The sequence below is a fragment of the Acinetobacter sp. CWB-B33 genome (assembly GCF_039655955.1).
Taxonomy (GTDB): Bacteria; Pseudomonadota; Gammaproteobacteria; order Pseudomonadales; family Moraxellaceae; genus Acinetobacter; species Acinetobacter bouvetii.
On record NZ_JAGFEU010000008.1, the window covers coordinates 1 to 55,639 of the forward strand.

59 protein-coding genes (1 of these 59 cut by a window edge) are annotated in these 55,639 nt (G+C 47.4%); 38 read left to right on the plus strand and 21 right to left on the minus strand.

What is annotated here, in order from left to right; genetic code table 11:
* Positions 1–72: 72 nt before the first annotated feature.
* The 3 genes from JZ784_RS16315 to JZ784_RS16325 form a co-directional block, all read right to left on the minus strand.
* Positions 73–1,464, minus strand: coding sequence for a dihydrolipoyl dehydrogenase (locus tag JZ784_RS16315; protein WP_346315713.1), 1,392 nt, complete (start codon positions 1,462–1,464; stop codon positions 73–75).
* A gap of 320 nt (positions 1,465–1,784) precedes the next feature.
* Entirely contained in the window at positions 1,785–2,207 is a 423-nt protein-coding gene (locus JZ784_RS16320; RefSeq protein ID WP_346315615.1) for a sulfur transferase domain-containing protein, read from the minus strand.
* Positions 2,200–2,535, minus strand: a complete 336-nt coding sequence (locus JZ784_RS16325; RefSeq protein ID WP_005012443.1) for a TIGR01244 family sulfur transferase — start codon at positions 2,533–2,535, stop codon at positions 2,200–2,202. Before JZ784_RS16325 ends, JZ784_RS16320 begins: the two co-directional genes overlap by 8 nt.
* A 122-nt stretch (positions 2,536–2,657) precedes the next feature.
* Between JZ784_RS16325 and JZ784_RS16330 the strand changes: the two genes are divergently transcribed.
* Genes JZ784_RS16330 through JZ784_RS16340 form a run of 3 tightly spaced genes read left to right on the plus strand, consistent with a single transcriptional unit; the run spans position 2,658 to position 4,425 of the window.
* Entirely contained in the window at positions 2,658–3,554 is an 897-nt protein-coding gene (locus JZ784_RS16330) for an alpha/beta fold hydrolase (RefSeq protein ID WP_346315616.1), read from the plus strand.
* Complete coding sequence (gene trxC, locus JZ784_RS16335) at positions 3,555–3,986, plus strand: thioredoxin TrxC (protein WP_005012445.1); 432 nt, start codon at positions 3,555–3,557, stop codon at positions 3,984–3,986. It begins immediately after the preceding gene.
* Between the two features lie 19 nt (positions 3,987–4,005).
* The gene (locus JZ784_RS16340) at positions 4,006–4,425 is read left to right on the plus strand and encodes an acyl-CoA thioesterase (RefSeq protein WP_219190766.1); all 420 of its coding nucleotides are present in this window, start codon (positions 4,006–4,008) and stop codon (positions 4,423–4,425) included.
* 65 nt (positions 4,426–4,490) lie between these two features.
* On the opposite strand, the gene JZ784_RS16345 is transcribed toward JZ784_RS16340, so the two are convergent.
* The 3 genes from JZ784_RS16345 to JZ784_RS16355 all read right to left on the minus strand — a co-directional run bounded on the left by JZ784_RS16345 (position 4,491) and on the right by JZ784_RS16355 (position 6,167).
* A complete protein-coding gene (locus tag JZ784_RS16345; RefSeq protein ID WP_346315617.1) occupies positions 4,491–4,985 on the minus strand; it encodes a nuclear transport factor 2 family protein in 495 nt (164 codons plus the stop codon).
* Positions 4,986–5,142: 157 nt separating this feature from the next.
* Positions 5,143–5,649, minus strand: a complete 507-nt coding sequence (locus JZ784_RS16350; protein ID WP_346315618.1) for a DUF4442 domain-containing protein — start codon at positions 5,647–5,649, stop codon at positions 5,143–5,145.
* A 29-nt stretch (positions 5,650–5,678) separates the two neighbouring features.
* Positions 5,679–6,167, minus strand: coding sequence for a YajQ family cyclic di-GMP-binding protein (locus JZ784_RS16355; protein ID WP_005012457.1), 489 nt, complete (start codon positions 6,165–6,167; stop codon positions 5,679–5,681).
* 91 nt (positions 6,168–6,258) lie between these two features.
* Here JZ784_RS16355 and JZ784_RS16360 point away from each other — a divergent pair, with 91 nt between their 5' ends.
* Complete coding sequence (locus tag JZ784_RS16360; protein ID WP_005012459.1) at positions 6,259–6,573, plus strand: rhodanese-like domain-containing protein; 315 nt, start codon at positions 6,259–6,261, stop codon at positions 6,571–6,573.
* 66 nt (positions 6,574–6,639) lie between these two features.
* On the opposite strand, the gene mnmC is transcribed toward JZ784_RS16360, so the two are convergent.
* Genes mnmC through JZ784_RS16380 form a run of 4 tightly spaced genes read right to left on the minus strand, consistent with a single transcriptional unit; the run spans position 6,640 to position 10,026 of the window.
* Positions 6,640–8,535 carry an FAD-dependent 5-carboxymethylaminomethyl-2-thiouridine(34) oxidoreductase MnmC gene (gene mnmC, locus JZ784_RS16365; RefSeq protein ID WP_346315619.1) on the minus strand — a complete coding sequence of 632 codons (1,896 nt, stop codon included), beginning with the start codon at positions 8,533–8,535 and terminating at the stop codon, positions 6,640–6,642.
* A gap of 51 nt (positions 8,536–8,586) precedes the next feature.
* Positions 8,587–9,078 carry a hypothetical protein gene (locus tag JZ784_RS16370; RefSeq protein WP_346315620.1) on the minus strand — a complete coding sequence of 164 codons (492 nt, stop codon included), beginning with the start codon at positions 9,076–9,078 and terminating at the stop codon, positions 8,587–8,589.
* Positions 9,079–9,083: 5 nt separating this feature from the next.
* Positions 9,084–9,386: a YciI family protein gene (locus JZ784_RS16375; protein ID WP_346315621.1), complete on the minus strand. Its 303-nt coding sequence runs from the start codon at positions 9,384–9,386 to the stop codon at positions 9,084–9,086.
* Between the two features lie 28 nt (positions 9,387–9,414).
* Positions 9,415–10,026, minus strand: coding sequence for a septation protein IspZ (locus JZ784_RS16380; RefSeq protein ID WP_005012467.1), 612 nt, complete (start codon positions 10,024–10,026; stop codon positions 9,415–9,417).
* Positions 10,027–10,072: 46 nt separating this feature from the next.
* Between JZ784_RS16380 and JZ784_RS16385 the strand changes: the two genes are divergently transcribed.
* Entirely contained in the window at positions 10,073–10,924 is an 852-nt protein-coding gene (locus JZ784_RS16385; RefSeq protein ID WP_346315622.1) for a PHP domain-containing protein, read from the plus strand.
* 109 nt (positions 10,925–11,033) lie between these two features.
* Here the strand turns inward: JZ784_RS16385 and JZ784_RS16390 are convergent, their stop codons facing one another.
* Positions 11,034–11,945: a bestrophin family protein gene (locus tag JZ784_RS16390; protein ID WP_005012470.1), complete on the minus strand. Its 912-nt coding sequence runs from the start codon at positions 11,943–11,945 to the stop codon at positions 11,034–11,036.
* A gap of 66 nt (positions 11,946–12,011) precedes the next feature.
* Positions 12,012–12,713, minus strand: a complete 702-nt coding sequence (gene radC, locus JZ784_RS16395) for a DNA repair protein RadC (protein ID WP_346315623.1) — start codon at positions 12,711–12,713, stop codon at positions 12,012–12,014.
* 113 nt (positions 12,714–12,826) lie between these two features.
* Between radC and coaBC the strand changes: the two genes are divergently transcribed.
* Both coaBC and JZ784_RS16405 read left to right on the plus strand, forming a co-directional pair.
* On the plus strand, positions 12,827–14,110 hold the full coding sequence (gene coaBC / locus JZ784_RS16400) for a bifunctional phosphopantothenoylcysteine decarboxylase/phosphopantothenate--cysteine ligase CoaBC (protein ID WP_346315624.1): 1,284 nt from the start codon (positions 12,827–12,829) through the stop codon (positions 14,108–14,110).
* A 187-nt stretch (positions 14,111–14,297) separates the two neighbouring features.
* Entirely contained in the window at positions 14,298–14,675 is a 378-nt protein-coding gene (locus JZ784_RS16405) for a cytochrome b562 (protein WP_005012476.1), read from the plus strand.
* A 97-nt stretch (positions 14,676–14,772) separates the two neighbouring features.
* On the opposite strand, the gene dusA is transcribed toward JZ784_RS16405, so the two are convergent.
* Positions 14,773–15,795: a tRNA dihydrouridine(20/20a) synthase DusA gene (gene dusA, locus JZ784_RS16410; RefSeq protein WP_346315625.1), complete on the minus strand. Its 1,023-nt coding sequence runs from the start codon at positions 15,793–15,795 to the stop codon at positions 14,773–14,775.
* Positions 15,796–16,130: 335 nt separating this feature from the next.
* On the opposite strand from dusA, the gene JZ784_RS16415 reads away from it, so the two are divergent.
* Both JZ784_RS16415 and JZ784_RS16420 read left to right on the plus strand, forming a co-directional pair.
* On the plus strand, positions 16,131–16,559 hold the full coding sequence (locus JZ784_RS16415) for a hypothetical protein (protein ID WP_346315626.1): 429 nt from the start codon (positions 16,131–16,133) through the stop codon (positions 16,557–16,559).
* A 227-nt stretch (positions 16,560–16,786) separates the two neighbouring features.
* Positions 16,787–17,425, plus strand: coding sequence for a hypothetical protein (locus JZ784_RS16420; RefSeq protein ID WP_346315627.1), 639 nt, complete (start codon positions 16,787–16,789; stop codon positions 17,423–17,425).
* A 9-nt stretch (positions 17,426–17,434) separates the two neighbouring features.
* Here JZ784_RS16420 and JZ784_RS16425 read toward each other — a convergent pair whose 3' ends face one another.
* Positions 17,435–18,634, minus strand: coding sequence for an MFS transporter (locus JZ784_RS16425; protein WP_346315628.1), 1,200 nt, complete (start codon positions 18,632–18,634; stop codon positions 17,435–17,437).
* A gap of 165 nt (positions 18,635–18,799) precedes the next feature.
* Positions 18,800–19,729 carry a DMT family transporter gene (locus JZ784_RS16430; RefSeq protein WP_346315629.1) on the minus strand — a complete coding sequence of 310 codons (930 nt, stop codon included), beginning with the start codon at positions 19,727–19,729 and terminating at the stop codon, positions 18,800–18,802.
* 908 nt (positions 19,730–20,637) lie between these two features.
* Between JZ784_RS16430 and JZ784_RS16435 the strand changes: the two genes are divergently transcribed.
* The 5 genes from JZ784_RS16435 (at position 20,638) to JZ784_RS16455 (ending at position 25,878) form a co-directional block, all read left to right on the plus strand.
* Positions 20,638–21,765: a Re/Si-specific NAD(P)(+) transhydrogenase subunit alpha gene (locus JZ784_RS16435; RefSeq protein ID WP_346315630.1), complete on the plus strand. Its 1,128-nt coding sequence runs from the start codon at positions 20,638–20,640 to the stop codon at positions 21,763–21,765.
* Between the two features lie 11 nt (positions 21,766–21,776).
* The gene (locus tag JZ784_RS16440; protein ID WP_005012553.1) at positions 21,777–22,097 is read left to right on the plus strand and encodes a proton-translocating transhydrogenase family protein; all 321 of its coding nucleotides are present in this window, start codon (positions 21,777–21,779) and stop codon (positions 22,095–22,097) included.
* Between the two features lie 3 nt (positions 22,098–22,100).
* Complete coding sequence (locus JZ784_RS16445) at positions 22,101–23,555, plus strand: NAD(P)(+) transhydrogenase (Re/Si-specific) subunit beta (protein WP_346315631.1); 1,455 nt, start codon at positions 22,101–22,103, stop codon at positions 23,553–23,555.
* Between the two features lie 368 nt (positions 23,556–23,923).
* Positions 23,924–25,231 (plus strand): ammonium transporter, encoded by a 1,308-nt coding sequence (locus JZ784_RS16450; protein WP_346315714.1) that lies wholly within the window; start codon positions 23,924–23,926, stop codon positions 25,229–25,231.
* Between the two features lie 29 nt (positions 25,232–25,260).
* Complete coding sequence (locus tag JZ784_RS16455) at positions 25,261–25,878, plus strand: hypothetical protein (RefSeq protein WP_346315632.1); 618 nt, start codon at positions 25,261–25,263, stop codon at positions 25,876–25,878.
* Between the two features lie 54 nt (positions 25,879–25,932).
* Here JZ784_RS16455 and rsfS read toward each other — a convergent pair whose 3' ends face one another.
* The 5 genes from rsfS to JZ784_RS16480 form a co-directional block, all read right to left on the minus strand.
* Positions 25,933–26,334: a ribosome silencing factor gene (gene rsfS / locus JZ784_RS16460; protein WP_067669757.1), complete on the minus strand. Its 402-nt coding sequence runs from the start codon at positions 26,332–26,334 to the stop codon at positions 25,933–25,935.
* A 91-nt stretch (positions 26,335–26,425) separates the two neighbouring features.
* Positions 26,426–27,205, minus strand: a complete 780-nt coding sequence (locus JZ784_RS16465; protein WP_346315633.1) for a TIM barrel protein — start codon at positions 27,203–27,205, stop codon at positions 26,426–26,428.
* A 39-nt stretch (positions 27,206–27,244) separates the two neighbouring features.
* Positions 27,245–28,120 (minus strand): NAD(P)-dependent oxidoreductase, encoded by an 876-nt coding sequence (locus tag JZ784_RS16470; RefSeq protein WP_346315634.1) that lies wholly within the window; start codon positions 28,118–28,120, stop codon positions 27,245–27,247.
* Between the two features lie 88 nt (positions 28,121–28,208).
* Positions 28,209–28,997, minus strand: a complete 789-nt coding sequence (locus JZ784_RS16475; RefSeq protein WP_346315635.1) for a crotonase/enoyl-CoA hydratase family protein — start codon at positions 28,995–28,997, stop codon at positions 28,209–28,211.
* A 128-nt stretch (positions 28,998–29,125) separates the two neighbouring features.
* On the minus strand, positions 29,126–31,933 hold the full coding sequence (locus tag JZ784_RS16480) for an ATP-binding protein (protein ID WP_346315636.1): 2,808 nt from the start codon (positions 31,931–31,933) through the stop codon (positions 29,126–29,128).
* A 154-nt stretch (positions 31,934–32,087) separates the two neighbouring features.
* Here JZ784_RS16480 and cysM point away from each other — a divergent pair, with 154 nt between their 5' ends.
* The 24 genes from cysM to JZ784_RS16600 all read left to right on the plus strand — a co-directional run bounded on the left by cysM (position 32,088) and on the right by JZ784_RS16600 (position 55,166).
* Complete coding sequence (cysM, locus tag JZ784_RS16485) at positions 32,088–33,008, plus strand: cysteine synthase CysM (protein ID WP_346315637.1); 921 nt, start codon at positions 32,088–32,090, stop codon at positions 33,006–33,008.
* Between the two features lie 22 nt (positions 33,009–33,030).
* Entirely contained in the window at positions 33,031–33,849 is an 819-nt protein-coding gene (locus tag JZ784_RS16490; protein WP_346315638.1) for a 3'-5' exonuclease, read from the plus strand.
* A 6-nt stretch (positions 33,850–33,855) separates the two neighbouring features.
* A complete protein-coding gene (rlmD, locus tag JZ784_RS16495; RefSeq protein ID WP_346315639.1) occupies positions 33,856–35,262 on the plus strand; it encodes a 23S rRNA (uracil(1939)-C(5))-methyltransferase RlmD in 1,407 nt (468 codons plus the stop codon).
* 17 nt (positions 35,263–35,279) lie between these two features.
* Positions 35,280–37,583, plus strand: coding sequence for a bifunctional (p)ppGpp synthetase/guanosine-3',5'-bis(diphosphate) 3'-pyrophosphohydrolase (locus tag JZ784_RS16500; RefSeq protein ID WP_346315640.1), 2,304 nt, complete (start codon positions 35,280–35,282; stop codon positions 37,581–37,583).
* Between the two features lie 195 nt (positions 37,584–37,778).
* A complete protein-coding gene (locus tag JZ784_RS16505; protein ID WP_346315641.1) occupies positions 37,779–38,399 on the plus strand; it encodes a beta-ketoacyl synthase chain length factor in 621 nt (206 codons plus the stop codon).
* The gene (locus JZ784_RS16510; protein WP_346315642.1) at positions 38,393–39,205 is read left to right on the plus strand and encodes a lysophospholipid acyltransferase family protein; all 813 of its coding nucleotides are present in this window, start codon (positions 38,393–38,395) and stop codon (positions 39,203–39,205) included. The genes JZ784_RS16505 and JZ784_RS16510 overlap by 7 nt, the downstream gene beginning before the upstream one ends.
* On the plus strand, positions 39,189–39,449 hold the full coding sequence (locus tag JZ784_RS16515) for a phosphopantetheine-binding protein (RefSeq protein ID WP_005012584.1): 261 nt from the start codon (positions 39,189–39,191) through the stop codon (positions 39,447–39,449). The genes JZ784_RS16510 and JZ784_RS16515 overlap by 17 nt, the downstream gene beginning before the upstream one ends.
* Positions 39,450–39,458: 9 nt before the next feature.
* Positions 39,459–39,707, plus strand: a complete 249-nt coding sequence (locus JZ784_RS16520) for an acyl carrier protein (protein WP_005012586.1) — start codon at positions 39,459–39,461, stop codon at positions 39,705–39,707.
* The gene (locus JZ784_RS16525; protein ID WP_346315643.1) at positions 39,704–40,258 is read left to right on the plus strand and encodes a septation protein IspZ; all 555 of its coding nucleotides are present in this window, start codon (positions 39,704–39,706) and stop codon (positions 40,256–40,258) included. Before JZ784_RS16520 ends, JZ784_RS16525 begins: the two co-directional genes overlap by 4 nt.
* A gap of 77 nt (positions 40,259–40,335) precedes the next feature.
* The gene (locus tag JZ784_RS16530; protein ID WP_346315644.1) at positions 40,336–41,997 is read left to right on the plus strand and encodes an AMP-binding protein; all 1,662 of its coding nucleotides are present in this window, start codon (positions 40,336–40,338) and stop codon (positions 41,995–41,997) included.
* A 13-nt stretch (positions 41,998–42,010) separates the two neighbouring features.
* Positions 42,011–42,745, plus strand: a complete 735-nt coding sequence (locus JZ784_RS16535; RefSeq protein ID WP_346315645.1) for a glycosyltransferase family 2 protein — start codon at positions 42,011–42,013, stop codon at positions 42,743–42,745.
* Positions 42,746–42,762: 17 nt separating this feature from the next.
* Positions 42,763–43,677, plus strand: coding sequence for an acyltransferase (locus tag JZ784_RS16540; RefSeq protein WP_346315646.1), 915 nt, complete (start codon positions 42,763–42,765; stop codon positions 43,675–43,677).
* Positions 43,678–43,682: 5 nt separating this feature from the next.
* On the plus strand, positions 43,683–45,215 hold the full coding sequence (locus JZ784_RS16545) for an aromatic amino acid ammonia-lyase (protein WP_346315647.1): 1,533 nt from the start codon (positions 43,683–43,685) through the stop codon (positions 45,213–45,215).
* 9 nt (positions 45,216–45,224) lie between these two features.
* Positions 45,225–45,644, plus strand: coding sequence for an acyl-CoA thioesterase (locus tag JZ784_RS16550; RefSeq protein ID WP_346315648.1), 420 nt, complete (start codon positions 45,225–45,227; stop codon positions 45,642–45,644).
* A gap of 7 nt (positions 45,645–45,651) precedes the next feature.
* Positions 45,652–46,293 carry an outer membrane lipoprotein carrier protein LolA gene (locus tag JZ784_RS16555; protein ID WP_346315649.1) on the plus strand — a complete coding sequence of 214 codons (642 nt, stop codon included), beginning with the start codon at positions 45,652–45,654 and terminating at the stop codon, positions 46,291–46,293.
* Complete coding sequence (locus JZ784_RS16560) at positions 46,268–48,592, plus strand: hypothetical protein (RefSeq protein ID WP_346315650.1); 2,325 nt, start codon at positions 46,268–46,270, stop codon at positions 48,590–48,592. Before JZ784_RS16555 ends, JZ784_RS16560 begins: the two co-directional genes overlap by 26 nt.
* An 18-nt stretch (positions 48,593–48,610) precedes the next feature.
* Positions 48,611–49,912 carry an NAD(P)/FAD-dependent oxidoreductase gene (locus JZ784_RS16565; protein ID WP_346315651.1) on the plus strand — a complete coding sequence of 434 codons (1,302 nt, stop codon included), beginning with the start codon at positions 48,611–48,613 and terminating at the stop codon, positions 49,910–49,912.
* Positions 49,902–50,459, plus strand: coding sequence for a DUF3261 domain-containing protein (locus JZ784_RS16570; RefSeq protein WP_346315652.1), 558 nt, complete (start codon positions 49,902–49,904; stop codon positions 50,457–50,459). The genes JZ784_RS16565 and JZ784_RS16570 overlap by 11 nt, the downstream gene beginning before the upstream one ends.
* Positions 50,452–51,648 carry a beta-ketoacyl-[acyl-carrier-protein] synthase family protein gene (locus JZ784_RS16575; RefSeq protein ID WP_346315653.1) on the plus strand — a complete coding sequence of 399 codons (1,197 nt, stop codon included), beginning with the start codon at positions 50,452–50,454 and terminating at the stop codon, positions 51,646–51,648. The genes JZ784_RS16570 and JZ784_RS16575 overlap by 8 nt, the downstream gene beginning before the upstream one ends.
* Positions 51,645–52,082, plus strand: a complete 438-nt coding sequence (locus JZ784_RS16580; protein WP_346315654.1) for a 3-hydroxylacyl-ACP dehydratase — start codon at positions 51,645–51,647, stop codon at positions 52,080–52,082. The genes JZ784_RS16575 and JZ784_RS16580 overlap by 4 nt, the downstream gene beginning before the upstream one ends.
* Positions 52,079–52,804: a 3-ketoacyl-ACP reductase FabG2 gene (locus JZ784_RS16585; RefSeq protein WP_346315655.1), complete on the plus strand. Its 726-nt coding sequence runs from the start codon at positions 52,079–52,081 to the stop codon at positions 52,802–52,804. Before JZ784_RS16580 ends, JZ784_RS16585 begins: the two co-directional genes overlap by 4 nt.
* A complete protein-coding gene (locus JZ784_RS16590) occupies positions 52,804–54,024 on the plus strand; it encodes a beta-ketoacyl-ACP synthase (RefSeq protein ID WP_346315656.1) in 1,221 nt (406 codons plus the stop codon). The genes JZ784_RS16585 and JZ784_RS16590 overlap by 1 nt, the downstream gene beginning before the upstream one ends.
* Before the next feature lie 18 nt (positions 54,025–54,042).
* Positions 54,043–54,477, plus strand: a complete 435-nt coding sequence (locus JZ784_RS16595) for an excinuclease (RefSeq protein ID WP_346315657.1) — start codon at positions 54,043–54,045, stop codon at positions 54,475–54,477.
* A 29-nt stretch (positions 54,478–54,506) separates the two neighbouring features.
* On the plus strand, positions 54,507–55,166 hold the full coding sequence (locus JZ784_RS16600; RefSeq protein ID WP_346315658.1) for a 4'-phosphopantetheinyl transferase superfamily protein: 660 nt from the start codon (positions 54,507–54,509) through the stop codon (positions 55,164–55,166).
* A gap of 48 nt (positions 55,167–55,214) precedes the next feature.
* On the opposite strand, the gene secF is transcribed toward JZ784_RS16600, so the two are convergent.
* On the minus strand, positions 55,215–55,639 hold the final stretch of the coding sequence (gene secF / locus JZ784_RS16605; protein WP_171065536.1) for a protein translocase subunit SecF. The gene runs 553 nt beyond the window's last position; 425 of the gene's 978 nt are visible here — the last part of the coding sequence; its start codon lies beyond the right edge, outside the window; its stop codon occupies positions 55,215–55,217.

Below are 55,639 nucleotides of genomic sequence, written 5' to 3' on the forward strand. Positions count from 1 at the left end.
TTTTTTATGCATTAAATAAAAATAGAAAGGATGAAGCGGAAGGACGGGCAGAGTCAGAAAGCCAGCATAAGGTTAATCTGCTGTTTCAATAGAATTCAGCTGCCGGCGCGCATGCTTTAGTGCTGTTCGAAGGCCTTCTTCTAAAGTTGGATGATAAACAGGCTTTGTCAGAGCCGCATCAACAGTGAGCTCTTCCGCAATGATCCAGGCCAATAAATGTGCGAGATGTTCTGCAGATTCAACAAATAGCTCGGCACCTAAGATTTTTCTCGAAATTTTATCGACGTAAATCTCGGCTGCGCCTTTATTTTTTCCGAGAACCAGCGCCCGGCCTTGTTTTTCATAAGATACAACACCTGTTGCAAATTCAATATTATTGCCTTTAAGTTTTTTAAAGCTCTGCCCGACCGTTGCCATTTCTGGTGAGCTGAAAACAATGCCTAAGGGGGTAAGCCTTTTTATTAATTGAATCTCAGGAAAATTTAAAGCATTGTGAATAGCGGCTTTTCCTTCATACGCTGCTTCGTGCTGAATCGGTGTGGTCGTTTTCGCATCGCCAATAATAAAAATAGGATAATGAAGCAGCTGCTTCGTCTGATCATCAACAGGGAGATTTCGCAGATCAGTAAATGTATTATTAATGTTTTCCAGCTTGAGATGCTGTAAATTACTGTCCCGGCCAGTCGCTGAAAGTACGTAATCAGCAATTAACAGACATTCGGAGCCATTTTCCTCATATGTAATTTCAATGCCTGATTGAGAACTTTCAACTTTTTTTGGCAATACTTCAAACTTAATGTCTAATTCAGCCTGTAATTCTTTTTGAGCCAGCATTTGAAGATTCGGGCTGGTTAATGTCCCGACTTTTCGGCTGCGAGCAAATATCGTAGTTTTAACACCAAGCCTGTGCATAGCTTGCGCCAGTTCTATCGCAATAACACCGCTGCCGATAACGGCCAATGATTTTGGCAATTCGGGCAATTCAAAAATATCATCTGAAGTAATCAGCCGGTCTCTAAGCGCTGATTTCCATTGAGTATTAAATGAGGGAGTGGATCCAACAGCAATGATGAAAGACTTGGCTTGATAGGTGGAATTGTTGACTTGTACTGTATTGGCATTAATAAAAGAGGCATGTCCAGAAATTTTATGCGATGCTTCCCAGCTATTTACGTCTTTTAATGTGGCTGCTGTAAAACGGTCTCGCAACTCTCTTACATGCGGCATGACATTTATTGTATTGATATTGGCTTCTATCTTCAAAGCGACTTCTGCAGCATGCTGAATGTCATGCATTCGGTTTGCAGATGAGATGAGTACTTTGCTGGGCATGCATCCAACACGCGCACATGTGGTATCCCAAGGGCCGTCATTGATGATCAGTATATTTTGTGTATGCTTTATTGCTTCTTTATAAGCTGCAATGCCTGCCGTTCCAGCACCAATAATGATAATGTCGAACATATTATTTTTCATCCTATATATCATGATGGAAATTATAAAATCAGGTTATGTCTGAAATTAATTGATTTAGTTGGATCGTGAGTTGCTTAACTATATAAGGATTATCCCTAAATAGGGATTAAATGTTCTGATTTTAAGAAATGAATTTATTTAGCTGATTAAAGGAATGTGTAAAGTAAAAAACAGCGCTTCGGCGCTGTTTTTTGAGGATTCTAAACGCGATTTAAATGGATGTTCCAACACTGACACCAACTGTGGGGCGGATATTCATAGAGCTGCATGCACAAAGAGTAAGTGTGCATATTAAAACCAGCAGTAATTTATTCATTCAATAGGCCTTGAGCTTTGGCTTGATTAAACAGCGCAGCAGAGCGTGAGCCGCTTTTGCAAACCATCAGGATGGGTTTAGGCAGTTCTTGATAATATTTGGCAAATTCAATAATGTCTGTTTGAGAAATTTTACTGCTGGTTACTGGCTGATAAATCACGCTGACTTGCGACTTTTCCGCAATATTGCGCAACTCATTCACGGTAACAGCATTACCTTGCTCTTGGTCAGGGCGGTTCACAATCACAGATTTAAAGTGATGCTGCTTTAACAAAGCGCTGAACTTATCAGCAGTCATTTGTCCTGCTACGCTGAGCTTGCTATTCAGCGCAATACTGTCATTCTCAGCCATAGCGGGAAATGAACACAGTAGCGATGCACTCAGCAGCAAACTTCTCAGGAGCGGCTTAATCATCGAGCAAATCCATCTGTTTTGCCAGCTGGTACAAATTATTAGAACGGTTTCCTGTACGGCAGAACATCAATACAGGTTTAGGCAATTCATTGAAGTGATTAGCAAAAGCACGAACGTCGACCTCAGTAATTTGACCGGCAACTACGGGCTGATAAACATAGTCGAGGCCTGCTGCGCGGGCTGCTTCCTCAATTTGAGCGCTTGTTGGCTGCTCAGGTCCGCCTTCCATATCTGGGCGGTTGTTGATAATGGATTTAAAGCCTTTTTCAATCACTTGTGTTACATGTTCAGGGCCGATTTGACCAGCAAAGCCAACATTTTCGCTCATCGTGTCACTCCATAATTTAAATAATAGAATTATGCTTTATGATAGCATTAAGCCTTAATATCAGCTTGATGTATTGAAATATTTATAAACGATTACAACCATAAAAAACATCTGGAGCAATTATGCATGCTTATACTGTTGAACCGCTGTATGTTAAAAGCGGGCAAGAGGTGATCGCTGCAGATTTCTATCGGCCGAAGAGCGTGCAGAATCCAGGTGTTATTATTATGGCGCATGGGCTTGCATGCTTGCGCCAATTTAAACTTGTACAATTTGCCAAGCGTTTTGCTCAGGCTGGCCATGCGGTTGTCCTGTTTGATTACCGCTATTGGGGCGGCAGCACTGGCCGTCCAAGGGAGCTGGTCTCGCTGCAGGCGCAGCTCGAAGATTGGCGGACGATGCTGATGCATGTCGCGCAGCGCAAATCAATTGACAGCCGTAAAATTGTGCTTTGGGGGATTTCCTTAAGTGCAGGCTATGTGCTGGACATTGCCTCTGAAAATAAAAATATTCAGGCAGTGATTGCTTTAAATCCTTTTGTCGATGGCGCTGAAAGCGCGAAGCAATACCCGCTGCCGCTGCTGCCCAAAGCATTAAAAATCTCCAGTCAGGATTATATGGGCGCAAAAGTGGGCATGCAGCCGAAAAGCTTGCCGGTTGTTTCCGAACAGGAGCTGTGCTTTGTTCCTGTTGCCGGCGCATATGAAGGCTACCAGTCTATTTTGCATTCCGATTATTACTGGAGCGGTGAAATACCGGCAAGGGTCTTCTTTAATTTAATCCGTTACCGGCCCATGCAAAATTTGAGACGCATTGCTGTGCCGGTGCTGTATATCGCGTCAAAGCAGGACAGTTTAATTCCTTTAGAAATCAGCCGTGAAGCAGCCACTAATATTGCGCCTTATGCAGATTATCATGAGTGGGAAATGCAGCATTTTGACATTTATCATGGAAAATGGTTTGAAAAAGCGGTAGCGGTTCAATTAGACTTTTTGAATCAACATATTGGAGACGGCTAAATGATTATTGTATGCCCAAGCTGCAGCGCTAAAAATCGAGTGCCAGAAGATAAGCTTTCGGCCAGTCCAGCATGCGGGCAATGCCATAGCAACCTGATTCCGCTTGCGCCTATTGAGTTGAATGAGCAGAATTTCAGCAGTTTTATTACGCATAGTGATCTGCCTATTTTGATTGACTTATGGGCGGAATGGTGCGGGCCCTGTAAAATGATGGCGCCGCATTTTGCGCAAGCGGCGAAGCTTTACCCGAATGTGGTTTTCGCTAAAATTAATACGGAAGAGAATCCGAGGCTCAGCAGCGCTTTTAATGTTCGAAGCATTCCGACCCTGGTTTTAATGAATAAAACCAGCGAAATTGCTAGAATAAGCGGTGCGTTACGATCCAGTGAACTGCAAAAGTGGCTGGATCAACAATTAACTGCCCAAAAGTAAATCAGGGCTTGGAGTGACTGTGTCAGATTCTCATGTAAAACCGGAGGGAACCCTATCCCTTCAAACGATTGCAATGCCGGCAGATACCAACTGGAGCGGTGATGTTTTCGGCGGATGGATTGTGTCGCAAATGGACTTGGCCGGAGCAATTCATGCTGAACGCTTCAGCAAAGGGCGCTGCGCCACTATTTCGATTAACCAAATGACATTTTTGGTTCCGGTAAAAGTGGGCGATGTGATCAGCTGCTATACCAAAATATTAAAAGTCGGCAATACTTCAATTCAAATGCAAATTGAAGTGTGGGACAGTCATGACAGTTCTCGTGATCCAGTCCGGGTAACTGAGGGCGTATTTACCTTTGTTGCCGTCGATGTCAAAGGGGCGAAGCGTCAAATTCCTGATGAAGTGAAAGCAAAATTTGCAGCGAAACATGCATAAAAAAATCAGCTGAAATATCAAAAAGCCAGTTCATACACTGGCTTTTTTTGTGCAGATAAAACGGGTTAGAACATGGTGTTGCTATTGGCGCTGTCTGCAGGCACATCCTGCTGTACATCCCAATGCTCTACAATTTTGCCATTTTCTATACGAAAAATATCAACAATGGCTGTGCCTTTGTCTTGGCCGTTTTCGGTAGAAAGCACATGTAAAAAGACCAAATCGCCATCAGCAGCAGCGCGCTTAATGACGCTTTTGGCTTGTGGGTTTTCCTTAAAGTACTGCGTGAAATAATTGACAAATGGCGCTTTGCCATCCGGCACATGCGGGTTGTGTTGAATATACTGATTGCCAATATAGCGGTCAGCATAGGCTGCCACTTGATGCTTTTGAAATACGCCTTCATAAAAGTCGAGGACTGTTTTCTTATTTTTAGCGGCTTGATCAGCTGAGGACAAGGTGCTGACGGCAGTTCTGGCTGCAGATGGATTTTGACTGCAGGCAGACAGCAGGGGAATGGCTGTCAATAATAATGCAGAGGTCAGGATCAATTTTTTCATTGTTTGGCTCTGGGACTTTTAGCTATGTGTTTATCCTGAGCTGAAGCAGATGTTTTAAATAGAAGAATTCTGTTTATGCGAAGTACAGGATCAGTAACAATAAAACTTACCTAAAGGTAAGTTTTATTTACATTTTAAGAAAATTCTGCTGGGCTATTCAGCTTTTCTTTTTGAGATGGGATTTGGCGACCCATGCCCAAAGCATTTCGCATTTGACCGGCTCCTCGCCAGATTCATCCTGGAGAGTCACACTCACCAAAGTTTCGCCTTTTTCTGCACTCTGCATGAGTTTTTGCTGCTCTGCCGTTAAGGTTGCTGTTGCTGTCATTGAGCCCTTGCTTGGGCGTTTAAAATCAGCCTTCATGCTTTTAATCAGCACAATGGCGCTGTCCGGAACGTTCATGGCCGTCACAAAGCCTGTTGCGGTTTCCGCAAGGAGCGCCATCGCGCAGGCATGCAGCTGGCCAATATGGTTTTGCATGGCTTTATGATTAGCCAAGCTTACCGTTACCTGTGAAGCGCTGACTTCAAGGTAACGGATTTTGGCTGTGCCGACCATGGGAACGATACGGCCAAAGGCTTTTGACCACAGCGCAGTGCGGATGCCTTGCGGGAATCTGGCGGTGCTGTGCACCAGTTTAGATAAACGGTTGCGCTGAGTCATGTGATCCTCTGCTTGGCAGAGTATCTGCCTTAGTCTTTAAAGTTATTGAATTGCAATGGTACGCCAAATTGCTGTTCTTTTAAGAACGCCATAATTTGCTGCAAAGTATCGCGCTTTTTATCGGTTACACGGATTTTGTCACCTTGAATAGAAGACTGCACTTTAATGCCGCTTTCTTTAATGGCTTTATTAATTTTTTTTGCAGTATCAGAGTCAAGGCCATCCTTTAGCTTAATCACTTGAATGACATTTTTGCCTGAAGCGGTCATTTTCTGCGGGTCAAGCGCTTGGATATCGACTTTACGCTTAAAGAAATGGCTCTCCAGCATGCTGTATACTTGTTCGCATTGGAAATCACTTTCGGTACTGATTTTGATTTCTTTGGCTTTTTCATTTAGTTCGATCGAAACGTCTTGGCCGCGGAAGTCAAAACGGGTCGCAATTTCTTTTTGAGTGTTCTGAACTGCATGATTTACTTCAAAAACTTCTAATTCTGAAACAATATCAAAAGATGGCATGGATTAAACCTTTACAAATGGAAAGAATATCTGAGATGCTAGGGATGTTTTCTTCATTTGCCAAGTGTTGTTTACATCAAAGGAGTGCACAATGATCCGTAAGCAAGAAATTACAACATTTGAGTTCCCAGAAAATGCGATTATCTGGGATGTACGCGATTCAAGTGCTTATGCTGAAGCGCATGTTAAAGGCGCGGTAAACCAGCCGATTAACGGTCTTTCAGAAAGCAGCCTAACTCAGGTGTCGACGGATCAGCCCATTTACATTTTATGTGGTGGCGGAAGTAAAGCGCCGCGCGCAGCTGAACTATTAGAGGGTTTTGACAGCGGCCGCGAATATGTCATTTTAATGGGCGGCACTCGCGCCGCTCGTGATGCAGGTTTGCCTTTAGAGCAAAGCAGCTGAGGAAAAAGCGCCGCAAGGCGCTTTTTTTATGGCATTCAATGCTGCATGTCTGGCAAATCCAAAAAATTATTCAGATTGCTGCGGTTTAAAATAAGGCTTTTTCGGTTTGGCCTTTTTACGGAAACGCTGCGCACTCAGCTTTTTCAATAAGCTTGCAGGAATCGGGCTGGCTTCACCTAAAATTTGCGCCGCCAGCGCCTCGCTGCACAGCGGCGCATATAGAAAGCCTTTAGAGCCTAAGCCTGCAAAGGTATAAATTTCCTGATCTTCTTCAGCTTTGCCCAGCAGCGGAAAATAATCCTGCGTTTGCGCCCGCACCGATGCGCGGCCTTGCCATGTGTCTGGTGCGGCCAAGGATTGTGCATAACTTGGAAATACACTGCGGATAAGTTCATAGTTATGCACATGGTCTTCCGGCAGTACAGCATCATCATCACGGTTGGGATAGAACGAAGCGCCTAAGATTAAATGCTCGGCATCCAGCTGCATGCAGTAGCCGCCGTAACTGTATGCATGTTGATGCGCTAAAGGCTGTCCAGCGTTTTTCACCCAGCTGACTTGCCCGCGGATTGGCTTCAGCATAGGGCAGTGCTCAAGCAGCTGCGCGCTTTGGCGCGCAGCGCAGACAATCACGTGATCGTACTCGCCTAGAAAATTTTGGTTTTGATAGAGCTGAATTGGGAGTGTGCGCTGAATTTGAGTAATTTCAGCCTGCTGAAATTGAATCAGCGGATGCTGCAGGATTTGATCACGCAATTGATGCGGAGAAACTGCGCCGGCCTGCAGCAGGTTCAGGCTTGGAAATGCGGTTTCTAATCCGCTTTCAGCGGCTGTTTCAGCACGTATAATGTCTGCTGGATACTGTTCGGCTAAATGCAGCAACTCTTCGGCTTTTTTCAGCGCCAGCTGATGAACTTGAATGGGCCGGAAAGCGGAAAATTCTGAATAGTGCCGCAGGGCGTATTGCCATGACAGCGTCATCAAATGTTCAGCGCTTTGCTCAATCTGACACAGCTTTGGATTCAGCAGTGCAAGAGGATTGCCTGAACCGCCTGCTAAAGGTGCTGACTGGTCATACAGGGCAATGCGATGGCCGCGCTGAGCAAAAGCCCATGCGCAGCTTAGGCCGGCTATACCGGCGCCAATGATCGCAATTTGGTGCTGTTTAAAAGCAGGCTTAGAGCTGAGCTGCGTTTTTTTTTCAGGATTAGAGCTTTGAGCAGAATTTTCAGCTGCAGGCCAGATGGCTTTGAGCATTTCACGTTTATGGCGAAAGCCGCGTGGACGGCTGATGCTGATGCCATGCTGCTTTAAGCCGCGCTTCAGGATGCCTGCAACACTGAATGATGAAAACGTGGTGCCGATGCCCGACAAGCGAACAATATGATTTAAAACATTTTCTTCCCACATGTCCGGATTGCAGGACGGCGCAAAGCCATCCAAAAACCAGGCATTCACCTGCTGAGTCCGCGCCATGGCAGGGAAAACATCATGCGCATCGCCCAGCCACAAGTCAATAGAAAAGCGCTCATCTGGAAAGTTTAAACGGTGGCAGCCGGCGATCGGCTGCGGATACTGTTCAATCAGCTGCTGCGCCAAAGGCTGCAGTTCAGGCCATGCATTCAGTGCACGGATTAAATCATTTTTAGAGAGCGGAAATTTTTCGACTGAAATCACATGCAGGCGGCTGTGATTGTCTGGACGCGCCTGCTGCCAGAGCTGCCACAGCGCTAAAATATTCAGCCCTGTGCCAAAGCCGGTTTCACCCACACAGAAATATTCAAAATCCTGCAGCTGGGTAAGCCGTTCAGGCAGATCATTGCCGTTTAAAAACACATGGCGTGTTTCCAGCAGCCCGTTGTCTTTAGAAAAATATACGTCGCCAAATTGCTTGGAAACAGGGATATCAATGCCGTCGACTGTTTGCCAGTCCAATTCGGCCGTTTGAATTGCATCAGCCACAGCTCAGCCTTTTACATGATTACAGTTAGCGGTATTTGAGGCCGCTGGGGATTACCATTGGCGGCGGCGTTTGGTGTAAACATAGCTGGCAATCAAAAAGCCAAGCAAAACACCGACAGCAATGGTTGCTGCGCCGTATAGGAACATTTGCGCACTGCGTTCACTTTGCAGCACTTGAACCTGTACGCCCAGATTATCGTTTTTCAGCTGCAGTTCCTGATTTTGAGCCAAGGCATCTAGGTTGGCTTTTTCCAGCTGCTGCAGGCGGGAGTGCTGATCTTTCACCAGCGCTTTTATCTTGGCATCCTGCAAGGCTTTGTTTTTTGTCAATTGTTCAGCGGTTAAAGGATTTTCTTCCGCCGTCAGCGCATTTGGGGCGCCCTTTGCAGATAACGGCAAAGTTTTAGGCTTATTGGCTGGCAGGGTTTGCGGCGGGGGTGTTGCAGTCGTTGCTTGCGCAGCAGGAGCCGGAGCAGGTTCAACCGCCCATGCAGCGGTACAAAAAATAGAGAGGCCCAGTAAGCTGGAAACAACGGCACGCATGTCACTTATCCTTGAGGAAAGGCTTTGTTGAAAGGTTTTACGTCAATGTGGCCGTAAACGCCTTCTTTCAGGAACGGTTCTTCTTGAAGCCAGTCATCCAGCGCTTCGCGAGAATCAAAATTGACAATAATGGTACTGCCGTAAAAACCTGCTTGAGGATTGCCTGGATCTTTTGGCATTGCGCCGGCAGCGACTAAACGGCCCTCATCATTCAGCTTTTGCAGGCGTTCTAAATGCTGCGGACGGACGGCAAGGCGCTTTTCAACGGTACCTTCATTATCTGTACATGTTACAACGAAAAATGGCATGTGATTTCTCTAAATTTTACCGAAAGTTTTATTCAGAAGTTTTAAAGTATTTACGCAATACAATAAACTGAATAATGATAAAGGAAAACATCACGAGCATGTCGCCAAATGCAGTGAATTCTCCCCAATATTTTCCGCCGGCGTATAAATAAGCAAAGAAAATATGCAAACTGGACATGACGACAAACATGGCGGCCCATGCATAGTTCAGCTTGATCCAGCCGCGGCCGGTTAAATCCAGTACAGGGCCAAATAAGCGTTCGATCAGCGGCTTTTTGTCTTTGCCGAACCAAGGCGAAAGTAAGAAAGCGCCAGCAAAGACCAGATTCAGCAGAACCGCTTTGAGGCGGATATAGAAATCATCGCTGAGCATTAAGGTGATGCCGCCAAAAATAACCGTCATGAACAGCACAATCCACTGCTGTTTGTCTAAGCGGAATTTCTGTATGAAAAACAATGCGCCGTAGACGATCAGCATGGAAATAATCAGACCCGTTGTCGCTGCCAGAATATTATTATTGTCGACACCGCCAGCTGAGCCGACAAGCTGCAGCAAAGGATGATCAGTGTCTTTAGGATCAACGGTTTTATATAAATAAAAGAAAATAATGAGTGGCACAAAGTCTAAAAGTGCTTTCATGTTAAAGTATCTGGTATCTGATCAAATAAATGACATAGTATAAGTGATGCAAGGCGTAGATTTACATACACACAGTAATATTTCTGATGGAACTTTGTCTCCAGAACAGCTGGTGCGTGCGGCCGGTGAAATTGGCATTCATACCCTTGCGCTGACCGATCACGATACGATGGACGGCTTAATTCAAGCTGAAGGCGCTGCCAAAGATTTAGGCATTAAGCTGGTTTCAGGTGTGGAAATTTCCAGCCAATGGTCACGCCCTGCCACCAAAAAGACTTATGGCGTGCATATTGTGGCGCTGAATATGCAGCATCCAGAGCCTTTGCTGGCCTTGCTCGAACAGCAGAAGCAGATTCGCGCTGTGCGCGCCAAGCAGATTTGCGATCTATTGATCCCCTTAATTGGTGAAGATATTTATGCCGATGTTGTCGCTAAAGTCGATAACGTGCCAGACCGTGTGACCCGCACCCATATTGCCAAAACATTAGTGGAAAAAGGCTATGTCAGCCGCGCGCAGCAGGCTTTTGATAAGTATATTAAAGAAGGCAAAAAAGCCTATGTGAAATTTGATGGGCTGGGGCTTGAAGAAACCATTCAAGTCATTCATGCCAGCAGCGGTTTTGCCGTGCTGGCGCATCCGACCCGCTATGATTTGTCCGCCACCAATATCCGCTATCTCATCGAAATTTTTGCCCAGTTCGGCGGCGATGCGGTGGAGTTGCCTCCAGCAGTTGAGCCGCTGGGCACACGGCAGATGGTGGACCGCATGATTGCGGAACATGGGCTGAAGGTATCGGTGGGCAGTGATTTTCATGGCGACAATATGCCGTGGATCAGACTCGGCAATATTCCGCGGGTCAAAGAAGGGCAGGCAGGGATTTGGGAAAGTTTTGTTTAATGATTTTCCTCATCCCCTTGCGGAATATATTCCTCATCCCTGAGGGAGAATGGATTCCCTCGCCTTGTAGGAGATGAGCAGCACTGCTGCGCAAGGGAGAGGTAATAAATCAAAGCAAATTATTATCCAGCGCCTGAATCGGCGGCGGAGTCGGTTTGCCTAAAGTCCCAAGCAGTTCAATCTCAATGGTGCGCACCATGGAATCCAGCGGCAAATCGTTGCTTTGCGTGCCAAAAGGCTCTTCAATTTCTGAACTGAGCGCGTCCAGTCCTAAAAAGGTATAGGCTAAAATGCCGACCAGCAGCGGTGTCGCTAAACCCAGTGTCGAACCTAAACTGAACGGCAGCATAAAACAGAAAAAATACACCGTACGGTTCAGCAGCACCGAATAGGCGAAAGGCAGCGGCGTGGTGGCAATCCGGTCACAGCCGGTTTGCACCATGCTCAGCTCCATCACATGCTCATTCATCTGCGCATAAATAATGTCCGAAATTTCACCGTCTTTCAGCGCCTGCATCAGTTCCCATTGAATCAGGCTCAAGGTGTACTGCGGCGCATTGGCCTGCTGATAGAGCTGGGTCAGCGCCTGCTGGCTCATGCCGCTGGTTTGCACCAGTTCGGTGGGGTTGGCTGTTTGATGGCGCAGGCGGTCGCGCAAGACATTGGCGAATACAATCACGTGCTGAATGATCCGTTCGCGGCGGCCTTGGCTGAGCATGCGGCAGTCGCGGTCAAAATGGCGCGCATTGGCAATTAAGATGCCCCACAGGCGGCGCGCTTCCCACCAGCGGTCGTAGCAGGCCGAGTTTTTAAAACCCAAGAAAATAGACAGCACCACACCGATTAACGTGAAGCCGACTAAGGGCAGCTCAGGAAAGTGAAAGATATTGATGTAAGACAGTCCGCCAATGACGGTGGACAGCAGCATGACAACCCCTAATGGCGGCAAAACTTTCGGCAGAATCGTGCCCCGCCAGGAAAACAGCAGTTTGAATATACTGGGTTGGTCACGCACAATCATGTGTTTGGAATCTTGATGAATTTGGACTGATCTTTATATGTGCTTAGGCCTTTGTCAATAGATGAATTATGTAGAGTTTTTTGGGCTGATCAGGCCATGCTCGGCAAAGGAAAAAGAGCCTTCTGCTGAAATAATGCAGTGATCGATGAGGCGGATTTCCAGCAGGCTGCAGGCGTGCTGAATGTGCTTTGTCAGCTGAATATCCGCAGGTGAGGGCTGCGGTTTTCCGAAAGGATGATTATGCGCAATCACAATCGCGCTGGCATGCTGCTGTATGGCGTAGCGCAGCAGCTGATTGATGGAAATTTCACAGCTGCTGATCGATCCAAAGAACAGTTTTTTAAAGCTGATCTTTCTTAAATGCGCATCGAGGCACAGCACAGCAAAAACTTCTTGGGTTTCAGCTAAAAATTCAAAACGCAGAAAACTCAGCAGCTGGGCAGAGCTGTCCAGCTGCAGCGGGCTTTGGCTGAATTGCTGGTCAATGTAGCGTTTTCCGAGTTCTTTTACGGCCATGAGCTGCGCATATTTGGTTGGGCCCATGCCGTGAAACTGGCTGATCTCTTCCAGTTTGGCATCAAGAATCGGGCTAAGGCTGCCAAAATGCTGAATCAGCAATCGGGCTAATTCAACCGCTGAGTGCTGCTGCGAACCGGATCTTAAAAATATCGCCAGCAGTTCGGCATCGGATAAACTTTGCGGGCCTTGGCGCAGCAGGCGTTCACGCGGGCGCTCCTGTTCAGGCCAGTTTTTAATTGAGAAATTCATTATTCTTAGACTTTTTTTATTATCAGTATGTTGGGTTTTTCCAAGTTGAATCTTGGGTCAGGCCATATTTAATGCTATTGTGAGCGCCACTGCAACAGATAGGTAGCCTGTTCGTGAGTTTCGATTTAAGTGTGATTCCAAACAAAAATATTATTGTGGCTGTTTCAGGCGGCATCGCTGCCTATAAAAGCGCGATTTTAGTCCGCCGTTTAAAAGACGCAGGTTTTGACGTGCGCGTGGTGATGACTGAGGGCGCGCAAGCCTTTATTACACCGCTGACCTTTCAGGCGCTGTCGGGCAATCCTGTACATACCGCATTATTAGATCCAGAAGCCGAAGCCGGCATGGGGCATATCGAGCTGGCGCGCTGGGCAGACCTTGTGCTGGTTGCGCCAGCCACTTGCGATACTTTGGCCAAATTTGCCGCTGGCTTGGCGGATGATTTGCTGTCGACCTTATATTTGGCGACCAAAGCGCCGGTATGGGTTGCGCCGGCGATGAATCAGCAGATGTGGGCAGCCAAAGCCACGCAGCGCAATTTGAATACTTTGATTGAAGATGGCGTACATGTGATTATGCCGGATGCGGGTGCGCAAGCCTGCGGCGATGTCGGCTTAGGCCGCATGCCGGAACCGGAAGATTTAGCGCGTCAAGTCACAGAATATTTCCACCGCGCGCAGCGCGCCATTGCTGAAAAATTTGGCTTGCTGGCAGGCAAGCATGTGGTGATTACTGCAGGGCCGACGCGTGAATCAATTGACCCTGTGCGCTATATCTCAAATCACAGCACCGGAAAAATGGGCTTTGCCCTAGCAGCAGCCTGCTATGCTGCCGGCGCAAAAGTGAGTCTGATCGCAGGGCCTGTCAGTTTGGATACGCCAAACGGCGTGCGCCGTATGAATGTGCAGTCTGCCATGCAGATGCTGGAACGGAGCATGGATCAGCTGGAAAAAGGCTGCGACATCTTTATTGCGACAGCCGCGGTTGCGGATTACCGTGTGGCGCATGTGGCTGAACATAAAATTAAAAAAGCCGGCGATGAGCTGAATGTCGCGCTGGTGAAAAATCCGGATATTGTGGCGACCATTGCGCAGCAGGAAAAGCGGCCATTTATGGTAGGCTTTGCGGCGGAAACCCGCAATGTTGAAGAGTATGCGGCGGGGAAATTAGTCGCGAAAAAGCTGGATATGATTGCCTGCAATGACGTTTCACGTCCGGATATCGGTTTTGCTTCCGATGAAAATGCGATGATCGTATTCTTTGCCGAGCAGTACCGCTTGCCGCAGCGCGATTTAGAAAAAGCCTCTAAGCAGGAAATCGCGCAACAGCTGGTTGAAGCGATTCACGATGCACTGCACCATAAGCCGGATGAAACTGATCCTGATGAATTAAAATGATCAAAGCGGTTCAATATTCATAAAAATGCAGCGATTTCGCTGCATTTTTATGCTATGAACAATAGGCTGGCTGCTTAAAATTAAAATCTATCGAATAATTTAACTGCGGAACAGATTCGCAGCAGCGCAGCAAGCGGCAGTTTAACCATAGCCATAGTTTTGACACGATCTTTATAAGGATACCGGGATGATCAAAAAAACTTTAGCCACAGTCATGTTGTGCACAGCTTTATCTTTCAGCAGCTTCAGCTTTGCCGCCACGCTTCAGCAGAATATGAAGACTCTGGGCAAAAACTTTAAAGCCTTTAATAAGGCTGACAATCAGCAGGATGCACTGCAGGCGCTGGATCAGATGAAAGCCGCGGCTTTAGATGCAAAGAAAGTAAAATTAAAAACCAAAGATGCTAAAGCGCCAAGTTCGGATGTTTTGTTTGATCAATTGGCGGCAGAAATTGATAAAACGCGCGCCTTGGTGAAAGCGGGGCAGCTAGATAAAGCCAAAGCGGAAGGCAAAAATATAGCCGCTATTAAAGATCAGGGCCATTCTATCTACAATAAGCAGTAAGTGGCCTTTGGGCTAAAACGTTAAAACTGGGCAGTGCAGCGCCAGAAATAAAAAAGCCAGCGGACTAAAGCTGGCTTTTTTATTTCTGCTTAAGGAATTATAGAGCAGCTTGATACTCTTTGGCTTCATCTTCTGCGCGGCGCATATTTTCCTTGATATTGCGGATGGCATTTTCCACATCTGCAAACGTTTTAGCATTGCCGCCGCTCAGGGCCTGACGCCATTTACGCGCGCCGGGCAGATTTTGGAATAAGCCTAAAATGTGGCGGGTAATAATGGACAGCGGTGCGCCTTCCGCCATGCGCTGCGCAATATACGGCAGCATTTGATTGATAATGTCAAAGCGGTCAGGCGCTTCCAAATTCCACAATTGCCCTAATTCTGCCAGCAGGTAAGGATTATGATAGGCTTCACGGCCAATCATCACGCCATCCACATGTTCCAAATGTGCTTGAGTTTCAGCGAAGGTTTTGATGCCGCCATTGATTTCGATCAGCAGGTTAGGACGCTCTTGTTTGAGGCGGTACACATCTTCATAGCGCAAAGGGGGCACATCACGGTTTTCTTTCGGTGATAAACCCTGCAGCAGGGCAATACGGGCGTGGACAATAAAGTTGTCACAGCCTGTTTTGGCTACCGTATCGACAAAATGCAGCATTTCTTCATAAGACTGCATGTCATCAATGCCAATGCGGTGCTTTACGGTCACTGGAATATCGACTGCATTGCGCATTTCAGCAATACATTCAGCAACGAGATTAGGTTCAGCCATGAGGCAGGCGCCGATTTTATTGTTCTGTACACGGTCACTTGGACAGCCGACATTTAAATTGACTTCGTCATAGCCCCAGTCCTGGGCCATTTTAGTACACAGCGCTAGATCTTGAGGATTAGAGCCGCCCAGCTGCAAAACAATCGGGTGTTCTTCTGTGTTGAAGTCTAAATGGCGTTTGGCATCACCATGAATAATTGCGCCAGTGGTCACCATTTCTGTGTATAGAATGATATTGGGGTTAAATAGGCGCGCAAAAAAACGGTAATCCTTAGTGGTCCAATCCATCATCGGGGCAACAGAAATGCGGGGATGAAGTTTATTTTCAATGGTATGAAGATTCGTCATTAAAAATGATGCCTCGAAAACAATGCAATGGACAATGGGGATCAAACTGAATTGGGGAGTATATTGAAATGGCTGGAGATGCCCTTTCAAAATAGGCCGTCATACTATCATAAAATAGGCGGATTTCGCGAAGCATTGTTCGCAGTCAGGGTTAAAGCTACGCTATTTTAAATAGCAGCTGATGCTTTCATCGAATTGAAAAAAGTCATATGATCAATGAAAAATAATGAAATTTTCATCTTGAAGTAAATGCATAATTTGAGATGTGCGGGTATGCTTGCTAAGCTGAAAATAAAAAATATATTGAATAATTTAGTTAAGAATAAAGGAATTGTATGTACAAAATTATTGGGGCCATTGGATTGGTATTGAGTTTAAGCTTCACATCAGGCTGTGCTGTGGTAATGGCAAGCAAGCAGCCGACAAAGAAAAATACGGCAATGATTCAGCAGGGCGTATCCAGAAGCCTTGTCATTGCAGAGTTTGGCGCACCTGTGACTTCTGAGTTTAAAAATGGCAAGCGCTATGAAATATATACCTTTATGCAAGGCTATTCGACCGCCAGTAAAATCGGCCGCGCATTTTGGCATGGGGCTGCAGATGTGGCTACAGCGGGCTTGTGGGAGCTGATAGGCACGCCTGCAGAAACTGTATTTAATGGACAAAAGATGTCCTATGAATTTATCTTTGATGAGAATGATTTGCTCGAAAGCCATAAGCTATTAACTTTAAAAACTGATAAGAAACCGGCAGCAACAGAGTAAAGGAGGATGCATTGCTCTTGGTTTTAATGGTGAACATCATCAGCATCGAGAGCGCTGTTGAACAGAGAAATCGCGGTGCTGTTTATACCTTGCCAATAATGCAGCCAGAAAAGCTTATAATTGAAGGCAATTGTGCAGTATCTTGTTTGAGCTGTGAATACTGCGCTTAGGAAGCGTTAGGCCTGGCCCATAAAAATCCAGAAAAAGAAAAAATAGGATGAATAAATATGTTGATGCTTGAAGAAATTTTTAAGATAAAAAAGGCTGAAAATTCAGAGGCATTTAACCTGCGTATTCTGCGCGGACTCAGCTGGCTCAAGAAAGCGTATGATTTGAGTGAAGAGCCTGATTTGCAGTACATGAGTTTGTGGATTTCATTCAATGCCATATACGCGCAGGGTACAGAGCCGAATGAAAAATGCCTGCCGCAGTTTTTACAGATGCTGTGCCAAAAAGATGCAGAAGGGAAGCTGGGCCAGATGTTATGGGCAAAACTCAGCCAGCCTGTACAGGCGCTGCTTCAGCAGCATGCGCTTTATCAAGGATTTTGGGATTATCAGAATGCTCAAATTTCTATGGAGCAGTTTAAAAAAGGGCTGGCTCAAGATATGGGACAGCAGCGTTTGGCCATGCAGCAGCAGGATACATCCGCCCTGTTAATACTGCTGTTTAAGCGTTTGAATACCCTGCATATTCAGCTGATGCAAGGCGGGATGAGTTGCGGCAGCGCCGTGAACCGTAAATATATGCAGGACTGCTGCCATGTTTTGGGCGCTTTAATGCCAGTCATGATTTTGCTGCTGCTGGAAAATGCGCAGGCGATGGATTTAGGCAAGCCTTATTATCCTGCTGCGCATGTGTGTTAGCTGCAGGGTTTAACTTTGCTTTTGCTGAATATGCTGCAGATTATAGCGCTGATCCAGCAGGGCAAAAAACGCTGCGGCTGCAGCCAGGACCAATCCAGTGAGGCAAACCATCGTCCAGCCGCCATGATGCCATGCATAGACCCCCAAAGCGGAACCGCAGGCGCCGCCGATAAAGTAAGAGGTCATATAAATAGAGTTAATGCGCGAACGCGCAGCGGGATTAAGCTGAAAAATAATATTTTGATTGCAGCTGTGCACCATGGCCAAGCCCAGGCTGATGATGCCATAGCCTAAGGCATAACTGAGCAGGGAATGCCCGCCGATATACAGCAGCAGCCAGCTGAAGGCCATAATGCTGCAGCCCGCCCAAGTCAGTTTGGCATTATAGCCGCGGTCAGCCCATTTGCCGACCGATTGTGTGGACAAGGCGCCAAAGACGCCCACTAAAGTCAGGACACCTACCCAAACATCCGCCAATGAAAAAGGCGGTGCCGTCAGCAGCATGGCAATTGTTGAAAACAGCATGCTCATGGCTGCAAATACGCAGCCGCCAAGCAGGGAGCGGTAAACCAAACGGCGCTCCTGTTTCAGCAGCTGGCCCATTGACTTAAAAATGCTGCTGTAGCTCATCTGCATGGTGCTGACATTCGGCAGCTGACGCATCAAAATGGCCGCAATCACCAGCATGAGGATGGCGCTGAGGATATAAATCATTTTCCAATGGATTAAATTGGACAATAAGCCTGACAGGCTGGTCGACAGCAGAATGCCAACCAGCAGGCCACTCATGAGAAAGCCGACCGTCTCGCCAATTTTTTCTGGGCGCACCGCAAGGGTGACCAGCGGAATCAATACCTGCGCCGCTACAGAAAACAGGCCGGCTGTAATGGTGCCAATCCAAAGCATCGGTAAATTCACAGCAAGCGCGCAAATGCCAAGGCCAATCGCAGCGCCAAGCATCAGGATCGGAATAAATTTGGTTTTATTGACAATATCGCCCAGCGGCACAATGAACAGCAGTCCTAAGGCATAAGAGATTTGCGCAAAAGTGACGGTTAAGGCGACTTGAGATTGAGGCACATTGAAACTGTGCTGAATTGAACTGATCAGCGGCTGGCAATAATAGTTGGCGCCTGCGCAGAGGCCGCAGGCAACCGCCATGAGCATAAGTAAAGGTTTGTTCTGGCTGATGTCAGCAGAGGTATGCATATTAATCCTAAAGAACATGTCACTTAGCCGCAAGATGGCGGCTAAAGAGGTGCTGAATCATCTGCGATTCAACCGCTGTTACTATAAGCAAAATCAAGGCCTGCATATAGTCTCAGACTGTAAAATGCGGTGATGAGCGTCTATAGGATATTGTTTGACGGCGGCTTAATGGGTACTCAGTTTTTTCTTAGACAATGTAATCATCAGTACGCCTAAAATATTTAAAATGCAGCCCATCCACTGAATCATGTTCAGATGTTCATCTAAAAATGCTACAGCCAGCAAAATGGTCAAAATTGGGCCGATTGAGGCAATCATCGCCGATTGCGCCGCGCCAAGCCGAACAATGCTTTGCATCATGAGGATGGTGGGCAGCACGGTGACAAAGAAGCCCAGCGCCGCGCCATAGCCCCAGACACTCAGCGGCAGTTGCCGCAAAAGCTGCAGCGGCTCTGGAACGGCCAATGCAAAATGCACCAAGGTTCCGATGCAGGCAATGCTGAGCGCCAAGCCGTTATAATGCCAAGAACCGAATTTCACAATGAGTTTAGGCGTCATCAATAAATAAGACGCAAAGGCCACGGCACTGGCAAAAACCAAGCTGGCGCCCAGCCAAAAATTGCTTTCATGCGGTGCATTGCTTTGTTCCTGCAGCATTACAATGACCGTGCCGCTGTAACTGAGCGCAATGGCACATATGCTTTGCAGTGTGAGCCGCTGCCGGTAGATAAAGCTGGTCGCAATAACAGTCAGCGTGGGATAGAGAAATAAAATGATCCGTTCCAGTGATGCACTGATGTACATCAGGCCCTTAAAATCCAGCCAGCTGGCAAAATAATAGCCCAGCAACCCAGCTAAAATCAGCAGGGCCCAGTCTTTTAAATGGAGATCTGCATAGCTTTTACGGCTGAACCAAGTGATCAGCAGGAAAAACGGCAGTGCGCAGCTCATGCGAAGCGCCATCAGAACAGTGGCATCCACCTGAGGCGACAGCGCGTAGGCCTGTTTAATAAAAATGGCTTTGGTACTGAACAAAAAGGCTGCGCAAATCGCGCAAAGTGAGCCGATTTGAGTCCGCGTCAAAAATAGCTGCATGGACTGATCATTCTGGCAGAGGCTTTAATGCTGAATAGTATAAATGGCGCAGTTTAAAAGTTGAAATGTAAAATAATCATAAAGGCTATTCCAAAAAGGCATAGAAAATTGATGCTATAACAGCATTTAAATGAATGACTCTTGAAATTGAAGTGTACATTCGCTTAAAAAGCCGACTTTTAGATTTTTATTCCTTGCTGAAAGAGAAGATTCTTGGAGGAAAAATCATTTTCGCACCAACATAGGGCAAAACAACCATAAATAGCCCAAACTGATTTGGGGTCATCATGATGTAAAATATTCAAAAAATTATTTTTTTATTAATTTTTTATCTAATTAGACTTAAGGTGCATAAGAAAAATGAATATAAAACATCCAAAATGCAGAATTCTCTAAAAATCTGCGCTGCTGAATGCTACGGGCCACATTGACAGAATATTCCAAAATTTCAGTCACGCCGCGTTTGCAGAAAAGGCCTGTTTATTGTCACTAAAGCCAATACTGCAATTGGGGACATTTGAATAGGCTGAATAGGATAGGCATTCCATGCATTTCCGCGGATAGGGCTGGCGTGTCCCAGCCATGGAAAACTTGTCAGAATCATCAATCAGGCAGGCAGCGGCAAACAAACCGTTCCAAAATTGGTAAAAAAATACCCCATGCAGCGTCCGAAACTTTAAAACCAGTATAAAAAAGATTCATACCATTAAAAATAAAAATGAATAAGTGTTGTATCGCATCATAATTTTTATGAATCATCAGTTCAAAATATGGGTATTTATTAAATAAATATTGGGTGGTAATTTAAAAAAGTTCAATTAGAATCCAAAAATTCAACAAGAACACACCTGAGGGGAAGCGCCGGTTTTTCGGTGCTTGCTTAAGAAAAATTAGCTTGAGGAACGCTCATGCAGATCGGAATTCCAGCCGAAACTGTCGTCGGTGAAAATCGCGTCGCTGCGACGCCAGAGACAGTAAAGAAGTTGATCAGCGCTGGTCATAATGTGGTTATTGAACGTGGCGCCGGTGTAAAAGCGGCCTACATCGATAGCGCTTATGAACAGGTTGGCGCCAAAATTACAGATGACGCTTATGCTGGCAGTCAAATTATTTTGAAAGTCCGTGCACCGCAAGGTGAGGAAATTCAGAAGCTTGCGCCAAGCAGTTCAGTCATCGCAATGTTTGACCCATACCGCAATCCCGAGTTGGACAAATTTGCTGCTCAGCAAGTGTCTGCATTTGCGCTGGAGCTTTTGCCGCGGACGCTATCCCGCGCGCAGAACATGGATGTACTGTCGTCTCAGGCTAACTTGTCTGGCTATAAGTCTGTGCTTTTGGCAGGGGCTGAGTATCAGCGCATGTTCCCAATGCTGATGACCGCAGCTGGTACGGTAAAGCCGGCACGTGTAGTCATTATGGGTGTGGGTGTTGCCGGCCTGCAAGCGATTGCAACGGCTAAGCGTTTAGGCGCAGTCGTCGAAGCAACCGATTTGCGTCCTACAGCGCGTGATCAGGTTGAATCTTTGGGCGGCAAATGGCTGGATGTGCCAATGTCGGCGGAAGAACAGCAAAAAGCTGCCGATGCCGCTAAAAATGGCTATGGCTGGATGCCGGGTGAAGACTATATCCGTGATCAAGCCATCATCGTGGATAAAGCGGTATCCAATGCCGATATCGTGATTACCACAGCATTGCTGCCGGGCCGCGATGCGCCGCGCCTGATTAAAGCGGAAACCGTTGCCAAAATGAAACCGGGCTCAGTCATTTTAGATATGGCGGTAGAAACCGGCGGCAACGTTGAAGGCTCAAAATGCGGCGAGACCGTGTTGACTGAAAATGGCGTGAAAATTTTGGGCATTCCGAATTTGCCGTCTACCGTAGCGACAGAAGCGTCAGCACTGTATGCGCGCAACGTTTTTAATTTCTTAGACACGCTGTTTGATGCGGATAAAAAATTCGCGATTAATCCGGACGAAGAAATTCAAAAAGCCCTTCTAGTAACTCATAGCGGCCAAGTTCTGCTGAAGCGCGGTTAAGGAGAGTCATCATGGTTGAAACTATTACTATTTTCGTCTTAGCCATCTTCGTTGGTTACTACGTGGTTTGGGGCGTTACGCCTGCATTGCATACACCGCTTATGGCGGTGACCAATGCGCTGTCTTCGATTATTGTGGTCGGTGCAATGCTGCAGACTGTGGGCATTCCAGGCTTGGTTGAAGCGAATGTGCAGTTCCAAAGCATTAATGTTGTGAGCGTATTGGGTGCAGTCGCTGTATTTTTGGCCAGCATCAATATTTTCGGCGGTTTCGCAGTGACTGCGCGCATGCTTGAAATGTTCAAGCCGAAGCAAAAGAAAAAAGAGGGCTAAGACATGGAATTTATTCGAGACTATGCGGATTGGTTCTACCTGATTGGCGCCGTGCTTTTCATTCTGACTTTACGCGGTTTATCTGGCCCTAAAACCGCCATTCAAGGGAACCGCTACGGCATGATCGCTATGGCGATTGCTGTAATCACGACCTTCTTTGTGGCGGATCATCCTGTTGTCTGGATGATTGGCGGCGCAATGGTGTTAGGTGCGATTGTGGGTATTGCCCGCGCGCGGACTGTGCCAATGACGCAAATGCCGGAAACTGTAGCGCTTATGCACTCTTTAGTGGGTTTGGCTGCAGTTCTGATTGCCATTGCTGCGATTCTGCACAACAACCAATTGACTGCTTTATTTGCTCAAAATGAAGCTACGTTAACAGCTGCAGGCGTTGAACATGCTCACATGAGCAAAGTTCATTTATTTGAATTGTTTGTGGGCTGTTTCGTTGGTGCAATTACCTTCACTGCTTCTGTATTTGCTTACGGCAAACTGGCTGCGAAGAAATGGGCAAAAACCATTTCTGGCGGCTGGGTAAAACCTGTTCAAGCTTTGATTTTCCTTGCAATGCTGGTGTGCGGTGTTTACTTCTTCACGACAGGCAACATGAATGCGTTCTGGGCAATGACTGTTCTTGCGCTGGCATTTGGCTGGGTATGGATTGCGCCAGTGGGCGGCGGTGATATGCCGGTTGTGGTATCGCTTTTGAACTCATTCTCAGGCTGGGCAGCTGCAGGTATTGGTTTCACTTTAGAAAACAATATGCTGATTGTTGCTGGTTCACTGGTGGGTTCATCAGGCGCGATTCTGTCTTACATCATGTGTAAAGCAATGAACCGTTCAATCATTAACGTGCTGTTTGGCGGCGCCATGGGCGGTACAGCGGTTGCTTCTGCGGACAAAGGCGAACAAGCGCAGCGCAACCACCGTTCAGGTTCTGCAGATGACGCAGGCTTCCTGATGTCAAATGCGGACAGCGTTGTGATTGTGCCGGGGTACGGCATGGCGCAAGGCCGTGCGCAAAATGCGGTAAAAGAGCTGTGTGAAATTCTGAAAGAACAAGGCGTAAAAGTGCGCTTTGCGATTCACCCGGTTGCTGGCCGTATGCCGGGCCATATGAACGTACTTTTGGCTGAAGCAGACGTTGCCTATGAAGACATCTTAGAGATGGATGAGATCAACTCAGACTTCCCTGCAACAGATGTGGTGCTGGTGATTGGCGCGAATGACGTGGTAAACCCTGCAGCCAAAGATGATCCGACATCGCCAATTTACGGCATGCCGATTTTGGAAGCGCATAAAGCGCGGACCATTATGGTAATCAAGCGCTCTATGGCGACAGGTTATGCGGGCCTTGACAATGACTTGTTCTATAACGAAAAAACCATGATGATTTTCGGTGATGCGAAAAAAGTTGTGGAAGACATGACCAAAGCCATTAATGGCGGCGGGCACTGATGCAATGCCTTCAAATCCCGCTTTTATCAAGCGGGATTTAGGGAGAGTTAAACCGCCTTCGGGCGGTTTTTTATTTCGGGTGTTTTTAACTTTGTTTTCAAGACGGGGTGTTATGCATTTTCAGAGGCCGTATTTGGTGCACTGCATGCCGGCTGAGTAGAGTTCATCCTGAAAAAATGAAAGAATAGAGGAAAAATAAAATTTATAAATTTGGATACGGCATTAATTTATAGCTGAAACATCAAGGGCGGCAAGGCCTTGCATCGGCTTTACAGGGTCATGCAACTGTTCCAATGATTATATGGCATCGTTTTTGCTAAAAATGAATTATTCCGGGGGGATCATTTATGAAAGTAAAAGCAATTTTAATGGGGCTATGCATCATATTTGCAGCGCCAGCGATGGCTGCAGAGAATACAGCTGCAAATATTCAGGAAATCCGCATTTCGCTGGATAGTGTCTGGGTCATTCTAGGCGGTATTTTAGTCTTTTTCATGCAGGCTGGATTTGCCTTAATTGAAAGCGGTTCTGTCCGCAGTAAAAATACCGTCAATGTTCTGATGAAAAACTATATGGATACATGTCTAGGCGGATTGGTGTTTTGGCTGGTCGGCTTTGGCATTATGTTCGGAGTCAATCACAGCGGTTTTTTTGGGCAAAGTCATTTTGCGCCGAATAATTTAGATGACTGGAATTGGAATTTGCTGTTTTTCCAAATGATGTTTGCGGCTACCGCAACCACGATTGCCAGCGGCGCAATGGCAGAGCGCATTCACTTTGTGGCTTATGTGGTGAGCGCGACGATTGTGAGCGGCTTAATTTATCCAGTCTTCGGCAGCTGGGCGTGGGGCAGTCTATTTGGCGGCGAGGGGTGGCTGAAAGCGCTGGGCTTTATCGATTTTGCCGGCTCAACGGTGGTTCATTCGATTGGCGGCTGGGTGGCGCTGGCCGGCCTGATTGTTCTAGGGCCCCGTTTAGGCCGTTTTGGCCGGGATGGCAAAAGCCACTATTTGCCAGGGCATAATTTAACATTAGTTGCCTTGGGCGGTTTTGTCTTGTGGCTGGCCTGGTTCGGCTTTAACGCAGGCTCAACCATTCAAGCCAATGTCAGCATTGGGCGTATTGCGCTGAACACCCATCTGGCGGCCTGCGCGGGGGCCGCAGCCTATATGGCGCTTTGCCTGATCCGCAAAAAAGCGATTTTAATCCGCAGCACCATTAATGCTTCTTTAGGCGGCCTTGTGGCAATTACGGCTGGCTGCGCCAGCATGACGCCTGTTTTCGCCATTTGCACAGGCCTAATTGCCGGATTGCTGGTGACTGTTGTGCCGGTACTGATGGAACAATTTAAAATTGATGATGTAGTGGATGCGGTTGCTGTGCATGGTTTTTGCGGTGCTTGGGGCACCATTGCAGCCGGTATTTTTCTTGAAAACAAGATGTTTAATGGTGCCGTGATTTCAATTCAATGCTTGGGCGTCATGGCTGCTTTCCTTTGGGGCTTTGGTGTTGCCTTTATTGTTTTTAAAGTGCTGGACAAAGTGCTGGGCGGGCTGCGGGTCAGCAAACAGTATGAACAGCGCGGGCTGGATTACACCGAACATGCAGAGCTGTCTTATCCTGAATTTCAAAAAGATGTCACTTTTGAAACTGATGGCATGACCCAGCGTCATTAAACCAAGCGCTATTTTGAGGGGGGGACAGTATGAGCAGTGAAATTTTAAATCTGATGCAGCGCCGTCAAGCCATTGAGCGCGGCTTGCAGCAATATTTCAATGGCACAATGCTGGAACGGGTTTTAGCGCATTGGGAGCAGCAATACAGCGCAAAGCCGGCATTTGTTTTAAACCGTTTTCTCAGTGAAATCTGTACGACTGAAGAGTTGCGCCATTCCCGCAAGGACATGCTGCGCCAAGTGCTTCAGGCGTTATCTGAAATGGAAAAACAAGAACTGCTGCAGGGCGTGCAGCAAGCCAAGCCTGCTGCCGAAGATGAATTGATTTCTGTTGAACTTATTGATGCTTTCAGCCGGTTTATTGCTTTTGTGCTGGATGCTGTTGCTATGAAAGATTTGACCGATTTTGAGCAGGAAATTCAGTTGCAGCTGCGGCAGAAAGGATTTGCGCAGCATTCTAAGGAGGCGCTTGGCAGTCCAGAATTTGCAGCTTCACTGCCGATATCCAGCTATGCATTTATTATTACTGCAGTTTATGAAATTTTTTGCGAATTCTATGGGCCCATGCGCGCAGATCAGGTCTATGCGCAAAGCAAGCTGAAAATTAAGTCCCTTTATCCTGATGTGGATTTGCATCAGCTGCTGTAAATAGCCGGCAATAAAAAAGCGGTCATGATTGACCGCTTTTTTTAGATTTGCTGCTTAAGCGACAGACTCAGGAGCTGTGCGCCAAAGGCTTTCCAAATCATAGAATTTTCGCGCTGCCGGCAGCATCACGTGCACAACAACAAAACCGAGGTCAATCAGAATCCACTCAGCATCACGTTCGCCTTCAACACCAATAGGACGGAAGCCAGCTTTGCGGGCTTCTTCAGCAACATTGTCTGCAAGAGATTTGATATGGCGGGTAGATGTACCGCTGGCAATCACGATTGCGTCTGATACATTACTGATTGAGCTGACATCAAGCTCAACAATTTCTTTTGCTTTTACATCTGCAAGTGCTTCACGTACAACTTCAAGGCAAGCCTGTACGTCTTTCTTTTGGGTATTAAGAGTTAGATCGTGAGAATTAGAAGCGCTGGGCGATGGTTCTAAATTCATGGAGGGTCTGATTTCCTGACAATTATTCATGCTCTAATATAGCGGTTTTAGCGCTGAATTTCAAATCAGCGCCATATTTTGACCAAAGAATTTATGCAAAGTATTTGTCTTTCCACGCAAAAGTTTTTTCGGAGGCTTGGCTTGGGCGGTATTCTGCAGCGGTATAGCCTGCATAGCGGCTTTGCTTCAGCCAGCTGAATATCGCCGCATAATCTATTTTTCCTGTGCCTGGCTCGTGGCGCGCCGGGCAGTCCGCAAACTGAATATGTCCAATAGAATCAATGTTTTCTTGCAAACCTTCTAAGACATCTTCACCCATCATGGCCATATGGTAGCAGTCATACTGCATCTTCAGGGCCGGGTGTCTGACGGCTTCAAGAATCTCTTGCGCCTGCGCGATATTTTGTATCAAAAAACGCGGCATATCGGTGCCGTTAATCATTTCAAATACCGGCCGAATACCATGCGAGCTGAACATTTGACAGGCCATTTTCAGGTTGGATGCAAGGGTGTTGAGGCAGGGGAGTAAATCCGCATCGTGCGGCTGCTTGCCAGCCAGTATATTGACACTTGGAACCTGCAACGCTTTGGCATAGGCGATAGCTTGCTCTGCGGCCTGATGGAATGCTATTTCTTGGCCGGGAATGCCAGCCAATCCATTGCCGCCCTGCATGAGATCTCCGGCAGGCACATTGATTAGGCAAAGGCCTAAATTATGCACTGTCAGCTGAGTTTGAATCTGTTCAATGCTCAACTCATAAGGAAACTGAATTTCGACATGGTCAAATCCCTGAGCGCGCGCTAAGGCAAAACGCTCGATCAGCGGCACTTCGGTAAAAATCATCGAGAGATTAACGGCGAGTTTGATCATGCAGGACTCCTTGCGCAACGGCGGTATAAATTCAGCTTATCAGGATTCGCGCTGTTCTACATGCTGAATGACAGTGGATAGATCTTTTTCCGCAAAACCATTCGCCTGATGATTTTGCAGCTGCCGCAGCGCCAGCTCGGCAACAGGAATCTTCAGCTGATGCGAAGCCGCCAGCTGAACCGCATTATTCAAGTCTTTAGCGAGCGTTTGCACTTTCCACTGCACAGGCTCAAATGTATGGGACGCCATGCGGGGGGCTAAAATTTGAAAAGGTTTTGAATCGGCAAATCCGCCAGCCAGCGCTGGAGCAAGCAAGGCTGTATTTACGCCAGCTTGTTCTGCCAAAGCAACGGCTTCAGCAATTAAGGCGCTGTTGGCTGCGACAATCAGCTGGTTGCAGATTTTAGTCGCTTGTCCTGTGCCTGTGCCGCCCATGCGGGTCACGCGCTGCGACAGCACATTATATATTAGAGTTAAATCTTGAATGGTTTGCGCATGGCCGCCGGCAAAAATGACTAAGGTGCCTTGTTCTGCGCCTGCTGTGCCGCCAGAGACGGGCGCGTCAATCCAGATGACTTTCTTCTGTTTTGCCTGCTCCGCCAACTGAAGGGTTTGTGAGACAGACAGGCTGGAAAAATCGACAAGGACCTGTTGTGCTTTCAAGAAAGGCTCAATGTGCGCATACACGGAAGCGGCTGCCGCATCATCCGCCAGGCAGGTCAGAATGAGCGGATACGCTCCAATATCCTTCAGCGCGAGCTGAGCTGCGCCCATATCGATCAGTTCATCGCACGCGCTGGCTGTGCGGTTCCATACTGCAACGTCAAAACCCGCCTGAATTAAACGGGCGGCCATGCGGCTGCCCATCAGGCCCATGCCTAAGAATGCAATTTTGCTGCTGCGGTCAAAACTCATGCTGTCCCTCTGCCTATCCGTCAATTTAGAATCAGCAGAGGATTTGATTCCGCTGATTTATGCTGTTTGTTCTGTGCGCTGTTTGAGCTTATCGATACTGGCGCGGTAAAAATTGAACGTCTGGGTTCTTGTCCTTTTTGCGCGCAAGCTTGCTGTTTTTGCCCAGCAGCAGTTTCAGCTGCCAGATTTTTTCCAAGCGCAGGGATTTATTGGGAGAATGCTCCATTGCGTCCAATACACGCTTGACGGCAGCCAGCGCATCAGGAGAACGGTTCAGCATTTCTGCGGCTAAAGCCTGCGCCTGCGTCAGCGGCGATTCATCCAAATGGGTCACTAAGCCAATGTCTTTGGCATAGCGGGCATCAAAAATACGCGCAGTCAGTGTCAGCTCTTTGGCTAAATCCAATCCAATGATGCCTTTAATGGAGCGGGTAAGTCCCATATCCGGCACGAGTCCCCAGCGGCTTTCCATAATGGACATTTGCGTGCTGGGATGCGCAATGCGGATATCTGCAGCCAAAGCCAGCTGCATGCCTGCGCCAAAACAAAAACCTTCAATAGCGGCAATCACAGGAACGGGCAATTCCTGCCAAACTAAAAATGCTTTTTGAAAGAGGCTTTGGCCCGGTTTAATCAGTTCCCAAGCGGCATAAGCGGTATTTTTAGGGTTGTTTAAATCGGTGAGGTCAATGCCTGCGCTGAAGACCTGCGCTTCACCGGTCAAAATGACACAGCGGATGGAACGGTCTTTTTTGATTAAATTGGCAATCCGCACCAGTTCTTTCAATAATGCAAAACTCATTGCATTGCGCTTATCGGGGCGGTTTAAAGTGACCGTTGCAATGCCGTTGCTTTTTTCCAGTTTAACCAGTGCCATGCTTAAAAACTCTTATTTTTGACTTGCTTTGAGCATAGCATGAGGCTTCATTCTATTCATGACAGCGCAGTCACAAATTGCAGGCTGCATTGTCACTGCGCAGATAAAGCCAGGCATCAGCATATGCTTTAGGGTTCAGGTTTATTTAAAATCTGCAGGGACGCATGCTGGACTTGAGCAATCACATTTTTCAGCTCGTCTAAACGGTTGAGGACTTCCTGTACAAAAGCATCATCCGCCTTGCGGCGCTCTTTGCGCAAGGTTGATACGAACTGCTCAAAACCGCCCGTCGCGTCCTGCAGCGCCGGAGCGCCGACGTAGCGGGTTGCGCCGTACAGGCGGTGCAGCACGTGCTCGAGCTGCGGATAGTCTTCCAGTTCAATCAGCTGCTCGATTTCATGCAGCTCCTGATCGAAGCTGTCATTCAGCATTTTCAGCAAATCAGTCGCCAAATCTTCTTTATTGGCGGCCAAATGAAGGCTTTGCTGCCAGTCTAAAATATTGGGGTCAAGCGCATCAATCACCGCAGTGCGCTCTAAAATCGGCACTTTTTTGAAGCTTTCGGTCGTCCAGTGAGTGAGGATCTGGATGATCTGCTCCATTTGAATTGGCTTGGTGACATAGTCATCCATGCCCACCTGCAGCAGTTTTTTCTTTTCATCTGACAGCGCATGCGCGGTTAGGGCAATAATCGGCAGGCGCTTATGATTTTCAAAGGTTGATTCCAGTGAGCGGATGGCGCGGGTGGTGTCAACGCCAGACATGACAGGCATTTGAATGTCCATAAAGACTAAGTCAAAGGCTTTAAGTCCTTGTTCATAGCGCGATTGGATGATTTCGATGGCTTCCTGTCCGCTCAGCGCTTTGGTTGTGGTGACATTCAGCTCAGACAGCAGCGCCTCTAACACAATCAGGTTGGGCAGATGATCATCGACGGCTAAAATATGCAGGCCTTGGCCATTAAAGTCTTCGTGCTCATTTTCGTCAAATACAGCTTCATTGCCAAGCAATTGAATCAACGCGCTGCGGCTCAGCGGCTGGTGCAGCGGGCGGGCGCGGTATTCGGTCAGCATGCCTGGATCAAGCAGCATCTGATAGCCGTATACGGCTAAATGGCCTGTATAGCGGCTGCGGATTTCCTTCAGCATGGCTTCAGTGTCACCGCTGTGATCGACGATCAGCCAAGTATTTTCAGCATGGCGCAGCTGGTTCAGCCGGCTGAACAAATCTAAAATGGACTGCGCTTCAATATGCTGCACAGCATAATTTTCTAAATAATGGCGCAGTACGTTGGCAGTGGCCGGGTGGGCTAAATAAGACACCACTTGGGTATTGCTGAATTGAGGCAGCGGAGTTTCTTCTTCTTCATTCACGGTGAACATTGCCGTAAACCAGAAGGTTGAGCCTTTTTCAGTCGGCGCGCGCTCTTGGTTGTCTTCAAAGCCAATCTGGCCATGCATCAGGCTGACCAGCTGTTTAGAAATGGCCAAGCCTAAGCCCGTGCCGCCAAATTGGCGGGTCACAGATGCATCGCCCTGCGAGAACGATTCAAACAGCTTCTTGCGGTCTGTGCCGCTGAGGCCGATGCCGCTGTCCTGTACGCTGAAATGCAGCAGGCATTGTTCGATATCATCATGTTCGATGCGCACGCGGACAATAATTTCACCGTCAGGCGTAAATTTGATGGCATTGGAAATTAAGTTGGTCAAAATCTGCTTAAAGCGCAAAGCGTCGCCAATGACATGCTTCGGCACATTGTCAGCATAATAGAAGGTCATGTTGATGTGCTTTTGCGCCGCAAGCGGCGACAGCATATCCATGACATCAAATACCGCTTCTTCTAAGTCAAACGGAGCGGTTTCCAGCTCCAGTTTGCCGGCATCAATTTTGGAAAAATCCAAAACATCATTGATCAGCGCCAATAAATGCGCAGAAGACTTGCGGATGGTTTGCAGATACAGATTTTGTTCATTGCTGAGGTTGCCTTGGCGCAGCAGCAGGTGAATAAAGCCATCAATGCTGTTCAGCGGCGTGCGCAGCTCATGCGAGATATTCGCCAAAAATACGGATTTGGACTGGTTGGCGTGAATCGCTTGGTCACGGGCCTGGCGGTAGGTAATATTTTGAACTTCTAAAGTATCTAAGGTTCTGCGCAAGTCATCTTCAGTCTGTTCAGTATGCTCGCGCAATTCCAAAAAGCTGAAATGCAGGCGCTTCACCACATTGGCAATGTCGCGCTGCAGCAGGCGCAGTTCGCCGGTACTGTTAATGATCATGTGCTGATCCAAGGTATCGGCGTTTAAGCGCTGCAGCTGCATGCGGATTTCGTACATGGGCGCAATCCAGCGCCGTGAATAGAAGTTTAAGCAGAGCAAAAGCAGCAGCAGGGTCAGCAGACCAGTCGCAACCAAAACAATTAAAACGCGGTAATGCGCAATTTCCAAAGGCTGATTGTCCAGCTCGACCATCAGCCAATAGGGGGTATTGGTTTCATCACTGATTTTGGCGGCGTAAATATTGCTGCTGTTGAATTTAATCGGGCCGATAAAGCGGGCTTTGGAATCAATTTTGGGCCAGGTTTCTTGCCCTTCAGGGCCAATGTTCAGGCGGTTCATGCCTTTGCTGTCCACAATGGCTGAACGGTTCAGATGCTTTTCATTCAGCATGTTCTGCATGCTGAAACGCGCCTGATCAAATTGCCACGGATAGTGAATCAGCAAATTCAGCGCGCTTTCCGCAGTCGGCTGGTAGCGGGTTAAAATGGCAATCGCCATCTGCCGCTGCTGCGCTTTGGCCGCATTGGAGGTTTCAGTCATTACCAAAGCTGCACCTACGCATGCCAAAATGGTAATCGGCACGAAAATCAGTGCAATCAATTGTCCATAAGCATGGTTTAAGTGTAGGCGTTTAAAAAGCTTTTTGTTGATATTTGACATGATGCAAGCAGTTTATTCCTTATGCACCGCATATTAGCATGGATTATTTGAAACTGACTGCGCTTTAATCACTTTCGCGAAAAAGCCATTTCAAATGGGTGCAGGAAAAGTCATTTTTTCATACAATAGGCGCACCTCGATATAGGTGCGAATAATGAGTAACACATCCCCTGATTTCCAAGCAGACGATTTTTTGTTAGACCACTATGTAGGAAAGACTCCTTTGGTGCGTCTGCAGCGTCTGGCAAGTCACACTCAAGCAACAGTATTGGTTAAGCTGGAAGGCAACAATCCTGCGGGTTCTGTCAAAGACCGGCCAGCCTACAATATGATCATGCAGGCGGAAAAACGCGGGCAAATTAAGCCGGGTGACACGCTGATTGAAGCGACGAGCGGAAATACAGGGATTGCGCTGGCGATGGTGGCAGCCATGCGCGGCTATCAGATGAAGCTGATTATGCCGGCAAACTCCAGCCAAGAGCGCAAAGACGCGATGCGCGCCTATGGCGCCGAGCTTATAGAATCTTCCAGCATGGAAGAAGCGCGTGATATGGCTGCGCAAATGCAGCAGGATGGCGTGGGGCTGGTATTAAACCAATTTGGCAATCCAGACAACTCAGAAGCGCATTATTTGACGACGGGTCCAGAAATTTGGCAGCAGACCGGCGGAAAAATCACTCATTTTGTCAGCGCGATGGGCACCACGGGAACAATCATGGGGATTTCAAAATACCTCAAAGAACAAAATCCGGATATTCAAATTGTCGGCCTGCAGCCTTCTGAAGGTTCAAATATTGCCGGCATCCGCCGCTGGCCGAAAGAGTATTTGCCGACAATTTTTGACCCGTCGCGTGTAGACCGCATTATGGATATTCCGCAAATTGAAGCGGAAAAAACAGCACGCAAATTGGCGCGCGCTGAAGGTGTCAGTGCGGGAACCTCTTCAGGCGGCGCAGTCTGGGCCTCCATTAAGCTGGCGGAAGAAAATCCTGAAGCTGTGATTGTCTGCATTGTTTGCGACCGCGGCGACCGTTACCTGTCTACGGGCTTATTTTCTGTAGTTGATGCCGATTAATTTCAGGCTTTTGTGAGTGCTTATGCGTTTACCTGTTTTAACTTTTGATATCGAAACATTAACCGATGTAAAGTCTGGGGCGCATTTGTACGGTCTGGATTTGCCCGAAGCAGATTTGAACAGCGCATTGGCTAAATTGCGCCGTCAGGAATCCGGTACGGATTTTCAGCGCCTGCCTTTGCATGAAATTGTCTGCATTTCCGGACTGTGGCTGGATGAACATGGTATGAAAATGTTTTCATTCAGCCGTGAGCATGATTCGGAAGCGGAAATTTTAACAAAATTTTTATCGATCTTTGACAAGCGCCATCCAACCTTAATCAGTTGGAATGGTTCGCAATTTGATTTGCCGGTGATTCTTTTCCGCGCCATGTATCATGGCCTTTCTGCGCCAAGTTTATTCGATCAGGGCGAGATTGATACGCAAAAGCGCTATAATAACTATCAGAACCGCTATCACCAGCGCCATGTTGATTTAATGGACGTGATGGCCATGTTTCATGGCCGCCACTTCATGAAGCTGGATGATGCAGCGCATTTGCTGGGTTTTCCCGGCAAGCGCGGTGACGGCGCTTACCGTGTGCCTGAATATGTGCGCGGGCAGCAGTGGCAGGCGTTGACCAGCTACTGTGAAGGCGATGTGCTGAATACATGGCTGATTTACCTGCGCTGGCTGCTGCTGAAAGGCCAGCTGCAATTGACTGATCATCAGCATCTGGTGCAAAGCACCATCCAGTACCTGCAGGCTTTGCCGCAGCATGCTGAATTTTTATCGGTTTGGCGTGAAACTTCACGGCAGACAGAATTCACTCAATTTGATTTCCCACCCCCCACACATTAGGTCCGCATGAAACATAGAGCCAAGCCCGCAAAAGCCCAGCAGCCTTCTTATATCTTCCAGGTTGAGTCGCTTTCACATGAGGGGCGGGGCATCGCGCATTATGGGACTCATCCTGACCATCCTGCGGATAAACACGGTAAAAAAGTTTTTATCCGTTATGCCTTGCCGGGAGAAACTGTATGCGCGCGCATTACCCACGCGGCGAAACGGCTGGAAGAAGCTGACAGCATTGAATTGCTGAGTGACGCGTCTGAAATGCGCGTGACGCCCGCATGCCCGCATTTTGGCGTCTGCGGCGGCTGCAGCATGCAGCACATTCATCCGGATGAGCAAATCCGCTTAAAACAGGATGTGCTGAAATCGCATTTAAGCCATTTTGCAGGATTGCAGCCCGAAGAATGGCTGGTGCCTTTGCGCTCTTCACGTGAAGATTACCGCCGTAAAGCGCGGATTGGCGTGCGCTATTTGCCGAATAAGGACAAACTGATTGTTGGATTCCGGGAAAATGCCAGCAATCAGCTGACGTCAATTGACCGATGTTTGGTGCTGGATCAAAACTTCGGTTCGGTTACGCGGCTGAAGCAGTTAATCCAAAGTCTAAAAGGCAAGGGTGCGGTTGGTCATATAGAATTGGCGATGGGTGATCAGGATGTTGCCTTGGTGATACGCCATACTGAAAAATTAAATGATGAGGATGTCAACCAATTACAGCAATTTGCGTTACAGAAGGGTTGGCAATTGTATTTGCAGCCTGCAGGTCCAGGCAGTTTAGCCCGCATTGATGACCAGAGCTCAGACATGCGCCTGCATTACCGTTTGGAAGAGTTTAATGCAGATTTTGCGTTCAATCCTTTAGATTTTACGCAGGTGAACTCTACAATTAATCCGCAAATGGTCAAGCTGGCATGTGATTTGCTTGAATTGGAGCAAGGCGAGCGTGTTCTGGATTTATTTTGCGGATTAGGAAATTTTTCTCTTCCGCTTGCGCGCTGTGTTGGTGCGCAAGGTGAGGTCATTGCGGTTGAAGGCAGTGAGGAAATGGTTCACCGCGGTGCAGAAAATGCTGTAAATAATGGCATTGATTGGCTGAAGTTCTATTCACAAGATTTAACAAAAGACTTTTCGCATCATTCTTGGGCAAAAGAGGGTTTTGATGCATTATTGATTGATCCGCCGCGTTCAGGCGCAGAAGAAATTATGCATTATGTGCCCAAATTTGGTGCAAAAAGAATTGTTTATGTTTCATGCAATCCAGCGACTTTGGCTAGAGATGCAGGAATATTGGCGCAGCAAGGCTATCTGCTGAAAAAAGCAGGCGTGATGGATATGTTTACCCATACCGGTCATGTTGAATCGATTGCTTTGTTCGAACAAGAAAATAAGCCGAATGATTTAAGTTATAATGAAGAGTAAAAAAGTAGGAGTAGGGTATGGTCACAGTGCGTGAACAGCTCCCGGGGCGTTTAAATGAACTGTCTCAGGAAGCGACTGTAGAACATGCCGATCAAGCATCGCATGATTTGGCGGAATGGCTGGATCGTGTGCGCGGCTTACTGGGGGCGCCCCTCAAGCAGCTTGAAGAAGTTGCGCGTTTAACCTTGCAAAGAGAGTTGGACTCTACGGTCAATCACCGTTCCAATACCTTTTATACTGGTATTGAAATGGCGGATATTTTGGCGCATCTGCATGTTGATGAAGATACGCTTTCCGCTGCGATGCTTTACCGCTGCGTGCGTGAAGGCGTCATGCCCTTGGATGAAGTGCTGGCAAAGTTTGGCGAACAAGTGCACAGCCTGGTCAAAGGCACCTTGGCGATGGGTAAGCTGTCTGAACTGATTGAGCAGAACAAGCGCCTGGAAGATCATTTTAATAATAATCAGCGCGAACATTTAAGCGGCATCTATAAGATGCTGATTTCAGTGACGGAAGATGTCCGCGTTGTACTGATCAAGCTGGCAGAGCGGACCTACGCATTGCGTGAATTGGCGCAGGCGTCACGCGAGCGTCAAGAGCGTGTGGCGCGTGAGATTCTCACCATTTATTCACCCTTGGCGCACCGTTTGGGCATTGCGCAGCTGAAATGGGAACTCGAGGATTTAGCGTTCCGCTATTTAGCGCCGGAGCGCTATAAAGAAATCGCGTCTTTATTGAATGAAAAGCGCTTAGAGCGTGAACATTACATTCAGTTTGTGATTGATAAGTTGCGCAATGAGCTGGCTGAACATGGCATTGAGGCTGAAATCAGCGGCAGGGTGAAGCACATTTATTCGATTTATCGAAAAATGAAAAGCAAGAATCTGAGTTTTGATCAGCTCTATGATATCCGCGCAGTCCGCGTATTGGTTAAAACAGTGCCTGAATGCTATCACTCTTTAGGCATTGTGCATCAAATCTGGCGCCATATTCCGCATCAGTTTGATGACTATATTACCAACCCGAAAGCCAATGGCTACCGTTCCCTGCATACTGCGGTGATTGCTGAAAATAAATCGCTTGAAGTGCAAATCCGCACCAATGCAATGCATGAAGAAGCGGAGCTGGGCGTCTGTTCGCACTTTAATTATAAAGAAGGCAGCAAAAACACCGATCAGTCGTTCAATCACCGCCTGCACTCATTGCGCGCCGTGCTTGAACACTATCAGGAGCGCAATGACGCCAGTGCGCATAAAGACGATGAATCTGAAGAGAATTTTGAGCAAATTCAAGATTTCGAAGGGTTTGAAAAAATTTATGTCTTCAGCCGGGATGGCGATATTAAAGAGCTGCCGCGCGGCTCTACCGTGCTGGATTTCGCTTATCATGTGCATACCGAAGTCGGCAACAAATGCTATGCTGCGCGGGTCAATCAGCGCTATGTGCCGCTGACCTACACCCTGAAAACCGGCGAGCAGGTTGAAATTTTAACCAAGAAAGACCGCGAGCCGAACCGTGACTGGCTGGTGAATTCTTTAGGCTATATTAAGACAGCCCGCGCGCGCGATAAGCTGCGCCATTGGTTCCGCCAGCAAGACCGCAGCAAAAACTTGGAAGTGGGCCGTGAAATTCTGAATAAAGAATTATCACGCCTGGCCATTCATCCTAAAAGCATTGATTTGAACGATTACTGCAATCACTTCAATGTGAAATCCGGTGAAGATATTCTGATCAGTCTGGTCAGCGGCGATGTCAGCCTGCATTCGTTAATGAATCAGGTCAACCGCCATATGCATCTGGATCAGGATGAGCCTGAGCTGGTGCTGAAGCCGGCCCTGAATCCGCGCGCCAGCCATACGCTGTCTGCGCACGGCATCCTGATTGACGGCTTGGACAATGTAGAACTGCATGTGGCGCAGTGCTGTCAGCCTGTGCACGGTGAAGCCATTGCCGGATACATTACCCTGAACCGCGGTGTGAGCATTCATAAAGTGGCATGTCCCGATTACGTGCGCATGATCAGTCAGGAACCGGAACGCGCGGTTGAAGCGGACTGGGAAATGCAGCCGACCCGCGGTCAGAGCGTGCAGATTGTGGTGGAAGCCTATGACCGCCGCGGCCTGCTGAAAGACCTGACACAGGTGATTTTCTCTGACCAGATCAACATCCGTCAGGTGAATACCATTTCGGAAGCTGATGGCATTGCCAATATGAAGTTGCTGATTGAAGTGAAAGGTTTGGCGCAGCTGTCGCGTTTGCTAGCCCGTTTAGAGCAGCAGCCGGGCATTATCAGCGCGCGCCGTTTCATTCAAGGCGGCTGATTCAAACGTTTGCATTAAAAAGCCTGCGCAATGCAGGCTTTTTATATTTTTGTTCTTCGGGGGGGGGACTGAAAAACAAACCTAAATATATGATATTGAAAAGGATCAATATATTTTTTGTAAAAAAAATATCGTCAATGCTATAATCCGCGCAAATACGGTACGTGAATTAAAAAGAGTAAGGAAATACAGCGCATGGTGCTATTAAATGTGTCTCAGCTGACAATGAGCCGGGAAGACGGCGTATTTCCTGCTTTAGAACACATTCCTGCGATGCAACGCCGACGCTTATCGCGTCTTGCAAAGCTAGCTTTGAATAGCGCAATGCAGACTTTAGACACCCACAAGGTCGATTATATTGTTTGGGTGTCGCAATATGGCGATGAAGCAAAAACACTAAATATTTTAGAAGATGTGTTAAGCGAGCAAACCCCTTCACCGACTCAATTTTCAACGTCGGTACATAATGCAATTTCAGGCTTATATTCTATTTTATGTCAAGATGCGACACCTGCGACCAGTTTGGCGGGTTCGTGGAATGATGGGCTAATTGAAGCCTATGCATGGTTAAAAACAAGACCAGAAGCTCGTCAGGTTTTGCTGGTGTATTATGATGAAGCCTTGCCAGAAATGTATATCGAGCATCAGTCATTTTCTACTTTTGCGATGGCCACGATGATTTCATTAACGCCTGCCAATTTGATGTTGACGCCAAAGCATACGGATTCAACGCCAGCCTATCAGCAGGCTTTAGCATTTAACACGTTTTGGACTAATCCTGAGCAAACTGAATTTGAAGCGTGGACGAAATGCTGAAATTAAATCGAATCAAGCAAAAAGCCAACTATGCATGGCGCGTTGGAGCGACAGGGTTTAGCTTTGCCAGCTTTGGCTTGGGCGGCGTGGCGATTGGTGGTTTGATTGCACCCTTGGTCAAGCTGAGCTCATCAGACCTCGAAGTTCAAAAGCAGCGCACTCAAAAGGTGATTAAACACAGTTTTAAAGGTTTTACCGAAATGATGGTGAAACTGGGCATCATGACCTATACGGTGGAAGGCTTAGACAAACTACAGCACAGCCAGCAGGAGTTGGTGATTGCCAATCATCCGACACTGATTGACGTGGTGGTTTTAATTGGTTTAATGGAGCAAGCAAACTGTGTGGTCAAGCAGGCACTGTGGTCGAATCCATTTACCAAAGGTCCTGTGCAAAGTGCGGGTTATATTTTAAATGCAGGTTCTGAACAATTTATTCAGGACTGTGTACACAAGTTACAGCAGGATCATGCGGCGTCCTTGTTGATCTTTCCTGAAGGAACACGAACGGCCAAAGGTGAGCAGCTGAATGAATTTCAGCGTGGTGCGGCCAATATTGCCCTGCGTGCAGGTGTGCCGATTCGCCCTGTGCTGATTAGCTGCACGCCATCGACCCTGACCAAAAATGAAAAGTGGTATCACATTCCAGAACAGCCTTTTCATATCCATGTGAAAGTGTTGGATGCGATCCGAGTGGAAGACGTATTGGATGATGTAACGGTCAATCCCAAAAATGTGCGTCAATTAAATCAACAATTACAGTGGTTTTTTAACCAAGAGTTATCCGTAAATGAGCAATCTTGCTGATGAATTAAAGCAAATGATTATTGATGTCCTCGCCCTTGAAGACATCCGTATTGAAGACATTGATACAGACGCACCTTTGTTTGGTGATGGTCTGGGTTTGGACTCGATTGATGCTTTAGAACTGGGTCTAGCGTTGAAAAAGCGTTATGGCATTCATCTAAATGCAGAGTCTGCAGAAACCAAAGAACATTTTAAATCAATTCAAAGCTTAGTGGCTTTGGTTGAAGCACAGAAAACAGCATAAGAGGTTGCTATGCTTGCACAAGAAACCGTGTTAGAAAAATTACGTGAGTGGATGGAAGAGCTGTTTGAAATTGCACCTGAAGATGTGCAGTTAGAGTCAAACCTAGCTTCAGACCTCGATGTAGACAGTATTGATGCCATTGATTTGGTCGTAAAAATTAAAGAGCTAACAGGTAAACAAGTCAATCCTGAAGACTTTAAAAATGTGCGTACCGTGCAAGATGTGGTGGTCGTAATTCAGAATATGTCGGCTGCATGAACAACATTCTAAAAGGGATAGCAGGGGTCGGATTGATCCTCTATCCTTTTTTTGTGGCTTATGCTTTAGCACATGGACAGTATGTCTGGGTCAGTGCGGTATTGATTGCACTGGGCATCTTGCGTCTCTTCAGTAAGGGCAATAATTTGCTGTGGCCATTGACGGGTTTTGCCATTTTATGCGGCGGGCTGAGTTTGATTTTAAAAGATCATGCGTGGCTTAAACTCTATCCTGTCTTTATGAGTCTCGGGGCGCTGTTTATTTTTGCCAGCACCTTGATTCGGCCGCCTTCAATGATTGAACGTTTTGCACGTTTGGCAGAGCCTAATTTGCCCGAAGAAGGGGTAGAATGGACCCGTCAAGTGACCAAAGTTTGGTGTGGGTTTTTCTGCATCAATGCGGTCATGGCCTTGATCACTGTTTTTTTCGCACCGATGAAGATTTGGGTGCTGTATAACGGCTTGATCTCTTATGTCTTGATGGGTGGACTGTTGCTGGGTGAGTTTGTGTTGCGCAAACGCCAGCAGCGACTGCATCAGGCACAGAAATAACAGCATTTCCGTCAGGGCAGCTGAAACAGCGGCCTCGAACTATAGCGATTAGAAATACGGTTTTAAAAACAAATTTTATGTCTTGTCATTTTCAACACCATCTCCATTCATCGCGTCCCCTGTGTATTCAGGCGGACTCCAGTTTTGTTTCCTTTCACACTTTTTGGCTGGATGTGGCTGAACAGGCAGCGCAAATTCAGCCGTTGGAACAGCCGGTATGGGCGCTTTGGCAAGAAGACAGTTACGAGTTTTTAGTGTTGCTGTTTGCGGCCTTACAGGCAGGCAAGCAAGTGCTGTTGCCGCCGCATCGGGTCAGCGACTTAGAAAAAGAATTGGCTGAGCAGCAGATTTATTTTTTAAAACGTTTGCCGTCGACAGCAGCGTCAACTTTCGAACTTCAATTTGATGCTGCCTTTTTCAATCAGGCCCAGCTGTATTTTTATACTTCGGGCTCAACTGGGCAGCCGAAAAAGATTCCGCGCACCTTGCAGCAGTTGTTCAATGAAGTCTGCGGTTTGGAAGCCAGTTTTGATTTGCCTGAGCTGGCGGTGGCGATTGCCACAGTGAGCCATCAGCATATTTATGGTTTGTTGTTTAAGCTGTTGTGGCCCTTAGCCAGTGGACGCAGTTTCTATCAAAAACAACTGGCTTTCCCTGAAGATGTGGTCGATCTTCAAAAGAAAATTGCCCATGTGCAGCTGCCCAATTATCTGATTTCCAGCCCCGCTTTGCTGAAGCGCTGGACCTCAGATGTGGTATTGCAAGACTGCCATAGGGTCTATTCCTCTGGCGGAAAGTTGGATGCTGGCGTGCGTCCTTTGCTGAACCGTCCGATTACCGAAGTGTTTGGCAGTTCTGAAACAGGCGGTATCGCTCACCGTCAGGCAGATGATGCGCTATGGACTCCCTTTGCCAATGTCGCAATTCAGTGCGCCGAGCAGCAAGAGTTAGCCGTTAAAACCAACCATGCCTTTAGCGCGGATTGGATTTTAACCGGGGATAAAGTGCAGGTCGTGGATGCACAGAATCCCAAAAGTCCGTTTCAGTTATTGGGGCGTTTGGACCGCATTGTCAAACTCGAAGAAAAGCGGTTAAGTCTCGATGCCATTGAAGCAAAAATCGCTGAGTTGGTCGAAATACAGCAGTGCCATGTCTTAATTCATGAAAAAGAACAGCGTCAGATTTTGGCAGTGGTGGCTGTGCTGACAGAGGATGCAAGGGCGTTGCTCACCGAAAAGGGCAAAGCCGCCTTTACCGTACAGTTGAAAAAACAATTACAGCAAAAACTGGAAAGCATTGCGATTCCGCGGCAGTGGCGGTTCTTAACGCAAATGCCACAAAATGCACAATCGAAGCTGAATAAACAGTATTTAAAATCACTCTTTCAGCCGATGAGCTTGCCTGTGGTATTGACGCAGCAGTGTCATGATATGCAGATCAGTTATGCTTTGGAGTTTGTGCCTGAGCTGGAATGCTTTAAAGGCCATTTCCCGAACTTCCCGATTTATCCGGGCGTAGGACAAATAGGATTTATTCAACATTTTGCCAAACAAAACTGGGCGGATTTACTGTGGTGTAATGGTTTTGAGCAGTTAAAATTTCAAGGACTGATCCAACCCTATCAAGCGGTGGAACTGGTGCTTAGCCGTAAAGCGCATAAGGTCAGTTTTGAGCTGAAAAATCATGACAAAATATTGGCATCCGGACGTTTGCTGTTTGCTGTCCCTACAGACGTTTAAGCCGAGAGAAAAAATGAAACACTGCTTTGTGATTCCTGTGTATAACCATCCGCATTATTTGGCTGCGTTATTGTCACATTTAAGCGCTTTTGAGTTGCCCATCATTATGGTGAACGATGGCAGTGATGCCGATTGTACGGCAGTTTTACATCAGCTCGCGCAGGACTACCCAAGGGTTGATTTGGTTGAACATACCCACAATCAGGGCAAGGGGCAGGCGGTGATTACAGGTCTCAAGCATGCGTTTGAATGTGGTTATAGTCATGCTTTGCAACTGGATGCCGATGGACAACATGACTGGCAGGATGTACAACGCTTTTTAGACACCTCTATCCATCATCCCGAAGCCATGATTATTGGTCAGCCGATCTTTGATGCGACCGTTCCGAAAAAACGTCTCTATGGCCGTTATGCAACGCATATTTGGGTGTGGATTAACAGCCTGTCTTTTGACATTAAAGACAGCATGTGTGGCTTCCGCGTTTATCCTTTGGCGCAGACGGTAAACATTTTAAATACAGCCAAGTTTCAACCGCGGATGGGCTTTGACTCGGAAATTTTGGTGCGTTTGAAATGGGACAATGTACCGTTTATCAACCTGCCCACGCATGTGGTTTACCCTGAAGGCGGCATTTCACATTTTGATGTTTGGCGGGACAATCTGGGCATGGTGCGCGCGCATAGCCGCTTATTGGGTGGCATGCTGCTGCGGTTCCCCAAACTGATTTATCAGAAAGTCAAAGGCTAAGGCGGTCAGAGAAGCATATGCAGAAATGGAGTGCCGTGAAAGAACGGGGCGGGATGTTGCCGCTGATGCTGATGCTGGGTTTCTACCGTTTGGGTGGGCGCTGGCTGTGCCGGGTCATCTTGTACTTTGTGATTTTATGGTACTGGCTCTTTTCCAATACCGCGCGTCAGGCTTCCCTGTTGTACTTAAAAAAACTGCATCATTTTGCAGGTGCGCAGTCGCCGTTTCAGGCTGAGCCGCAGCTGTGGCATAGCTATACGCATTTGATGCAATTTGGCGAATGTATTTTAGATAAAATTGAAGGCTGGCTCGGGCATATTCCTGAACAGAACTTAAAGCTGCATGGTCATGCGCACTTTCGTTCGCACTATCAAAAAGGTGCGGTGATTGTGGTGTCGCACTTTGGCAATATTGAATTGCTGCGCGCCGTCAAAGCAGAGCATCCGCAGAAAATTAATGTGTTGGTTTATCAAAAACATGCCACCAAGTTCAATGCATTTTTAAAAAGGCTGAATGAACATGCCGATGTCAATTTGGTTTCGGTGGATGAGTTGGGAATAGAAACAGCACTGATTTTACAGGATAAGTTGGATCAGGGTGAATGGGTGATTGTGGCGGCAGACCGCGTACCTGTGCAGTCGGATCGGGTACAATCAGTTGCTTTTTTAGGCGAGCAGGCGCTGTGGCCGCAGGGCGCATGGATTTTAGCCAGTTTATTAAAAGCTCCTGTGCTGGCGGTGTTTTGCTATCGAGTTGATACACATTTTGAAGTACATATTCACCCAGTGGCGGAGCAGTTAAATTGGCCACGTAAAGAGCGTTTACAGGCCATGCAACAGACCACACGACAGTATGTGCAACTGTTGGAACAGCATTGCATACTTGCACCCTATCAATGGTTTAATTTTTATAATTTTTGGAATAAAGGATAAGTCTTGTGTTAATTGTTGGGGAAACTCCGCTCAGTATTGAAGATGTTGTGGCTGTAGCGCGTAAAGAAAAACAGGTGGCATTGCCTACCTCTGCTGAATGGACAGCATTGATTCAACGCGGCGCAGATTTCCTCGATCAGCTGTTGCAAGACGAAGGCGTCATTTATGGCGTGACTACGGGTTATGGTGACTCGTGCTTGGTTGAAATTCCAGCCCACCAAGTGCATGAGCTGCCGCTGCATTTGTCGCGTTTTCATGGCTGCGGCATGGGGCAAAACTTAGACTTAATTACCGCACGTGCTGTGGTGGTGGTGCGTTTATGTTCTTTGGCGCGCGGTTATTCGGGTGTTTCGCATGCCTTGTTGCAGCGTTTGGTCTGGATGCTGAATGAAGATGTGATTCCTGTGATTCCCTCGGAAGGTTCGGTGGGTGCCAGTGGGGATTTGACTCCTTTATCTTATATCGCTGGGGCATTGGTCGGTGAGCGCGATGTGTACTATCAAGGCCAGATTGTACCGATTGCGCAAGTGTATGCCGAAAAAGGCTTGCAGCCTTTGGTGATGCGTCCTAAAGAAGGCTTAGCCCTGATGAATGGTACAGCGGTCATGACCGCGATTGCTTGCCTCAACTATAAAAAAGCCGAACAGATTTCTTTTGCCAGTACCTTGATTACCGCACTAAATGTTTTGGCCTTAGAGGGCAATCCAAGCCATTTTGATGAAGTCTTGTTTGCGCAAAAACCACATCCAGGACAGCAACATATTGCAGCCCAATTACGTGACTGGTTAAACAGTGAAGTACAAACTGAACACCAAAGTTCACGCCTGCAAGACCGTTATTCATTGCGCTGTGCACCGCATGTGATTGGGGTGTTTGAAGATTCTAAAGTCTGGCTGCGTCAGTTTATTGAAAATGAGCTGAACTCAAGTAATGACAACCCATTGATTGACCCTGTCAATTTGCGGGTACTGCATGGTGGACATTTCTATGGCGGACATATTGCCCAAGCTATGGACAGCCTGAAAATTATGATCGCGAATATTGCTGACTTGATGGATCGTCAGTTGGCGCAGTTGGTGGACTATAAAATGAACAATGGTTTGCCGCGTAATTTAACGGGTTCTAGTCCTGAGCGCTTGCCGCTGAACCATGGCTTTAAAGCCGTACAAATTGGGGTTTCGGCATGGACAGCAGAAGCTTTGAAACAAACACTCGCTGCGTCGATTTTCTCACGTTCAACCGAATGTCATAATCAAGACAAAGTCAGCATGGGCACCATTGCTGCGCGTGATGCCAGCCGTGTGATTACCCTGACCGAACAAGTGATTGCGGCACTCAGCTGTGCAGCGGTTCAGGCGGTCAAACTCAAAAGTGCAGATACAGAACTCAGCCCTGTTTTAACAGCATTTCAACACTGGGTGCTTCAGAGCTTCACCTATGTAGTGGAAGATCGTCCTTTGCAGCAAGAGCTTCAAGCATTGGTTAATCGCTTTGAGCAGTTAGAACTGTTAGACAGCATTGCTGTTCAATATTCATAGGAAATGAGCATGCATGCTGATGTAATCATTGAAGTGCCTTTTCATGATGTCGACACCATGAATGTGGTGTGGCACGGGCATTATTTAAAATATTTTGAAATTGCGCGCTGCAAACTGCTGGATCAATTTCACTATAACTATAACCAAATGCGCGACTCGGGCTATGCATGGCCGGTGATTGAAAGTCATGTCCGCTATGTACAAGGCATTGAGTTTGAGCAAAAAATTCGCGTGCGCGCCGTTCTGAAAGAGTGGGAAAACCGCCTAAAAATTGAATATCTGATTTTCGATGCGGTTTCGGGCAGAAAGCTGACCAAGGGCTATACTTCACAAGTGGCGGTACACATTGAAAAACGTGAAATGTGCTTCCAGTCGCCACAGGTGTTGCTGGACTGTTTACATGCGTGGCCTGAGTTTAAGGCGGAGTAATGCAAGCATGATTCGATACAAATTCCCTAAGGCGATTTTCGTTGCCTGTACAGCCAGCGTGATGATTGTGCTTGCTCCCGCAGTGAATGCACAAAATACTGAATTGAAGCAGGTGTTTGCTCAGCTTGGTGCAACGCCTGTGGTGCGTGCCCAATTTGAGCAACAGAAAAAACTGGCTTCTTTGAATAAAACCTATGTGTCCAAAGGCGCGGTGCTGTTCAGCAAAAACCAAGGCGTGCTGTGGCAGATTCAAAGTCCCGTCAAAGCCGATTTGGTGGTGACACCGCGTAAGCTGGTACAAAAGACACAGCGTACTAGCAGTCAAATTGAAGTCGATAAGACTCCTTATGGCTCTGTCGCGACGATGTTTTTACAGTTGATGTCGGGCAATGAAGCGGCACTCGATAAAAACTTTAATGTGATGTCTGCCAATTACAGTCCGGCGCAGTGGAATGTCAGCTTAACGCCGAAAAGCAATCTATTTAAAAAGCTTTTTGTCCAAGTCGATGCGCAAGGGCAGCGTTATGTGGATCGTATCACGATTTTGGAACAAGCCAATAACCGCACCATCATTCGTTTTAGCCAGCAAACGGCTCAACCTCAAACTTTAACGGCTGCGGAAAATGCGCTTTTCCAATTGGCAAAATAAATTTAGCGCCCTTTGGCTGTTGGTGTTGTGTGTCATTGCTTTGGCACTGGGCGTGGCTTGGCTGAATAAAGGCATTAAGATTGAGACCAATATTTTTGCTTTGCTGCCTGAGGCACATCAAGATGCGCATCTGGAACAAGCACAGCAATATGTCAGTCAGCAGTTAAATGACAAAGTCTTTGTGGTGCTGAATGCCAAAACGGATCAGCAACTCGAACAGGCAACGCAAGCACTCAAAACCCAAGCCGACCAAAGTCAGTTGTTTTTACCTGTTCGTCCGCAGCTTGATCCTGATCAATTTGCCCAAGCGCTGTATCAACACAAAGCAGGGCTATTATCCAAGACCGATCAGCAGATTGTGCAGGAGCAGGATGATGCCGCACTGACAGAGCAGGGCTTATTGCAACTGATGAGTCCCGGCATGCCGATCACGGCTGAAATGCTCAAGCAAGATCCCTTGCTGCTGTTCCCGCGTTATGCAGTGGGTTTAAGCGCTTTACAAAGCAATGCCGATATCAATTTAGAGCAGGGCTTTGCCACGATTCGTGATGCGCAGGGCATCTCGCGCCTGATGGTACTTCAGCTTAAAAACAGTCCCTATAACATTGCCTACCAAGAGCAGACCGCTGCATTTATCCAAAATATCAATCAGCAGTTTAGCCAGTTGCAGGTCAAACCATATTGGACGGGCACACTGCTATTTGCACAGTTCGGCACCAACTCTGCCAAAGAGGAAATTTCCACCATTGGCGTGGGTTCGACTATTGGGATTTTACTGCTGGTCTGGTTTGGCTTCCGTTCGATACGACCGATGCTGACGGAAATGGTTGCAGTCGGCTCAGGCAGTCTGGTGGCCTTTGCGGTGACGTATTGGGTTTTCGGCGAAATTCACCTGATGACACTGGTCTTTGGTGCCAGTCTGATAGGGGTCTGTGTCGATTTTTCATTTTACTTTATGGCTATGCAGTCTCAGCACCGACAGGTGGATGGATTTGCTGTTCTAAAGCCGTTATTGCCGAGTCTATTTGTGGGGCTGATGACCACGCTGTTGGCCTATGTGGTGCTGAGTTTTACCCCATTTCCAGGCTTTAAACAGATTGCGGTTTTTTCTATGGTTGGCCTGAGTGCCGCATGGGTGACCAGTATTTTACTGTTGCCACGTTTGCCTGCGCTGAATGCGGAACCTGCGATACGTGCTTTGGGCTTTATTGGCAAAGCACGCAGTTATGTGCAGAGTCGAAATACACTGCGTTATGGCATGATTGCACTGATTGTACTGGTGACGGGTAGTAGTCTCGCCTTGCTGAAAAGCAATGATGACATCCGCAATTTGCAAAGTATGGATGCTACCTTAAAGCAGGAAGATCAATATATTCGTTCGCGTTTTATGCAACAGCAAAGCAGCGAATATTTTGTGGTACAGGGCAGAACCCCAGCAGAATTAGAGCAGCATGAACAGCAACTGCTGGCAAAACTTGCTCCCTTGCAACAGGCTGGCAAGCTAGATGCTGTGCAAGCCTTAGGGCAGTGGATTCCATCGCTTGAGCAGCAAAAAAAGAATGTTGCAATGTTACAGGCGATTCCTCAGCCCGCTTTGGTGGAATATGCGCAAGCATTACAGCTCAATGTAGCGGATGTTTTAAACTGGCAAGCACATTTAAAAGACCAACCGTTGCTGACCGAAGCAGTCTTTAAAGATCATCCTCTGCATTTTTTGCAGATGAGTCCGACGCAACGTTTAGTGATGCTGCAAAATGTGCATGACGTTAAAGCCATACAGCAGCTTGAAGATGCGGATGTACAACTGTTACGTCCAGTTCATCAACTGTCTGAATTGTTTAAACAGCACCGTGAGCAGGCACAGTGGCTATTACTCAGCGCTTTGATGATTTTAGCCATTGGCTTAGGGGCACTTTATGGCAAAAAATCTATTCTGCCTTTGGTGTTGCCTGTCAGCATGGCCTTAATGACCACGTTTGCGATTCAAGCATGGCTGGGCGTCGAGATTAATTTATTCAGCATTATGGGTACCTTCCTGATCATTGGAATTGGGGTGGACTATGCAATCTTCTACTGCCACGGACATGATCACCCGCAGGTGGTGGGTATGGCTTTGTTCCTGTGCATGATGTCGACGTTTTTTAGTTTTGGTTTGCTGTCCTTTAGTCATACCTATGCTATTCACAGTTTTGGCTTAACGGTGTTGCTGGGCGTTATTTTTTCATTTATTTATGCCACACTTTTTACATCCTCCGATGCAAAACATGTGGTGGTTCAACAATATCAGCCAAAGAGCTGAGTCAAAGGGTACAGTGCAATGAGCACCATGCAACAGACAGATGTTTTAATTATTGGGGCGGGGCCATCAGGCAGTTCAGCCGCAGCTCTGCTGCGCCAAAAAGGCCATCAAGTAACGGTCATTGAAAAGCAATATTTTCCACGTTTTTCCATCGGTGAGTCTTTATTGCCGCAGTGTATGGTGTTTTTAGAAGAAGCCGGTTTATTGGAAACGATTCATGCGCATGCCGACGAATATGCCTTTCAGTTTAAAAATGGTGCGGCTTTTTTAAGAGGCACGCAGCGTAGTTTTTATGACTTTACCCAAAAGTTTAGTGAAGGCCCGGGCACCACATGGCAGGTACGACGTGCCAACTTTGACCAGCTTTTGGCACAGCAAGCTGAAAAAATGGGCGCAGACATCCGTTTTGGTCATGAAATGTTGGCGGTCGATGTCGCAACCACACAGCCGATTTTGACGGTCAAAGATGCGCAAGGCGACAGCTACCAAATTCAAGGCAAATTCCTCTTAGATGCCAGCGGTTTTGGGCGCATTTTGCCAAAGTTTCTTGACTTAGAAAGTCCATCGGACTTTCCAGTGCGCCGTGCAGTCTTTACCCATATTGAAGATGGTTTGTTGGATGACCCTGAGTTTGACCGTGAGAAAATTTTAATTACCGTGCATGAAAAAGACCACCGTGCGTGGTACTGGTTGATTCCCTTTGCTGATGGACGCTCTTCATTTGGTATCGTGGCGGAGCAAGATTTCTTTGAAAAATATGGTTATGACGGCAGTGCGGACTATGACTTAGACGCCTTGCAGAAGCGTATTCTGGCCGATGATGCCAGCTTGTCGCATGTGCTGCGTCACGCCAAACATGATACTCCTGTGCGTACTTTGGTGGGCTATTCTGCCGATGTGAAACATTTGGCATCAAACAACTATGCACTGCTGGGTAATGCTGGCGAGTTCCTCGATCCTGTCTTTTCTTCAGGGGTAACCATTGCCTTAAAATCGTCCAGTCTAGCCGTGCCATTGGTCGAGCAAGTACTGCAAGGTCAGGCGGTCGACTGGATGGAGCAATATGAAAAGCCGCTGCGTAAAGGCATTCAAGTGTTCCGTGCCTATGTCGAATCATGGTATTCAGGTGAATTTCAGGATGTGGTGTTTTCAAAGAATCAAGATGAGAAGATCCGCCGTATGATTGCTTCTTTACTGGCAGGTTATGCATGGGATACGACTAACCCGATTCATCGTAATGCCAAGCAACGCTTGAGCACTTTGGCCGAATATTGTCGAGAAGAACAACCCAACAAAGAGTCGCTGACCGATGAAACTTAAGCTGCGTTTAAAGACTGTCAGTTGGGTTTTAGCCAGTGCTTTGCTCTGTAGTGCCTGTCAAAGTTGGATCCCTAAAGCGCAAGGCTTGGCGACCCCGCAGTGGGCTGCGCAAAATTACCAACGCCAAGACCAAATTGAAGTACAGTGGAAAACCCAGAGTTTCAGTTTTTTACTGTATCAGCAGCAACGTGGACAGTCGCTTGACATGCTGGCGCTCAGCCTCACCGGACAGCAGTTATTCAAGCTCAGTTTTGATGGTCAAAAGGTAGACGTTGAACAGCGGATTGATCCAATGAAACGGTTGCCTTTTGATTATGTGGTGCGCGATATTCTGTATGCGACCTATCCAAATTTTGCTAGGTTACATGCTGCTCAAAATGCGGTCGTGCAGAAAGCCGATACCATTTATATACAGCAGCAGCCCGTGTTGAAAATTCAGCAAAATGAGGGGGTAATTGAACTGGATAATTTGCAAGTGCCTTATCAGATGGTGATCAGCGCGGTGAGCAATACTTTAGAAGATGCTCAAGGTGACCATCATGACTGAAAATGTACAGAATGCTTCAGTCGTTGGTATTCAGTTCAGTGCGGCGCTGTCGGCTTTGGGACAAAATGCCGCTGAGCTTCAACATGCCTTAACACACACAGAAAATACCCTGTCGCAACGAGAGGATCTGATTGCGGCGCGTACGGTATGGGTTGGCGCATCGAACTTAGCGTTGATACAAGACATTCCTGAAAGCTTGAGCGGTGCAGACTCACGGAATTTACGCTTTGCCCTGACGGCTCTGGCACACATTGAAACCGATATTCGTGCTTATACTGCACAGTTTTCTAGACAACGTCTTGCGGTGATTATCGGCACGTCAACTTCAGGCATCGCGGATAATGAGCCTGTATTGAAAGTCCAGTTTCAACAGCCAGCGCCGCAGTCTGTACAGCACCAAAAACAGGAAATGGGCAGTTTAGCGAAAGCCTTGCAGCAGTATTTGGGCTGGGAAGGGCCTGCCTACACCATTTCTACTGCCTGCTCCTCAGCGGCTAAAGCGCTGGCTGCGGGGCAGCGCCTGCTGAATGCCGATTTGGCCGATGCGGTCTTAGTGGGTGGAGTCGATACTCTATGCAAGCTGACCTTAAATGGATTTGATAGTTTAGAAAGCTTATCGAGCGGAATTTGTCAGCCTTGTGGTGCCAACCGTGACGGCATTAATATTGGCGAAGCCGCAGGACTATTTTTACTCTCCAAAGCGCCTGCAACTGTGATGTTGCTGTCGAGTGGCGAGTCAATGGATGCATGGCATATTTCAGCACCGCATCCAGAAGGGAAAGGGGCTGCGGAGGCGATGCAAAAAGCTTTAGACGCTGCACAGCTGCAAGCAAGCGATATTGATTATTTAAATTTGCATGGCACATCCACACCGCAAAATGATGCGATGGAAATGAAGGCGGTACAGACTATTTTCTCTGATGCAGCTGTGGCCTTGAGCAGCACCAAACATAAAACGGGGCATTGTCTGGGGGCAGCGGGTGCAATCGAAGCCTTTATTTGCCAGCAGGTTTTATTGGATCAATCTTGGTTACCGCTGCATCATGCAGGTGAATTGGACGGTGCTTTGACTGGACAAAATTATGTGCTTGCTCCTCATTTGGCTGCACCGATTCGCTATGCGATGAGTAATTCCTTTGCTTTTGGTGGCAGCAATATCAGTTTAATTTTCGGGACGGCTTTGCCATGATGGATGCAGTACAGTTTATTCCACATGAAAAACCCATGGTTTTCGTGAGCAATCTGATTGAAGCCAATGATGAGTTTGCCATTGCAGAACTTCACATCACGCCGGATTTGATGTTTTGTGAGCCAGAAGGTTTGCCCACATGGAGCAGCATTGAGCTGATGGCGCAGACTATCAGCGTCTATGCCGGTTATAAAGGACAAACTCAGGGATTGCCACCAAAAATTGGCTTTTTATTGGGAACGCGTAAAATGCAGCTGCCTTGCGCCTATTTTAGTTTGGGCACAACCGTGCGGATTCGGGTAGAACAAAGTTATCTGCACGAAGGTTTGGGGCAGTTTAATTGTGAAATTGAATATCAAGAACATCGGTTCAGCGCCATGTTGAGCGTATTTGAACCTGAAAATATGAATGAAATCATTGGAAAATTAGTGTGAGCAGAAGAATTTTAGTTACGGGTTCGAGCCGTGGAATAGGTAAAGCGATTGCTTTGGAGCTGGCAAAGGCAGGCTTTGATGTCACGGTCCATGCCCGTTCAAGACAGTCTGAGGCCGAAGCAGTGGCTCAGGAGATTCAAGCGCTTGGACAGGCCAGCCATGTATTGATGTTCGATGTGAATGAGCGTGAAAAAATTGCCGCCATTTTGGAGCAAGATATGGCACAGCACGGCGCTTTTTACGGCGCGGTGCTGAATGCAGGATTAACCCGTGATGGCGCTTTCCCCGCACTGACCGATGACGACTGGGATGACGTGGTTTCAACCTCTCTGAACGGTTTTTATAATGTGCTGAAACCCTTGATGATGCCGATGATTCGCTTGAAAAAAGGCGGACGTATTGTGACCTTGTCTTCAGTGTCAGGCATCATGGGCAACCGCGGCCAGGTCAACTATAGCGCAGCTAAAGCGGGCCTGATTGGCGCCACCAAAGCACTGGCGCTGGAATTGGCCAAACGTAAAATCATGGTGAACTGTGTGGCTCCGGGCTTGATTGAAACCGAAATGGTCACAGAAGAAGTCAAAGAACACGCCTTGAAAATGATCCCGATGCAGCGCATGGGGCAGGTGGAAGAAGTCGCAAAAGCGGTGAAGTTTTTATGCAGTGATGATGCCAGTTATATCACCCGCCAAGTGATTTCAGTCAATGGAGGCTTGATCTAATGAAACGTGTTGTAGTGACAGGCATGTCTGGGATTACCTCTTTGGGGGAAACCGCAGAGCAAATTTTTGAGCAGTTTGCACTAGGCAAAAGCGGTATTCGCTATATGCCGGACTGGGACATTTATCCCGATTTACGCAGTAAATTGGCGGGCCCGGTGGAGTCCTTTACCGTACCGAAGCATTTTAACCGCAAAGTGACCCGCGGCATGGGGCGTGTTGCCTTGATGTCAGTGGTATGCGCTGAAAAAGCCTTGGAAGATGCAAGACTGCTGAATGATGAGATTTTAAAAAGCGGTGAAACCGGGGTTGCTTTCGGTTCTTCTGCAGGCAGTGTAGATGCGGTTGCTGAATTTGGCGCAATGCTGCTGAACAGCAATATGGGCAAGATGAATGCGACGACCTACATCCGCATGATGTCGCATACCAGTGCAGTCAATATGACGGTATATTTTGGCCTGAAAGGTTTAACGCTGCCGACCTCCAGCGCCTGTACTTCAGGTTCCATGGCCATTGGCCAGGCTTATGAAGCGATTAAATACGGCAAGCAAACCGTGATGATTGCCGGCGGGGCAGAAGAGCTCAGCGCGGCGGGTTCAGCCGTGTTTGATGTGCTGCTGGCGACCAGTACGCAAAATGACACCCCAGAGACAACCCCGCGTCCCTTTGATGCAAAGCGGGATGGTTTGGTGGTGGGTGAAGGCGCTGGCTGTTTGATTTTAGAAGAATATGAACATGCCCAAGCGCGCGGGGCGACCATTTATGCCGAGGTCATCGGTTATGGCAGCAATACCGACGGTCAGCACGTGACCCGGCCTGATTCTGAAATGATGGGGCGCTGTATGCAGCTGGCGCTGAAAGACGCACAGCTTGCTGCTGCGGATATTGATTATGTCAATGCGCATGGCACCTCAACCGATCAAGGCGATATTGCCGAATCACAAGCGACCGCGCGGATCTTGGGTAAAAAATCGATCAGCTCATTAAAAAGTTATTTTGGGCATACACTCGGGGCGTGCGGGGCCATTGAGGCATGGCTGAGTATTGAGATGATGCTGCGCAATCAGCTGGTGCCTACGCTGAATTTAAATCAGCTTGACAGCGGCTGCGGTGATTTGGATTATATCGTCAATGAAATGCGTTCAGCAGAAACGCACATCATGATGAGCAACAATTTTGCTTTTGGAGGAATCAATACCTCCCTGATTTTTAAACGTGTCTGATTAGACGAGGGTATAATAATGTTATTGAAAAATATTTGCGCAGCAGCGGTGCTGACTTTGAGCGGAATGGCTGCAGGACATGCGGCAGATACCATGCACGACTTTAATTTTAAAGAAGCTGTGGACCGCGCTGTGGCGGACGGAACACTGGATGGTTCAGTGAAGTTTTATTTGGCGGGCACCAAGTCAGGCGGCAAGGTGATTGAAAAGGGCTTAGTGACCAATAAAAAAACCAATGGTTTTGCCAAATCTGCCGAAAGCGCATGTGATCATGTGCTGCGTTCAGCGCTGATTCAATTCCAAAATACCGCAAAAGCCAAGGGCGCAAATGCTGTGACCAATCTGGTGAGCTTCTATAAGTCAAATGAAACCCGCAGCACCACGACTTACCAATGCGCCAAAGGGACGGCTATTGCCGGGGTTGCGCTGAAAGGCGATATTGTTAAGTTCTAAAAAGCCATGAACACCGAGCTGAGTACATAATGAGCAAGCCTAAAAATATTCAAGTGCATGTGCATGCTCTGGCTCAGCTCGCGCCTTTGCCGCGTGATGATTTTCCGGATATGCGCGCCTACCAAACGTATAAAAAGCAGCAGATTTACCGTCAGCGCAATCAGCATTTAAGTGCATTTAGCCGGCAGCCGATACAGGATGCTGATTTGGGGATCACCGAATTTGGCAAGCCTTATCTTAAAAGCCTGCCTGAAATTGCATTTAATCATTCGCACAGCCAGCAGAATTATGCTTTAGCGCTCAGCGCCAGCCTGCAGGATATCGGTGTTGATGTGGAGGATTTGGCCCGGAAAGTGCGTTTTGAGGCTTTAGCGCGCCATGCGTTTCATCCGCGTGAATTAGCGCTCTGGGAAAGTTTAGAAGATCCATCGGACTATTGGTTTAAAGTGTGGACGGCGAAAGAAGCGGTGCTCAAAGCGTCAGGTTTGGGCATCCGCATGAATTTGAATGAATTGGATACACAAGTTCATCCCGATCAGAATGGGGGCGTGTGCAGCCATTCCAGCCTTGGCACATTCGCCTATCAAAATTTTCAGCTGCCTCACCTTATGCTGACGGTTGCATGGCGTTCAGAATTATCCTGCAGAGGTTTTACTTTTCCTGAAATCCAGCTGATACAGCATCCATAAAGCCATAAAAAAACCCATCCGAAGATGGGTTTTTTTATGATTTAGCAATCAGCGTGGAATTTCATTTTCTTCTTCAAACTCAGGCTTCACTTGTACAATGAAGTCCTGACGGTTTAAGCCGCGCCATAAGGCAAAGGCCGTCCCGATATAAATCGAAGAATAGGTGCCGACAAAGACGCCGATAAACATTGCCACTGAGAACCAGTGCAGGCCTTCGCCGCCCAGGAACATCATGGCTAATACCACAAGCAGCAGGGTCGCCGACGTATGAATCGTACGGCGCAACGTCTCGGTTAAGGCAATGTTGACGATTTCCAAAGGCTCTGCACCGCGGATTTTCCGGAAGTTTTCACGGATACGGTCAGAAACAACAATGTTGTCGTTCAATGAGAAGCCGAGCAGCGCCAAAATCGCCGCTAGCACGGTTAAGTCAAACGGCCACTGCATCATCGCAAACACACCGACAGTGACAA

What these genes read in the sequence shown, in the direction of transcription:
- JZ784_RS16315 (WP_346315713.1), bottom strand. Translation starts at nt 1,464, where the DNA reads ATGTTCGACATTATCATTATTGGTGCTGGAACGGCAGGCATTGCAGCT.
- JZ784_RS16320 (WP_346315615.1), bottom strand. Translation starts at nt 2,207, where the DNA reads ATGATTAAGCCGCTCCTGAGAAGTTTGCTGCTGAGTGCATCGCTACTG.
- JZ784_RS16325 (WP_005012443.1), bottom strand. Translation starts at nt 2,535, where the DNA reads ATGAGCGAAAATGTTGGCTTTGCTGGTCAAATCGGCCCTGAACATGTA.
- JZ784_RS16330 (WP_346315616.1), top strand. Translation starts at nt 2,658, where the DNA reads ATGCATGCTTATACTGTTGAACCGCTGTATGTTAAAAGCGGGCAAGAG.
- trxC (WP_005012445.1), top strand. Translation starts at nt 3,555, where the DNA reads ATGATTATTGTATGCCCAAGCTGCAGCGCTAAAAATCGAGTGCCAGAA.
- JZ784_RS16345 (WP_346315617.1), bottom strand. Translation starts at nt 4,985, where the DNA reads ATGAAAAAATTGATCCTGACCTCTGCATTATTATTGACAGCCATTCCC.
- JZ784_RS16350 (WP_346315618.1), bottom strand. Translation starts at nt 5,649, where the DNA reads ATGACTCAGCGCAACCGTTTATCTAAACTGGTGCACAGCACCGCCAGA.
- JZ784_RS16355 (WP_005012457.1), bottom strand. Translation starts at nt 6,167, where the DNA reads ATGCCATCTTTTGATATTGTTTCAGAATTAGAAGTTTTTGAAGTAAAT.
- JZ784_RS16360 (WP_005012459.1), top strand. Translation starts at nt 6,259, where the DNA reads ATGATCCGTAAGCAAGAAATTACAACATTTGAGTTCCCAGAAAATGCG.
- JZ784_RS16370 (WP_346315620.1), bottom strand. Translation starts at nt 9,078, where the DNA reads ATGCGTGCCGTTGTTTCCAGCTTACTGGGCCTCTCTATTTTTTGTACC.
- JZ784_RS16375 (WP_346315621.1), bottom strand. Translation starts at nt 9,386, where the DNA reads ATGCCATTTTTCGTTGTAACATGTACAGATAATGAAGGTACCGTTGAA.
- JZ784_RS16380 (WP_005012467.1), bottom strand. Translation starts at nt 10,026, where the DNA reads ATGAAAGCACTTTTAGACTTTGTGCCACTCATTATTTTCTTTTATTTA.
- JZ784_RS16385 (WP_346315622.1), top strand. Translation starts at nt 10,073, where the DNA reads ATGCAAGGCGTAGATTTACATACACACAGTAATATTTCTGATGGAACT.
- JZ784_RS16390 (WP_005012470.1), bottom strand. Translation starts at nt 11,945, where the DNA reads ATGATTGTGCGTGACCAACCCAGTATATTCAAACTGCTGTTTTCCTGG.
- radC (WP_346315623.1), bottom strand. Translation starts at nt 12,713, where the DNA reads ATGAATTTCTCAATTAAAAACTGGCCTGAACAGGAGCGCCCGCGTGAA.
- JZ784_RS16405 (WP_005012476.1), top strand. Translation starts at nt 14,298, where the DNA reads ATGATCAAAAAAACTTTAGCCACAGTCATGTTGTGCACAGCTTTATCT.
- dusA (WP_346315625.1), bottom strand. Translation starts at nt 15,795, where the DNA reads ATGACGAATCTTCATACCATTGAAAATAAACTTCATCCCCGCATTTCT.
- JZ784_RS16415 (WP_346315626.1), top strand. Translation starts at nt 16,131, where the DNA reads ATGTACAAAATTATTGGGGCCATTGGATTGGTATTGAGTTTAAGCTTC.
- JZ784_RS16420 (WP_346315627.1), top strand. Translation starts at nt 16,787, where the DNA reads ATGTTGATGCTTGAAGAAATTTTTAAGATAAAAAAGGCTGAAAATTCA.
- JZ784_RS16425 (WP_346315628.1), bottom strand. Translation starts at nt 18,634, where the DNA reads ATGCATACCTCTGCTGACATCAGCCAGAACAAACCTTTACTTATGCTC.
- JZ784_RS16430 (WP_346315629.1), bottom strand. Translation starts at nt 19,729, where the DNA reads ATGCAGCTATTTTTGACGCGGACTCAAATCGGCTCACTTTGCGCGATT.
- JZ784_RS16435 (WP_346315630.1), top strand. Translation starts at nt 20,638, where the DNA reads ATGCAGATCGGAATTCCAGCCGAAACTGTCGTCGGTGAAAATCGCGTC.
- JZ784_RS16440 (WP_005012553.1), top strand. Translation starts at nt 21,777, where the DNA reads ATGGTTGAAACTATTACTATTTTCGTCTTAGCCATCTTCGTTGGTTAC.
- JZ784_RS16445 (WP_346315631.1), top strand. Translation starts at nt 22,101, where the DNA reads ATGGAATTTATTCGAGACTATGCGGATTGGTTCTACCTGATTGGCGCC.
- JZ784_RS16450 (WP_346315714.1), top strand. Translation starts at nt 23,924, where the DNA reads ATGGGGCTATGCATCATATTTGCAGCGCCAGCGATGGCTGCAGAGAAT.
- JZ784_RS16455 (WP_346315632.1), top strand. Translation starts at nt 25,261, where the DNA reads ATGAGCAGTGAAATTTTAAATCTGATGCAGCGCCGTCAAGCCATTGAG.
- rsfS (WP_067669757.1), bottom strand. Translation starts at nt 26,334, where the DNA reads ATGAATTTAGAACCATCGCCCAGCGCTTCTAATTCTCACGATCTAACT.
- JZ784_RS16465 (WP_346315633.1), bottom strand. Translation starts at nt 27,205, where the DNA reads ATGATCAAACTCGCCGTTAATCTCTCGATGATTTTTACCGAAGTGCCG.
- JZ784_RS16470 (WP_346315634.1), bottom strand. Translation starts at nt 28,120, where the DNA reads ATGAGTTTTGACCGCAGCAGCAAAATTGCATTCTTAGGCATGGGCCTG.
- JZ784_RS16475 (WP_346315635.1), bottom strand. Translation starts at nt 28,997, where the DNA reads ATGGCACTGGTTAAACTGGAAAAAAGCAACGGCATTGCAACGGTCACT.
- JZ784_RS16480 (WP_346315636.1), bottom strand. Translation starts at nt 31,933, where the DNA reads ATGTCAAATATCAACAAAAAGCTTTTTAAACGCCTACACTTAAACCAT.
- cysM (WP_346315637.1), top strand. Translation starts at nt 32,088, where the DNA reads ATGAGTAACACATCCCCTGATTTCCAAGCAGACGATTTTTTGTTAGAC.
- JZ784_RS16490 (WP_346315638.1), top strand. Translation starts at nt 33,031, where the DNA reads ATGCGTTTACCTGTTTTAACTTTTGATATCGAAACATTAACCGATGTA.
- rlmD (WP_346315639.1), top strand. Translation starts at nt 33,856, where the DNA reads ATGAAACATAGAGCCAAGCCCGCAAAAGCCCAGCAGCCTTCTTATATC.
- JZ784_RS16500 (WP_346315640.1), top strand. Translation starts at nt 35,280, where the DNA reads ATGGTCACAGTGCGTGAACAGCTCCCGGGGCGTTTAAATGAACTGTCT.
- JZ784_RS16505 (WP_346315641.1), top strand. Translation starts at nt 37,779, where the DNA reads ATGGTGCTATTAAATGTGTCTCAGCTGACAATGAGCCGGGAAGACGGC.
- JZ784_RS16510 (WP_346315642.1), top strand. Translation starts at nt 38,393, where the DNA reads ATGCTGAAATTAAATCGAATCAAGCAAAAAGCCAACTATGCATGGCGC.
- JZ784_RS16515 (WP_005012584.1), top strand. Translation starts at nt 39,189, where the DNA reads ATGAGCAATCTTGCTGATGAATTAAAGCAAATGATTATTGATGTCCTC.
- JZ784_RS16520 (WP_005012586.1), top strand. Translation starts at nt 39,459, where the DNA reads ATGCTTGCACAAGAAACCGTGTTAGAAAAATTACGTGAGTGGATGGAA.
- JZ784_RS16525 (WP_346315643.1), top strand. Translation starts at nt 39,704, where the DNA reads ATGAACAACATTCTAAAAGGGATAGCAGGGGTCGGATTGATCCTCTAT.
- JZ784_RS16530 (WP_346315644.1), top strand. Translation starts at nt 40,336, where the DNA reads ATGTCTTGTCATTTTCAACACCATCTCCATTCATCGCGTCCCCTGTGT.
- JZ784_RS16535 (WP_346315645.1), top strand. Translation starts at nt 42,011, where the DNA reads ATGAAACACTGCTTTGTGATTCCTGTGTATAACCATCCGCATTATTTG.
- JZ784_RS16540 (WP_346315646.1), top strand. Translation starts at nt 42,763, where the DNA reads ATGCAGAAATGGAGTGCCGTGAAAGAACGGGGCGGGATGTTGCCGCTG.
- JZ784_RS16550 (WP_346315648.1), top strand. Translation starts at nt 45,225, where the DNA reads ATGCATGCTGATGTAATCATTGAAGTGCCTTTTCATGATGTCGACACC.
- JZ784_RS16555 (WP_346315649.1), top strand. Translation starts at nt 45,652, where the DNA reads ATGATTCGATACAAATTCCCTAAGGCGATTTTCGTTGCCTGTACAGCC.
- JZ784_RS16560 (WP_346315650.1), top strand. Translation starts at nt 46,268, where the DNA reads ATGCGCTTTTCCAATTGGCAAAATAAATTTAGCGCCCTTTGGCTGTTG.
- JZ784_RS16565 (WP_346315651.1), top strand. Translation starts at nt 48,611, where the DNA reads ATGAGCACCATGCAACAGACAGATGTTTTAATTATTGGGGCGGGGCCA.
- JZ784_RS16570 (WP_346315652.1), top strand. Translation starts at nt 49,902, where the DNA reads ATGAAACTTAAGCTGCGTTTAAAGACTGTCAGTTGGGTTTTAGCCAGT.
- JZ784_RS16575 (WP_346315653.1), top strand. Translation starts at nt 50,452, where the DNA reads ATGACTGAAAATGTACAGAATGCTTCAGTCGTTGGTATTCAGTTCAGT.
- JZ784_RS16580 (WP_346315654.1), top strand. Translation starts at nt 51,645, where the DNA reads ATGATGGATGCAGTACAGTTTATTCCACATGAAAAACCCATGGTTTTC.
- JZ784_RS16590 (WP_346315656.1), top strand. Translation starts at nt 52,804, where the DNA reads ATGAAACGTGTTGTAGTGACAGGCATGTCTGGGATTACCTCTTTGGGG.
- JZ784_RS16595 (WP_346315657.1), top strand. Translation starts at nt 54,043, where the DNA reads ATGTTATTGAAAAATATTTGCGCAGCAGCGGTGCTGACTTTGAGCGGA.
- JZ784_RS16600 (WP_346315658.1), top strand. Translation starts at nt 54,507, where the DNA reads ATGAGCAAGCCTAAAAATATTCAAGTGCATGTGCATGCTCTGGCTCAG.